The 57032-nt window shown below is 55.6% G+C and carries 48 protein-coding genes and 1 pseudogene (1 of these 49 only partly in view); 29 read left to right on the top strand and 20 right to left on the bottom strand.

What is annotated here, in order from left to right:
- Positions 1–1465, bottom strand: the 5' portion of a protein-coding gene (locus ACTIDN_RS05490) for a sodium:solute symporter (RefSeq protein ID WP_441376272.1). The gene continues 11 nt to the left of window position 1, outside the view; 1465 of the gene's 1476 nt are visible here — the first part of the coding sequence; the start codon lies at positions 1463–1465; its stop codon lies off the left edge, out of view.
- 254 nt (positions 1466–1719) lie between these two features.
- Between ACTIDN_RS05490 and ACTIDN_RS05485 the strand changes: the two genes are divergently transcribed.
- From ACTIDN_RS05485 to ACTIDN_RS05460, 6 genes are all read left to right on the top strand, one after another.
- Positions 1720–2613, top strand: a complete 894-nt coding sequence (locus ACTIDN_RS05485; protein ID WP_441376271.1) for a LysR family transcriptional regulator — start codon at positions 1720–1722, stop codon at positions 2611–2613.
- 185 nt (positions 2614–2798) lie between these two features.
- Positions 2799–4415, top strand: coding sequence for a serine hydrolase (locus ACTIDN_RS05480; protein WP_441376270.1), 1617 nt, complete (start codon positions 2799–2801; stop codon positions 4413–4415).
- Positions 4412–5587 (top strand): serine hydrolase domain-containing protein, encoded by a 1176-nt coding sequence (locus ACTIDN_RS05475; RefSeq protein WP_441376269.1) that lies wholly within the window; start codon positions 4412–4414, stop codon positions 5585–5587. The genes ACTIDN_RS05480 and ACTIDN_RS05475 overlap by 4 nt, the downstream gene beginning before the upstream one ends.
- A 129-nt stretch (positions 5588–5716) precedes the next feature.
- A complete protein-coding gene (locus ACTIDN_RS05470; protein ID WP_441376268.1) occupies positions 5717–6925 on the top strand; it encodes an FAD-dependent oxidoreductase in 1209 nt (402 codons plus the stop codon).
- Positions 6926–9370 (top strand): penicillin acylase family protein, encoded by a 2445-nt coding sequence (locus ACTIDN_RS05465; RefSeq protein ID WP_441376267.1) that lies wholly within the window; start codon positions 6926–6928, stop codon positions 9368–9370.
- A gap of 132 nt (positions 9371–9502) precedes the next feature.
- A complete protein-coding gene (locus ACTIDN_RS05460) occupies positions 9503–11575 on the top strand; it encodes a prolyl oligopeptidase family serine peptidase (protein ID WP_441376266.1) in 2073 nt (690 codons plus the stop codon).
- A 17-nt stretch (positions 11576–11592) separates the two neighbouring features.
- Here the strand turns inward: ACTIDN_RS05460 and nagA are convergent, their stop codons facing one another.
- The 4 genes from nagA to gloB all read right to left on the bottom strand — a co-directional run bounded on the left by nagA (position 11593) and on the right by gloB (position 15915).
- Entirely contained in the window at positions 11593–12696 is a 1104-nt protein-coding gene (nagA, locus tag ACTIDN_RS05455) for an N-acetylglucosamine-6-phosphate deacetylase (protein WP_441376265.1), read from the bottom strand.
- Between the two features lie 28 nt (positions 12697–12724).
- A complete protein-coding gene (gene gluP, locus ACTIDN_RS05450; protein ID WP_441376264.1) occupies positions 12725–14029 on the bottom strand; it encodes a glucose/galactose MFS transporter in 1305 nt (434 codons plus the stop codon).
- Positions 14030–15037 (bottom strand): N-acetylglucosamine kinase, encoded by a 1008-nt coding sequence (locus tag ACTIDN_RS05445; protein ID WP_441376263.1) that lies wholly within the window; start codon positions 15035–15037, stop codon positions 14030–14032. It abuts the gene before it with no gap.
- Positions 15038–15189: 152 nt separating this feature from the next.
- Entirely contained in the window at positions 15190–15915 is a 726-nt protein-coding gene (gloB, locus tag ACTIDN_RS05440; RefSeq protein WP_441376262.1) for a hydroxyacylglutathione hydrolase, read from the bottom strand.
- A 68-nt stretch (positions 15916–15983) separates the two neighbouring features.
- Here gloB and ACTIDN_RS05435 point away from each other — a divergent pair, with 68 nt between their 5' ends.
- The 7 genes from ACTIDN_RS05435 to ACTIDN_RS05405 all read left to right on the top strand — a co-directional run bounded on the left by ACTIDN_RS05435 (position 15984) and on the right by ACTIDN_RS05405 (position 23441).
- Positions 15984–16766, top strand: coding sequence for a class I SAM-dependent methyltransferase (locus tag ACTIDN_RS05435; RefSeq protein WP_441376261.1), 783 nt, complete (start codon positions 15984–15986; stop codon positions 16764–16766).
- 148 nt (positions 16767–16914) lie between these two features.
- Positions 16915–18609 carry a hypothetical protein gene (locus tag ACTIDN_RS05430; protein WP_441376260.1) on the top strand — a complete coding sequence of 565 codons (1695 nt, stop codon included), beginning with the start codon at positions 16915–16917 and terminating at the stop codon, positions 18607–18609.
- On the top strand, positions 18606–19628 hold the full coding sequence (locus ACTIDN_RS05425) for a hypothetical protein (RefSeq protein WP_441376259.1): 1023 nt from the start codon (positions 18606–18608) through the stop codon (positions 19626–19628). The genes ACTIDN_RS05430 and ACTIDN_RS05425 overlap by 4 nt, the downstream gene beginning before the upstream one ends.
- Positions 19625–20290: a hypothetical protein gene (locus tag ACTIDN_RS05420; protein WP_441376258.1), complete on the top strand. Its 666-nt coding sequence runs from the start codon at positions 19625–19627 to the stop codon at positions 20288–20290. The genes ACTIDN_RS05425 and ACTIDN_RS05420 overlap by 4 nt, the downstream gene beginning before the upstream one ends.
- Positions 20287–21408 (top strand): hypothetical protein, encoded by a 1122-nt coding sequence (locus ACTIDN_RS05415; protein WP_441376257.1) that lies wholly within the window; start codon positions 20287–20289, stop codon positions 21406–21408. The genes ACTIDN_RS05420 and ACTIDN_RS05415 overlap by 4 nt, the downstream gene beginning before the upstream one ends.
- Positions 21315–22907: an NADH-quinone oxidoreductase subunit D gene (locus tag ACTIDN_RS05410; protein WP_441376256.1), complete on the top strand. Its 1593-nt coding sequence runs from the start codon at positions 21315–21317 to the stop codon at positions 22905–22907. The genes ACTIDN_RS05415 and ACTIDN_RS05410 overlap by 94 nt, the downstream gene beginning before the upstream one ends.
- A 24-nt stretch (positions 22908–22931) precedes the next feature.
- Positions 22932–23441 (top strand): NADH-quinone oxidoreductase subunit B family protein, encoded by a 510-nt coding sequence (locus tag ACTIDN_RS05405; protein ID WP_441376255.1) that lies wholly within the window; start codon positions 22932–22934, stop codon positions 23439–23441.
- On the opposite strand, the gene ACTIDN_RS05400 is transcribed toward ACTIDN_RS05405, so the two are convergent.
- The 6 genes from ACTIDN_RS05400 to aroB form a co-directional block, all read right to left on the bottom strand.
- A complete protein-coding gene (locus ACTIDN_RS05400) occupies positions 23405–24310 on the bottom strand; it encodes a CDP-alcohol phosphatidyltransferase family protein (protein ID WP_441376254.1) in 906 nt (301 codons plus the stop codon). The genes ACTIDN_RS05405 and ACTIDN_RS05400 overlap by 37 nt on opposite strands.
- Before the next feature lie 89 nt (positions 24311–24399).
- Positions 24400–25089 (bottom strand): phosphatidylserine decarboxylase, encoded by a 690-nt coding sequence (locus tag ACTIDN_RS05395; protein ID WP_048838253.1) that lies wholly within the window; start codon positions 25087–25089, stop codon positions 24400–24402.
- Between the two features lie 81 nt (positions 25090–25170).
- A complete protein-coding gene (gene alaS, locus ACTIDN_RS05390) occupies positions 25171–27810 on the bottom strand; it encodes an alanine--tRNA ligase (protein ID WP_441376280.1) in 2640 nt (879 codons plus the stop codon).
- A gap of 205 nt (positions 27811–28015) precedes the next feature.
- Entirely contained in the window at positions 28016–28486 is a 471-nt protein-coding gene (locus ACTIDN_RS05385) for a GtrA family protein (protein WP_441376279.1), read from the bottom strand.
- Between the two features lie 166 nt (positions 28487–28652).
- Positions 28653–29798: an OmpA family protein gene (locus ACTIDN_RS05380; protein ID WP_415507315.1), complete on the bottom strand. Its 1146-nt coding sequence runs from the start codon at positions 29796–29798 to the stop codon at positions 28653–28655.
- A gap of 335 nt (positions 29799–30133) precedes the next feature.
- Positions 30134–31867, bottom strand: coding sequence for a 3-dehydroquinate synthase (gene aroB, locus ACTIDN_RS05375; protein WP_441376253.1), 1734 nt, complete (start codon positions 31865–31867; stop codon positions 30134–30136).
- 63 nt (positions 31868–31930) lie between these two features.
- Between aroB and ACTIDN_RS05370 the strand changes: the two genes are divergently transcribed.
- The 3 genes from ACTIDN_RS05370 to ACTIDN_RS05360 all read left to right on the top strand — a co-directional run bounded on the left by ACTIDN_RS05370 (position 31931) and on the right by ACTIDN_RS05360 (position 34172).
- Positions 31931–32209 carry a hypothetical protein gene (locus ACTIDN_RS05370; protein ID WP_441376252.1) on the top strand — a complete coding sequence of 93 codons (279 nt, stop codon included), beginning with the start codon at positions 31931–31933 and terminating at the stop codon, positions 32207–32209.
- Positions 32209–33144 (top strand): tyrosine recombinase, encoded by a 936-nt coding sequence (locus tag ACTIDN_RS05365; protein WP_441376251.1) that lies wholly within the window; start codon positions 32209–32211, stop codon positions 33142–33144. The genes ACTIDN_RS05370 and ACTIDN_RS05365 overlap by 1 nt, the downstream gene beginning before the upstream one ends.
- Before the next feature lie 71 nt (positions 33145–33215).
- Entirely contained in the window at positions 33216–34172 is a 957-nt protein-coding gene (locus ACTIDN_RS05360; RefSeq protein ID WP_086651848.1) for an acetyl-CoA carboxylase carboxyltransferase subunit alpha, read from the top strand.
- 36 nt (positions 34173–34208) lie between these two features.
- Here ACTIDN_RS05360 and ACTIDN_RS05355 read toward each other — a convergent pair whose 3' ends face one another.
- Positions 34209–34961, bottom strand: coding sequence for a competence/damage-inducible protein A (locus ACTIDN_RS05355; RefSeq protein ID WP_441376250.1), 753 nt, complete (start codon positions 34959–34961; stop codon positions 34209–34211).
- 154 nt (positions 34962–35115) lie between these two features.
- Between ACTIDN_RS05355 and ACTIDN_RS05350 the strand changes: the two genes are divergently transcribed.
- Genes ACTIDN_RS05350 through ACTIDN_RS05340 form a run of 3 tightly spaced genes read left to right on the top strand, consistent with a single transcriptional unit; the run spans position 35116 to position 39597 of the window.
- A complete protein-coding gene (locus ACTIDN_RS05350; protein WP_441376249.1) occupies positions 35116–36744 on the top strand; it encodes a lysine--tRNA ligase in 1629 nt (542 codons plus the stop codon).
- A 16-nt stretch (positions 36745–36760) separates the two neighbouring features.
- Positions 36761–38821 carry a lysylphosphatidylglycerol synthase domain-containing protein gene (locus tag ACTIDN_RS05345; protein WP_415507320.1) on the top strand — a complete coding sequence of 687 codons (2061 nt, stop codon included), beginning with the start codon at positions 36761–36763 and terminating at the stop codon, positions 38819–38821.
- A gap of 50 nt (positions 38822–38871) precedes the next feature.
- Positions 38872–39597 (top strand): MarC family protein, encoded by a 726-nt coding sequence (locus tag ACTIDN_RS05340; RefSeq protein WP_048838244.1) that lies wholly within the window; start codon positions 38872–38874, stop codon positions 39595–39597.
- 30 nt (positions 39598–39627) lie between these two features.
- Here ACTIDN_RS05340 and ACTIDN_RS05335 read toward each other — a convergent pair whose 3' ends face one another.
- The 3 genes from ACTIDN_RS05335 to ACTIDN_RS05325 form a co-directional block, all read right to left on the bottom strand.
- The gene (locus ACTIDN_RS05335; RefSeq protein ID WP_441376248.1) at positions 39628–40449 is read right to left on the bottom strand and encodes a 23S rRNA (adenine(2030)-N(6))-methyltransferase RlmJ; all 822 of its coding nucleotides are present in this window, start codon (positions 40447–40449) and stop codon (positions 39628–39630) included.
- Positions 40450–40499: 50 nt separating this feature from the next.
- On the bottom strand, positions 40500–41594 hold the full coding sequence (gene tsaD / locus ACTIDN_RS05330; RefSeq protein ID WP_441376247.1) for a tRNA (adenosine(37)-N6)-threonylcarbamoyltransferase complex transferase subunit TsaD: 1095 nt from the start codon (positions 41592–41594) through the stop codon (positions 40500–40502).
- Positions 41595–41658: 64 nt separating this feature from the next.
- On the bottom strand, positions 41659–41835 hold the full coding sequence (locus ACTIDN_RS05325; RefSeq protein ID WP_415507323.1) for a hypothetical protein: 177 nt from the start codon (positions 41833–41835) through the stop codon (positions 41659–41661).
- Positions 41836–41877: 42 nt separating this feature from the next.
- On the opposite strand from ACTIDN_RS05325, the gene hemC reads away from it, so the two are divergent.
- Both hemC and ACTIDN_RS05315 read left to right on the top strand, forming a co-directional pair.
- Positions 41878–42951, top strand: a complete 1074-nt coding sequence (hemC, locus tag ACTIDN_RS05320) for a hydroxymethylbilane synthase (protein ID WP_048838242.1) — start codon at positions 41878–41880, stop codon at positions 42949–42951.
- Positions 42952–42962: 11 nt separating this feature from the next.
- The gene (locus ACTIDN_RS05315) at positions 42963–43739 is read left to right on the top strand and encodes a uroporphyrinogen-III synthase (protein WP_441376246.1); all 777 of its coding nucleotides are present in this window, start codon (positions 42963–42965) and stop codon (positions 43737–43739) included.
- A gap of 85 nt (positions 43740–43824) precedes the next feature.
- On the opposite strand, the gene secB is transcribed toward ACTIDN_RS05315, so the two are convergent.
- Positions 43825–44325 (bottom strand): protein-export chaperone SecB, encoded by a 501-nt coding sequence (secB, locus tag ACTIDN_RS05310; RefSeq protein WP_048838241.1) that lies wholly within the window; start codon positions 44323–44325, stop codon positions 43825–43827.
- Between the two features lie 188 nt (positions 44326–44513).
- On the bottom strand, positions 44514–45032 hold the full coding sequence (locus ACTIDN_RS05305; protein ID WP_441376245.1) for a histidine phosphatase family protein: 519 nt from the start codon (positions 45030–45032) through the stop codon (positions 44514–44516).
- A 176-nt stretch (positions 45033–45208) separates the two neighbouring features.
- Here ACTIDN_RS05305 and ACTIDN_RS05300 point away from each other — a divergent pair, with 176 nt between their 5' ends.
- The 4 genes and pseudogenes from ACTIDN_RS05300 (at position 45209) to ACTIDN_RS05285 (ending at position 48979) form a co-directional block, all read left to right on the top strand.
- Positions 45209–45889 carry a Tim44/TimA family putative adaptor protein gene (locus tag ACTIDN_RS05300; RefSeq protein WP_441376244.1) on the top strand — a complete coding sequence of 227 codons (681 nt, stop codon included), beginning with the start codon at positions 45209–45211 and terminating at the stop codon, positions 45887–45889.
- The gene (locus ACTIDN_RS05295; protein ID WP_415507327.1) at positions 45886–46737 is read left to right on the top strand and encodes a DNA-methyltransferase; all 852 of its coding nucleotides are present in this window, start codon (positions 45886–45888) and stop codon (positions 46735–46737) included. Before ACTIDN_RS05300 ends, ACTIDN_RS05295 begins: the two co-directional genes overlap by 4 nt.
- A gap of 125 nt (positions 46738–46862) precedes the next feature.
- Positions 46863–48286, top strand: a pseudogene (locus tag ACTIDN_RS05290) (cytochrome-c peroxidase).
- An 81-nt stretch (positions 48287–48367) separates the two neighbouring features.
- Positions 48368–48979 carry a Smr/MutS family protein gene (locus ACTIDN_RS05285; RefSeq protein ID WP_441376243.1) on the top strand — a complete coding sequence of 204 codons (612 nt, stop codon included), beginning with the start codon at positions 48368–48370 and terminating at the stop codon, positions 48977–48979.
- On the opposite strand, the gene ACTIDN_RS05280 is transcribed toward ACTIDN_RS05285, so the two are convergent.
- Both ACTIDN_RS05280 and hemF read right to left on the bottom strand, forming a co-directional pair.
- A complete protein-coding gene (locus ACTIDN_RS05280; RefSeq protein WP_441376242.1) occupies positions 48944–50065 on the bottom strand; it encodes a hypothetical protein in 1122 nt (373 codons plus the stop codon). The genes ACTIDN_RS05285 and ACTIDN_RS05280 overlap by 36 nt on opposite strands.
- A 145-nt stretch (positions 50066–50210) precedes the next feature.
- The gene (hemF, locus tag ACTIDN_RS05275; protein WP_441376241.1) at positions 50211–51125 is read right to left on the bottom strand and encodes an oxygen-dependent coproporphyrinogen oxidase; all 915 of its coding nucleotides are present in this window, start codon (positions 51123–51125) and stop codon (positions 50211–50213) included.
- Positions 51126–51395: 270 nt separating this feature from the next.
- On the opposite strand from hemF, the gene ACTIDN_RS05270 reads away from it, so the two are divergent.
- The 4 genes from ACTIDN_RS05270 to ACTIDN_RS05255 all read left to right on the top strand — a co-directional run bounded on the left by ACTIDN_RS05270 (position 51396) and on the right by ACTIDN_RS05255 (position 55176).
- Positions 51396–52583 carry a cytochrome b gene (locus ACTIDN_RS05270; RefSeq protein WP_441376240.1) on the top strand — a complete coding sequence of 396 codons (1188 nt, stop codon included), beginning with the start codon at positions 51396–51398 and terminating at the stop codon, positions 52581–52583.
- Positions 52584–52687: 104 nt separating this feature from the next.
- The gene (locus tag ACTIDN_RS05265; RefSeq protein ID WP_441376278.1) at positions 52688–53401 is read left to right on the top strand and encodes a cytochrome c1; all 714 of its coding nucleotides are present in this window, start codon (positions 52688–52690) and stop codon (positions 53399–53401) included.
- On the top strand, positions 53388–54278 hold the full coding sequence (locus ACTIDN_RS05260) for an S-methyl-5'-thioadenosine phosphorylase (RefSeq protein WP_441376239.1): 891 nt from the start codon (positions 53388–53390) through the stop codon (positions 54276–54278). The genes ACTIDN_RS05265 and ACTIDN_RS05260 overlap by 14 nt, the downstream gene beginning before the upstream one ends.
- Positions 54279–54354: 76 nt before the next feature.
- A complete protein-coding gene (locus ACTIDN_RS05255) occupies positions 54355–55176 on the top strand; it encodes an SDR family NAD(P)-dependent oxidoreductase (protein WP_441376238.1) in 822 nt (273 codons plus the stop codon).
- Positions 55177–55217: 41 nt separating this feature from the next.
- Here ACTIDN_RS05255 and ACTIDN_RS05250 read toward each other — a convergent pair whose 3' ends face one another.
- Entirely contained in the window at positions 55218–56897 is a 1680-nt protein-coding gene (locus ACTIDN_RS05250) for an OprO/OprP family phosphate-selective porin (protein ID WP_415507334.1), read from the bottom strand.
- Between the last annotated feature and the right edge of the window lie 135 nt (positions 56898–57032).

Here is a 57032-nt window from a genome sequence, read left to right as displayed (position 1 = left end):
GCCCTGAAAACACTTTTCGTGCCCCACGGAGAGTGAGTGTGAAGGCACATAGCAGAACCATGCCCAGCAGGATGAGCCACGGGAAGGCCACCGCATGACCGCCGGGATGGAGGATGAGCATGGCGCACAGTACAAGCGGGACTGTGGCACAGAAGGCAGGGAGAAGTTCTGTGGCGCGTGCGGAAGGAAACGCCATGCCGGCCAGAAAAGTGCCTAGCATGGGGCCATAGCTACAGGCTGCAATAGATAGCCCTAGCAAAACGGCAGATTGGCTGCTTTGGGCAAATAGAAACGAGCCCCCTACCAGAGCAAGTGCCCACAACACTGTAAGAGTGCGGGCCAGAGCCAGTGGGCCTAATTTGCAAATCCGCGCAAGACGGGCACAGAGTGCCGGAAAATCCCCAACCGTGGCGGCTGTCATGGCGGAGAGTGTGGAGGACAGAGACCCCATGGTAGCGGCCAGAATGGCGGCGACAAGAAGCCCACGCAGCCCAGAGGGAAGGTCATGCACAATGTAGTCTGGAAATACGGCGTCGGGCGATGGCAGGCCTGTATCCTGCAATGCAACCTGTCCGTGGTGCACCCAAAGCAGAACACCTACACCAGAAAGCAACGCAAACAGGGCAGCTACGCCAAGGGCACTGCCCATCAGGGCCAGTCGGGCTTCACGCAAACTTCTTGCGGCTAGTACGCGCTGCACCATAAGCTGGTCTGTCCCGTGGGAAGCCAATGTCATCAATGCACCACCACCAACAGCGGCAAGAGGAGTAAAGGCGCTGCTAAAAGGGTAGGTGCCGTGGGAAAACAGGGCGAACTTGCCTGCTTGGTGCAAAACACTCACAACGTGGGGCGGCATGCCTTGCCATAGCAGCCCGAAGCACAGTGCAGCCCCGCCCAAATAGAGGCAGAACTGAATGGCATCTGACCACACAACGGCACGCAGGCCACCGCAGAGTGTGTAAAAAAGCGTGACCCCAACAATACCAATGAGCAACAGAGAGCGTGGAATTGCAACATGTGTTGCTGCCAACATGGCCGTAAGCGGAAGCATACCGGCAAAAAGCCTCACGGCTTCTGCCAGAACACGTGTGCCGAGAAATGTGGCAGATACAGCCCGCTGCATTGGGCCACCAAAACGCTGGCCTAAATAGTCGTAAGCACTGAGCATCTGACCGCTGGTGTAAAGTGGGAGGAATTTCCATGCCACGATGGTACGCCCAAGCAGATACCCTAGTGCCAGCCCGACGAACACCATCCCGTTTCCAAAAGCGACCCCCGGAACGCTGATGACGGTGAGGGTTGACGTCTCGGTTGCGACCATGGACAGGCATAAGGCCCACCAAGGCAGGTCATGCCCGCCTTCCAGATACGCGGCGGTGGAGGCTTGGCGGCCAGACAGGAGCACCGCCAAAAGCGGCATACCGGCCAGATAGGCAGCCATCACGGCAAGATCAAGCAGGGTCATGAATGCCGGTATCTCATGATGGGAAGCCTTCCTGTTGAGTGTGCTAGCAGAGTATGCGGCTTGGGGCAGGAAGGGACAACACGGCAGAAGCTTTTGTGTATTTCAAATTTGTTATGGCATGTTAACGTTCTGTTATGGAAAAAATGCGCTATCAAGGGTGTAGCGTCAGCAGATTCCCTTTGCTGCGCGTACCATGCCGGGCCTGAACCGTGTGTCTTGCATCACCATGAAACGGGAAGGATGAAACGCTGGTTATGCGTTTACGCCAGATAGAAGTGTTCTACGCCATCATGTCCACCGGCTCTCTCCGGCGCGCGGCAGAGGTGTTGCATGTCTCCCAGCCAGCAGCCAGTAAAGTGCTGCGTTACGCAGAGCAGTCGTTAGGCTTTGCCCTGTTTGAGCGTACCGGTGGCAGGCTTGTTCCTACGCGTGAGGCGCGGATTATGTTGCCGCACGTTAACACCATATTTGAGAAAATTTCAGACCTGAAAAGGCTGACGGAAAATCTGCGCTATGCACGCAATGGGCATGCTATCAGTATCGGGTGTGTGCCAAGCCTTGGGCTCAGCATCGTGCCGCGTGTTATCCAAGGTTACCATGCCAAACATCCGGGGAACGAACTGACAATTGATACCCTACATGGGCCGGAAATTGTTTCCCGTATCCTGAATCATGACCTCGATTTGGGTATTGTATTCGGCACTTATGAGCAGCAGGGGCTTACAGCCTGCCATATTGCAGATATCCCGCTTGTGTTGATTGATAAGCAGAGAACAGAAGGCCCTGTGGCTTTGGAAGATATTGACCATGCCCGCTATATTGGTCTGAGCGAAAATGACCCGACTGCGCGTCTGCTAGATATGGCGTGGGAAGATGCAGACCATGCTGCCGTACCTTTGGTGCGGGTAAGAACGCATTATATGGCGGCCGAACTTGTACGATTGGGTGGCGGATGTGCCATTGTTGATGGCCTGACAGCGCTGCATCATCCGGGCTCACCTGTGCCACTACCGCTCAAACCACCATTGGGTATGGCGTGCACTGTACTGTTCCGGGCAGACCATGCGCTTTCCCATATTTCAAAAGATATTCTGGCCCTCCTGCAACAGGAAATAAAACAGGCTCTTGCGTCTCTTCCCGCAGTGTAGCGGCTGATGGGCACTCAGTGTTCCTCTTAACCAAGAGCTAACGTGCGCGAATAATTTTGACATGGACAGGGGCGCTCTTTTGCTCAGAACATTGCGTTGTCGTATTTATGTGCCATGTGAGTTTCCTGACAGGTTGCTCACTGAGTTCATGCGCTGGTGCATAGCAGTTTAAGGACGCGATTTTTATGATGCAGCAACGGTTTTTTATAGGGAAAACCTGCAAAAAAGCAGTGTGGCGCAGCATAAACAGCGCTGCTGTGCTGGCGTTTCTGGCTTTGCCCGTTTATGCCGCCCCCCAGCTTCCACACGGTCTGACAGAACAGCAGATTGATGATGTTGCAAGCAGAGTGCAGGCCGCCTTTCATGTGCCGGGTCTGGCCATAGGTGTAGTGCATGACGGAAAGATAGTTTTTGCAAAAGGCTATGGGCAAAAAGCGGAGGACGGCAAAAGCGGTAAAGCTGATGCTGCAACGCTGTTTGCCATCGGCTCCAACAGCAAGGAGTTTACGGCAACGGCCCTTGCGACGCTTGTTGATGCGGACAAACTGAAATGGACTGACCGTGTTACGGATGTCATGCCGGAATTTCGGGTGTCAGACCCGTGGATAACACGGGATTTCCGGGTCAGTGATCTGTTGACCCACCATAGCGGCATGGGGTTGGGTGCGGGTGACCTCATGCTCTTTTCCCACAGCACATTCAGCCGTCAGGATGTTGTGGCAGCACTCCCTTACATGCCGTTTACCGGGCGTTACCGGGCAGATTATGCCTATAATAACCTGTTATATGTTGTGGCTGGCGCTCTTGTTGAAAAAATCTCGGGTCAGACGTGGGAGCAGTATGTTCAGACACATCTGATTGATGCTGCCGGTCTGTCTGCCTGTCAGAGCACACATCCGGTAGCGGGGCAGACCGATGTTGCAACGGGTGAAGGCGATAGCGGCATTCTGCCAGACCGCTCAGCACTCACACCAAGCGCTATGGCCCCTGCTGGGGGAATATGGTGCAGCGTCAATGGCATGAACCGTTGGGTACAGACCTTAATGAATGGCGGGAAAACGGCGGAGGGCAAAACAATTATTAGCCAGACGCAGCGGGATGCGTTGTGGGCACCTTCCGCATTATTGCCCCTGCCAGATACTGCCGAGAAAACGCAAACCCATTTCAGGGCCTATGGGTATGGCTGGTTCATGGAGGATTTTCTCGGCCTCAAACGCGTATGGCATACTGGAACAGTAAGCGGCATGGTGAGCTATGTTTCAATCCTGCCAGAAAAAAAGACTGGTCTGGTCGTGCTGACAAACCGGGATGACCACCATGCAACTTACGCGATAGCAACAACCCTGAGCGCCTTGATTGCGACAGGTAAAAGCGAGGACTGGGTAGGCTACTGGCAGAAGGAAGCTGAGCAGGCTGCCAGTAAAAAGGCAGAGAAAGCCGCTACGGTGGGTCCCGGTTCACCGGCGCGTCCATTCATCTCTCTTCCTGCTGCGGCTTTGCAGGATTATGTGGGCGTGTATCATGATGCATGGCGGGGCGACATACGACTTTCACTTACACAAGGCGCTTTGACGCTTAGTTTCAGCAAGGCAAATGGTTTGACTGGCACCTTGCAGGCGCTGCCCCACGACCTATTTGTTGCTAAGTGGCAGGACCGTGCAAACGATGCTGGTGATGACAGTTATGTGCAGTTTGAGCGGAATACTGAAGGAAAAGTAACCGGCTTTCATATGGAAGTTATAGGTTCTGACTTCAGTTTTGACGTGCAGGATTTGCACCCCGTTAAGGTTTCTTCTCCATGAGCATATCTGTAGCATTGCTGTCGCGCAGGTCCTTTCTGCAGGGGAGCTGTCTTCTGGTAGGCACAGGAGCTTTGGCAGGTTGCCAGTCCGCCCGTACCCCGCAGCGCTTTGCAGAAGCTGATGCACTGATAAAGCAGGCTATTCGGGATGGTGAGTGCCCCGGTGCTGTTTGGGGTGTTGGCCAGCACGGGCAGGTGTTGCATCTGGCGGCTTTCGGCGCACGTAGTTTGAAGCCTGATTATGAGACCATGACCACGGATACCGTGTTTGACATGGCCTCTCTTACCAAACCCATGATTACAGCTTTGGCGGTCATGCAGCTTGCAGAAAAGGGGCTGTTGGATGTCAATGCGCCTGTTGCACGCTACCTGCCAGACTTTGCTGCGGCGGGTAAGGCAGACATTACACTCAGGCTACTGCTGACCCATTTTTCCGGGTTGCAGCCAGATTTGCCGCGCACACCGGATTGGTGGGGGCGCAGCGGTGCCATTGAACGTATTATGAGTTCTGTGCCCAAAATTACGCCGGGCAGCGGTTTTATCTATAGCGACATAAATTTTATTACGCTCGGTCTGATTGTTGAAAAGATATCTGGTTTGTCACTGGATGTTTATGCCAAGCGTAACATTCTTGAGCCGCTGGGAATGACACAGTCCGGTTTTCTGCCACCAGCCAGCCAGTTGGGGCGTATTGCTCCCACCCAATATGATGAGCAGGGCCAAATGCTACGCGGTGTGGTGCATGACCCTACAGCCCGCCGTATGGAGGGGGTCGCGGGGAATGCAGGGCTATTCTCAACCGCGCAGGATGTTGTGTTGTACGCGCAGGCTTTGCTGGCCAGACGTGCGGGACAGCCAAGCTCTTTCCCTCTTAAGCAGGCAACACTGCTTGCTATGACAACTCCGCAACAACCGGCAGGGCAAAAAAGCCTGCGTGGTTTTGGGTGGGATATAGCCTCTCCTTATGCCTCACCAAGAGGAGATGTTTTCTCCAGCCAGTCGTTTGGCCATACCGGGTTTACCGGAACGTCTCTGTGGATAGACCCAGATAATGACTGTTATGTTTTTATCTTGACCAACCGAGTGCACCCCAGTGGGGGGCGTAGCATTGTGCGCTTGCGGCACGATGTTGCAACGGCTGTGGGGCACGCTTTGGGGTTAACTTCAAGTTAAGGGGGTCAGGCTTTTTTCAAATGGTGTCGTGCAGTATCTGTTTTTAAATTTCTACTGACAAACAGGTATGTTTTCTTTTGTGGAGAGACCATGCCAGACGCACTCATGCAATAAGGGTTTGGTCTTTTTATGTCAGCTAGACGGACAATTACGGTTGTGGGTGGGGGCGTTATAGGCCTGACAACCGCTTATGCGCTTATACAGGCTGGGCATACCGTCACATTGGTTGAGCGGGAAGATCAGGTTGGCAGCCAGGCAAGCTTTGGGAATGGCGGCCAACTGAGTTACCGATATGTGCGTCCGTTGGCGGACGCAGGTGTGCCGCTGGATGCCGTGTCATGGCTGTTTCAGCCCCATTCTCCCATCTCGCTTAAATTACGGCTGGACTGGCACCAATGGCGCTGGCTTATGGCATTTCTGGCGGCATGTAACGCGCAGACAAACCAGAAAAACACTGCAAAAATTCTCGAAATAGCGTTGCGGAGTCAAAGTGTTCTGCAACAATGGAGGCAGGACGGTTTAGGTGATTTTTTATGGCGCAAACCCGGAAAGCTGGTTGTGTATCGGGATGCGCGTAAATTCGCCAAAGCGGCTCGCGCCGTTATAAACCCGCAACAGGAACAGGTTTTAACCCCCGCTGATTGTGCACGAGTGGAACCTGCTTTTGGAGGCCTGACACCTGCGTTGGCCGGAGGTATTTTTTCTCCTGATGATGAGGTGGCCGATTGTAATCTGTTTTGTCAGGTTCTTTTGGCCGCACTTCAGGCAAGCCCTGAATTCTGCCTCGTGCATGGCGCAGCACAGTTGGAGGAAACAAAAACCGGGCAGTGTCGGGTAAGGGTCAATGGTATTGTGCAGGAGACGGACCTTGTTGTGTTGGCTGCTGGTCTGGCATCCCGGTCTTTGCTGCGCCCACTTGGGTTGGACCTACCGCTGTATGGTTTGAAAGGTTACAGCCTGACCATGGATGCGCCTGTGGCAGCGCTTCCCAGCGTAAGTGTGACAGATTATGACAACAGGGTGGTCTATGCCCGATTGGGTGACCATCTGCGTATTGCTGCCATGGTAGATATTGGTGCGCTGGATGCCCGCATTGACCCTGAACGTATTGCGGCCCTGAAACAATTGGCTCTTGAAACCCTGCCTGTTCTGCACGGGAGTTCCTCTGCTACGCCGTGGGCCGGTATGCGGCCAGCTACCCCGACTGGCGTGCCGATAGTCGGGCGGACGCGCTGGCGTAATATGCTGTTAAATGTAGGGCATGGTGCGCTTGGTTTTACTCTTTCCGGCGGCTCTGCGCTGACAATTCGGGATATTGTTGAAGGAATGGCTCCTTAAATGACACATCACGCGACAGCCTTTTCCCGTCGTCATGCGCTTTTGGGTGGGGTTGCGGCTTGCCTGTTTGCAAACTTGTCCCGCAAGCCTGCACATGCTGGACCGTCAGCACGTATGACTGGGCTGGAAGGACTTCAGGCTCCGGTTGATATTTTTGAAGATCGTTGGGGTGTGCCGCATGTACAGGCAGGTTCTATAGCAGATGCATTTTTTGCCAACGGCTATCTGGTAGCGCGTGACCGACTGTGGCAACTGGATTTTGAGTATCGTCGGGCTATCGGGCGTTTAGCAGAAGTGTACGGTGCCAAATTTGTGCCGTCCGACACGGCCAACCGGCTATTTTTATTTCGTGGTGATGCCGGGGCGGAATTTGCAGCCTTGCCACAAACCGTCCAGACCTGTGCAACAGCCTATGTCGCGGGCATTAATGCTTATCTTAAAGAGATTGAACAAACACCAGAAAAACTTTCTGAAGAATTCAGAATATTTGCCTACAATCCACTCCGTTGGGATGTGCTTGATCTTGTGCGGATGCGGGCGGAGGCAACGGGTAACACCAAAGGGGAAGTTCGCCGCGCACAGTTGGCGGCAAAGAATGCGCTGGCATATGATGCGCTCATTCAGCCGCTACGCCCTGCCCACACTCTGAAAGTGCCAGATGGGTTGGATGTTCATGCTGTATCAGAGCAGGATTTGGGGTGGTTTGGTGTGTTGCAGGCAGCGTTGCCGCTTGCGGGCGTACACGACGTAAAAGCTAATCATGAGGAAGACCATAGACGCGCCAATGAAGGCAGTAACGCTTGGGTTATTGCGCCTTCCCGCACAGCAACCGGCAGGCCTATTCTGGCGAATGACCCGCACCTTGGTTTTGGCTCTCCGGGGCCGCGCCATGTTATCCATCTCACGGCACCGGGGCTGAATGTTATTGGTGGTGGCACCCCCGGTATGCCCGGTGTCATGCAAGGGCATAATGAACATTTTGCCTTTGGCCGGACAAACTTTCATATCGATCAGGAAGATCTGTTTGTTCTGCGGACGCACCCACACCATCCGGACCGTTATTTTCATAAAGGCCAATGGGTGGAGATGGAGCAGGAGACCACCACCATTGCCGTACGCGGGGAGGCCACTCGTACGGTAACGCTGCGTTATGCCGCACAAGGCCCTGTTGTCTCAACAGACCCTGCGCGCCAGCGGGCGGTGAGTGTGGCAGCTACGTGGTTATATCCCGGTGCTAACGGTATGTTGGCCAATATTGGTATTAATCTGGCACAAGACTGGAGCAGCTTTCGTCAGGCTTTAAAACTTCATACCAGCCCAACAAATTTCACCTATGCTGATACGGCAGGCAATATTGGCTGGCAGGCGGCAGGTGGGTTGCCGCACCGTTCCGGCGGCCATGACGGTCTGTTGCCCGCTCCGGGGGATGGTCAGTATGACTGGCAAGGCCTGCAACCTTTGGATGCTCTGCCATCCAGTTTTAACCCTGCGGTCGGATGGTTCGGGACATCTAATGAACTGAACCTGCCAGCAGACTATCCTTACGAAGAACGCTGCGTCAGTTATGAATGGAAAGACCCTTACCGATATCAGCGTGTTGCTGAAGTTTTGCAGGAAACCAACCGGGCAACACTCGCGCAGAGCGTTGCCTTGCAGCATGATACACTCTCCCATTTGGCGCTTGCTGTCGTAGCCTGCCTGCCAGATCAGCCTGCCAGTCTGGTGGCGGAAGTTGCCTTGTTAAAACAGTGGGATGGGCATGTTGACGCCAGCAGCGCCGCGGCTGCTTTGTATGAGGTCTGGTGGTCCAAGCTGAATGTTCTGTTCTATCAGGCTCTGGTGCCAGAAGACTTGCGTGGGATTTTACCTCAGCCGCTGAATGCTTCTGTCCTGCTGGCATTCTTGCAGGCACCAGATAGCCGAATAGGCCCACACCCCGAGAGCGCACGGAATGCGTTGCTGGTGACAGCCTTCCAGCAGGCTGTTGAAGAGGTGCGGGACCGTTTGGGGCCGGTTATGGCGGCTTGGAGATGGGGCGCACTGCATACCGTTCAGATGCGGCATCCGCTTCATGCGTCTTACGCTGTCGCCAAGGCTTTTCCACCCGTTGGAGGAGAAACTGCGCAGAGCGGGGGGGATGCTTATACGGTTATGGCGCGGTGGTATAATCCGGACCTTTCAGCAAAAGCCCTCGCGCAGGGCCGTAACCCGTATGCGGTGACAGGGGGAGCAAGCTATCTGATGGTCTGTGATGTTGGCGCATGGGACCAGTCTGTCTTCCTCAATTTCCCCGGTCAGGCAGCACAGCCGCAAAACAGACATTATGATGATTTTCTGGCGCCATGGCTGAAGGGGGCGATGCAGCCGCTCGTGTTTTCACCCCATGCAGTACAGGCAGCAGCACGCCACCATCAGGTGCTCTATCCGGGGCAAGCTGCGCCTTAAAAAACAAGGCAGAATATAGTTTCTGGCACTTTTTCAGACTTTATCTGTCTTTAAAAATACTGCTCAGAAAAGATATTTTTGTGTCTTTGTTGCTGGAATATTGTTTAAAGTTTTATCAGGAGCGCCTCTGCAATGCGTCATTTTCCTCTGACCCTACTTCTGTTGGCAGGTGCAATTTCCGGTTTCTCTTCCGCTGTGGCAGCGCCGCTGGCCGAAACGCAATCACAACGCCAGATCAAGGCTATGTTGTCTCTACCATTTGCGACAAACCTTGTTGGCGCACGCCATAGCGAGCGTTTTGCATGGGTGGAAAGACGGGCCGGGGTACGCAATATTTTTACCTCAGATGCAGGGGCAGGCCCACGTGCGCTGACACACTACACCAAAGATGACGGAACAGACCTATGGGGGCTGGCTTTGTCACCGGATGGAAAAACAGTGGCGTATGTGGAAGGAGGCGACGCGGAATATCCTGATGACCCGTCCCCCAACCCAGATCTGGCCGTGGCTGGTACACAACAGACCGTGCATGTTGTTCTGGAAAATGGGAAACAAATGGTGTTGGGGGAAGGCTGGAACCCCGTTTTTTCTCCGGATGGCAAAACTCTTGCATTCAGTCAGAAAGGCACGCTGTTTCTTGCACCAGTGGGAGGAGAGGCCAAAGCCGTTATGGCTACGCGCGGTAGTCTAACAGCGCTGCTATGGTCACCCGATGGCAAAACTCTCGCCTTTACGCTTGATCGTGGGTCTCACGCTTTTATTGGGCTGTGGCATACCCAGCAGTCGGCCATGGAGTTTTTGAGCCCGGCTTTGGCGCAGGATAGCCTGCCCAGCTTTTCGCCAGATGGGCAGCGTATTGCGTTTGTAAGAGAACACGCTCCGGTTACCCGTGGTAAAAGCGCAAAAGCCTCTTTCTGGAGCCTGCATGTTTATGACCTGCAAAGCAGGGAGGATCATAGTGTCTGGGCACCGCATGCCGGTGCTGGCGCACGTTTTTTTGCGCCTGAAGGTGCCGGAGTGCTGTGGTCTGATAACGTGCACATCCTCTTTCCGTGGGAAGGGAGTGGATGGATGCGGGTTTGCCGTGTGGATAGTCAGCAGCCAACATCTCCCCTTTGCCTGACACCGGACAAGGCAGAAGTTTCTTCTTATCGTTTGTCAGATGATGGAAAAACCCTTTTCTATACAAGCAATGTCGGCAATCTGGATGAGTGGCATGCTTGGAAGGTTGCGCTTGACCGGCCTGAGCCGCAGCGCCTGACGCAGAGCAATGAAATGGAGACAGATGTTGTTCTGGCGGGTCGTGCCGTAGGGCTTATGAGTGCAGGGGAGAGAGAAACGACTCACCCGGTTATTCTTGCCCCGGGAAAGAAAGAACCAATTGTTCTAAATGCTGAGGTTTCAACGGAAATACCGTTTGTAAGCCCACAAACGCTCATACTCAAAAGCAAAGATGGCATGGATGTTCATGCCCAGCTTTTTATGCCCCAGACCCACACTACTGCGTTACATCCGGCTCTTGTTTTTGTGCATGGCGGCCCGCACCGTCAAATGCTGCCCGCGTTTAACAGCATGGGGTATTATTCCAATGCTTATGGCATGAACCAGATTTTGGCGGCACAAGGATATATTGTTGTTTCCGTCAATTATCGTAGTGGTACCGGTTATGGTGAAGCGTTCCGCAATGCTGCAGGTATTGGAAGAGAAGGGGCCAGCGAATATCAGGACGTATTGGCAGCAGCCACTTACCTGAAAACCCGCCCGGATGTTGATCCTGCGCGTATTGGTATATGGGGTGGCAGTTGGGGTGGATATCTGACCGCTTTGGCCCTTGCACGGAATAGCGATGTTTTCCGTGCTGGCGCGGATTTTCACGGGGTGCATGACATGCAACAGTCTGACAAACCCGGCCTTTCACCGGAGCAGAACAAAGCCATGCATGATCTGGAGTGGCAGTCCTCGCCCGCAGCAAATGTTGCACAATGGCGCTCTCCTGTACTGCTGGTACATGGAGATGACGACTATAATGTGGAATTTACGGAATCCACACTGCTGGCACGTCTGCTATCGGAGCAGGGCGTGCCTTATGAAGAGCACGCTTTCCCTAATGAGCGCCATGCCTTTTTGCGTATGCAGGACTGGCTGATGGCCTATACATGGATGAACCAGTTTTTTGGCAAAACCTTAGCGACAAGCAGCCACTAATGGAATGCGGGTGGCGTTTAGTGAATGCGCTGCCCGCCAACCCATACTTCCTGCACCATGAATGCGCTATCCATCACCACATAGTCAGCGCGTTTACCCACTTCCAGTGTGCCTCTGTCCGTCAGGCCAAGGTAGCGGGCAGGGTTCTGGCTGAGCAAGGCGGCGGCTTGTGTCAGCGGCGTGCCTGCCTGTAGGGCGTTGCGGAGCGCAACATCCAAGGTCAGTACACTGCCCGCAAGGCTGCCATCCGGCAGGCGGACTGCTCCATCTTTTACAATAACGTCCTGACCGCCTAACTGGCTTGGGCCTTCTGGCATGCCAGTCGCACGCATGGCGTCTGTTACAAACAGAAGCCTGTTTTCCATAACCTTGTGCGCAAGCCGGAATGTGGCCGGGTGCACATGGTGTGTGTCAAAAATCATTTCAGCATAAGCATCGCTGCACATCAGGGCCGTCACGGGACCGGGTTTGCGGCTACTGATGGGGGCCATGGCGTTGAACAGATGTGTAGCTCCGGCAATGCCGCCTGCCGCACAGACCTGGCAGACGGCTTTTTCTGTCTGTTCATAGCTTGCGACAGTATGGCCCATACTGACACGCACGTTGGCAGCGACAAACTGGTTTATGGCGTCTTCAGCATAAGGGAGTTCAGGAGCCAGCGTCACAACTTTAACGCAGCCTGTAGACAAAGCTTCTGCAACGCGGTCTGGGGTGGGGGCAATAGCATACGGGGGTTGGGCACCCAGCTTGTGCGGGCTAACAAATGGCCCTTCCAGATGAGCGCCATGCACCACGGGGCCATTCGGAATTTGGGTGCGCACTACCTCGGCCACAGCCCGTAATGTCTCCATAACATCTGCCCACGGGCGCGTAATGGTGGTGGGGAGAATGGTTGTGGTGCCGTGCGAAGCATGAAATTTGGAAAGGGTATGAATGGCCTCAACACCATCCATGGTATCCGCTCCGTTGCCACCATGCACATGGCCATCAATAAAGCCGGGCAGAATATAACGGTCTGGCACATCCCGACCTTCAGCAACAGTGTGAATAGTGCTGGAAAATGTAAGAGAACCAGACAGGATACGGTCAGGGAGGACAAGATGGCCGCTAAGAGTATGCATGGTCAAAGGTCTTTACTGGTTTTAAACGTTATCGGGCAGGATTGCTGCGCATATAAAGCGCTATAAACCCGTAGCCACATAAAGTCAGGCTTGTGAAAACACCTTGAAAACCAAATATGGTTTTAAGCCAGACAAAAAGCTGCGGCAGCACACCGCCACCACAATAGGCCATGACCAGAAGTGCTGAGACGAGGGGCGCAAGAGCTCCTGTATTTTTCAGCACCGTAGGGAACAAGCCTGGGAAGATCATGGCATTCGCAACGCCCAGCAGGGCAAGGCACAAAACGGCCCCATATCCATGTGCCACAAAAGCCATCAAGCTTAAAAACCCACCGGCTATACAGCAATACAGGGTGTAGCGCTCCTGCGAGCAGAAGCGGGGTGTGCACAGCATTCCTAAACAATAGCCCACGAGCATACCTGTTAGGGTCAGTGCTGTGAAAAATCGTGTCTGGTTCAGGGAGAGGCCAAGGTCCTGCGCGTAGGTTCCAATAGCGTCTCCGGCCAGAACCTCTACACCGACATATAAAAACATGGCGATGATACCGCACAAAATGCGAGGCGAGGTTATGATAGTTATAAACTTTGAGCGGGTCTTCTCCCGCGTGGACGTGTCAGATTTTTCAGGCGCATGAATATCTGGCAAGCTGGAAAGGCTGACTGCGATGGCGGTGAGTACCATAAACAGCGCCATGGTCAGATAAGGCCAATAAATGCTTTGAACAAATTGATGGAGGAGTGCTTCGCGAGCTATCGGGTCTGTCATCTGGCTGGCGTGAGCAGCAACATCCTGAATGGAACCCATAACAAAAAAAGCAAGAGTGATAGGGGCTAGAATACCTGCAAATTTGTTGCAAATGCCCATAATGGCAATGCGTTGGGCGGCTTTATGCAGGGGGCCTAGAAAACTGACATAGGGGTTAACCGCAGTTTGAAGCAGAGCAAGGCCACTGCCTACGCTTAGTAGGCCCACAAGTGCACCGTGATACAATCCGGTAGCCATGAATTGCCCCGTGCACGCCATGCCCAGAGCCATGATGCCCAGAGCAACCGAGAGGCTTCGTTTTAACCCGATGCGTTGCACGATCCATGATGATGGGATGGCAAACAGAAAATATGAGAAATAAAAAACAAGGGGAATAAGAAAGGCCGCTTTATCATCGAGAGAAAACGAGACCCTCACGAAGGAGATAAGGGGGCCGTTCAGCCAGGTTACAAAACCGATTACAAAAAATAGAAGAGCGGTTAGAGCCAAAGGTGTCCAACCATAGGACCCTGCCGGACATAAATCAGGTTTTGAATAAGCTGCTTGCGGGGGCGGTGAGCGTTCCATTTAGGCCGGTCCCTGCGTCGAAGAAGGGGATGCAAGGAGCGCAAACTGTTGTGCCAGTGTGGCAATCCAGTCTGTTGTCACCGCCCATCCAGCCGAGCGGGCTGCACGCAGAATACCGCCGCCCAACGGAGGAAGAACCGGAGCCTGTGGTGCGCCGCATACAGCCGTTAGGTCAGTAAGAACGCTGCGGCTGTTGAATACGCTGCCTGCGTAGCTCCATGGAAGTGTTTCTGTAGGAAAGAATGCGCGTGCGGTTTGTATGGACCGTGCAAGTTCCGTGGCGGCTTGCGTCAGAAGAAAACGTGCATGCTGGCAACCTTCCTCCGCCATGCTGTCAACAAGGCGGGCGCACTGGGCAACGGCAGAACGGGGGTGCTTCTGGCCTGCATGCCATCCTAGCAACGCGTCCATCGCTTCGGGGTTGGTGGTCGGCCAGTCCATATGGGTGCAGAGCCTTTGGGCAAATTCGGTGGCTTCTGGTCGGCGGCCATCCAGCGCCTGGCACAGATGTTCCAGAGCCATGCGGCCCAACCAGTAAGCACTGCCTTCATCACCAAAAACACTGCCCCATCCCCCAACCCGTTGGGAGTGTCCCTCCGCATTTTGAGCCCAGGCAATTGACCCCGTGCCAGAAAGCAGCAGAACTCCCGCACCTCCAGCAAACGCACCAGCGCAGGCCATATCTACATCGTTACTGATGCTTAAAGGGGCATTGGGGCACAGGCTTTGGAGATGAGTTTGAATGTGCTGGCCCATGGCCCGGTTTTCACCATAGCCAGCAAGCCCGAATGCTGAGGCTTGAATGCCGGAGCGCATGGGCGTGACCAGTTCAGCCAGCACGTCGCGCCAGGCGGGTTGGTCAAACGGGTTGCTGCCGCCTGTTACCCTGAAGTCCTGTATGCTTCCGTCTTGTCCAACCCGAATGGCGGCTGTCTTAGTGCCACCACCATCCACGGCCAGAACAGCAGGCAAAGAGCTTGTGACAGAAAATCGGGGTAGGTCAGACATTACAGTAAGCTCAGTCTATTCTGAAAAATTGTTTCGGAAAGCTTATAATATGTGCGTGGGAATAACCAGAAGCTCTCTGGCTAACAGCCCTTAACCTCAGGATAATCTGTTATCACGGTGCACAGCATGGTGTGCCTGCTGGTTCGAAGGCTTCAGAAGGTGTCTTTTTCCCGGCGTAGTTTTGCAAACTCTGCGCTGGTTTTTGCACGCAGGAAGGGGTTTGTCTGTCGCTCAAGCCCTAAAGTGGAGGGGAGTGTTGGTAAGTGCGCAGCGCGCAGGGCTTTTACGTCTTTCACGCGGGCTTGCAGGGCGGCATTATGCGGGTCTGAATGCAAAGCAAAGGCGGCATTGCCAAGGGTATATTCATGTCCACAGCAGACAAGCGTTTCGTCAGGTAGAGTGTCAAAGCGGTGAAGGCTTGTGAACATCTGCTCAGGCGTGCCTTCAAACAGGCGACCACACCCAAGACTAAACAGAGTGTCACCACAGAACAGAGCGGGCGGAGCTGTGAAGAAGTAGGCAATATGTCCACTGGTATGACCGGGGACAGCAAGGATCTGCGCTGTACTGTCGCCAAGAGTCACCGTGTCTCCATCTGACACGGCTTGGTCCAAAGGGGGGAGGCGGTGTGCATCTGCTTTTGGGCCGATAATGCGGGCTTTGTAAGTGTCCCGCAGGGTTTGGGCACCCTCAATATGGTCCGAGTGGTGATGCGTCAGTAAAATGAGGTCCAGACCAAGCCCCAGTTTTTTTAAGGTTTCCTGTATGGGGGCGGCTTCTCCGGGGTCAACAATGGCGGTTTGCCCTGTTGCCTGATCTTGCAGTAGCCACGCATAGTTGTCTGACAAAATGGGAATGGCACGAAGAGACAGGGGCATGGCAGGGGCTTCCTTAGCAGGCATGGGGCGGCCACAGGTGTGTGGTCATGGCGTAGCGGGTCCAGATCATGATAGGCAGAGCTATGAATGATGTCATGCCCTCCATGGTTCCTGACTTTTATCGCACGCACACGGGTGCCACCTGTGCGGCCCTGTTGCGCGAACGGCTGCAATGGTTCTGGCCGGACCTAAGGCAACAGAAAATACTGGGCATAGGCTATGCAACGCCCTGTCTGGAGGCGTGGCGAGGGCGGGGAGCGTTATGTGTGTCTGCACTTCAGCCAGACTACGCTCTGGAGGAGGGCCGAGAGAAACGCCCTCATCAGGATTACGAAAACACACTCTGTGCGGACCCGGCCTTACTGCCTTTTCAGGAGGACACGTTTGACCGGATTGTGCTGCTGCATGCCTTTAGGAATGAGGCGCAAGCCATGACAGTGCTGCGCGGTGCCAGCCGTGTGCTGCGAGATGATGGGCGTATGCTGCTTATTATGCCCAGCCTGTGGTGTGGCCGCTTGCGGCAAAGGCGCACACCTTTTGCGCAGGAGCCAGCCTTTGGTGCACGGGCACTGGGCCGTATTTTTGACCAAACCATGCTGCATACGGAACGGAGGGACGAGGTCTTGTTTCTGCCAGCTCAATGGGGATGCCGCAGTCTGCAATTTGGGCAGGTGACGGATATTGCCGGCAAGGTTCTTGCCCCCGGTCTGGGGAGTTTGAGTTTGATAGAGGTTGTTAAAAATAGTTATTCCATGCTGTCCATGCCAGTTCAGGCACGCCGCAGGGTCTGGCGCAAACGTTTTGCCAGTGTGCCAGAGGGCTGCGGCAAGGTGCAGCCGCCCCAGTCCTGAGGCTATCACGGTCGTAAAAGTGAAAGTGCTGATTTTCAGAGCGCCGGACGTGGTGTTATCCGGGAGTTTTTCCTGCTAAAGGCAGCAAGTCTTTTTTGGTGTTGAGGCCGGTTCCATTCTCATCTCTTTTCTTCTTTGCGGGTTGTTGGTGCTGTTTGTGGTGGCGGCTGTGCTGGCAATTTTGCCAGAAGGCCTGCTTCGGCAGGCCGAGGCGTGGCGGTCGGAAATGCAGGCAGCCGCGTGGTCCGCTATTGGCTTGCTGGCTGTAACAGGAGCCGCCTTGCGGATAGAAGGTGCTGTGGGTTGGTGCCCCGTTTTTGGATTGGATGGCCCCACACTCCCCATGCTTGTTCTGCTGGCCTTTGCGGGCGGTATCATGAGCCAAGGCCGCCGGGGTATGGCGTGCGTTCTGGCAGGGTTGGCGTTTTTGGCGCTCTCGCCACTGGTGTTTGGGTTATTAGCCGGTACGGCTCTGGTGCTGCTTGCAGGCAAGGGGCGGCAGGGTGTCTGGTTACCTGCGGCTGTTGTGCCAGCTTGCATTCCCGCAGACAGCCCGCTTTGCCCACCTTTGCTATGCCTTATGGTCTTGTTGCTGGGCTGGTCCGTCTCCGCCCAGAAAGGCCCAGAAGCGACTGTGCCCGTTGGTATCGGGGTTTTTCTGTTGGGCCGTCTGCTCTCTGAAACAGGTGTGTTGCATCCTGTATTTCAGGTCCTGCTCATCCTGAGTGGCTGTTGCGTTGCATTGGGTGGTTGCGTTCAGGCACTGCGGGCACGGCAGGTTCATCGTATTGCCGCAGGGTTGGCGTGTGCCGGTTTTGGCGCTTTGGTCGTGCTATTGGCCTTGGCGTTGGCAACCACGCTGGAGGGCATGGACCAGTTTAGAACAGCGGCTCAACTCGGTTTAGGAGCACCATTGCTGGGCATGTTGGCGTTGCTGTGGCTTTGTCAGCCACCACAGGGTGCAGAGGAAAGTTCTGAATCCACCCGCCTTCCACCTCTTATGTGTAGTGTCGCAGGTCTTACCGTGTTGAGCGTGGCTCTGCTTCTGCTTTCCGGTTTACCACCATTAGGTGGGTTTTCTGTTCTGTGGTGTCTTGTTAGTGCGGGCGAGTTGGCCACGCGCGCTGCGCCGCCCATACAAGCTTTGGGTACAATTCTTGTGCTTGTGGGGGCCGCTGCCTTCATGGCGCTGGGTATTCTTGGGCTGGTACGGTTGGGATATGCAGCTTTTCGTGGGGGGCAGAACGTGTCCGCTCTTTCGGCTGGGCAAAGTTTACGGAGAGGTTTTTTTCCGCTTCTGCCTGCCGTAGTCTGTCTTGTTGCCGCGTGTCTTGTTTCTGTGTTGCCGGGTGCATGGCTGGCGCTACAAGACCACCTTTTCGTCGGCGTAGATGCACGAGACTTCCTGTGGTCAAAAATTTTATCCGTCTGGTTTACGGATACTCCCGTCAGCTTTACGCCCCTTTATAGTGTGGCTGCACTGACAGTCTGTGTGGGGGGAGTGATTGCGCTGGGCCGTGTGTGTAAATTTTATCCCTTCCCACGGTTGCAGGCTGCACGACAACGCTGGCAGGAGGGGGCGCCTCTTATACAGCAGGACAAAGCGGCAGAAGCGGAACCCACGGAGCAAGAGGCTGCGGTGTGGACCATGCTTCTGGTTTTCCTAGGCTTGCAGAACCAGAGGCCCTCTGACTGGCCAATTGTTGGGAAAACGGCTGCAGGCGGGCGCTACGTGCAGGCTGTTCTGTTCAGAAGTGTGGCGTGGTGTGAAGCGCAGGGCCTTGTGTTGATCCTGTTTTTTATGGCTGCGGGTCTTCTGTTTGGACTGTTGGTCGGGCAATGACGGTGCCTACATCTCCCTTCGTGCTGACTTGGGGCTGGAGCCTACTATGCCTTGCCGCATTAGGGTGCCAGACTGTGCTGATGCTGGTGGCCGCTCCATTTTTTACCGGCTGGGTTGATCGGCTGGGAGGCCGAATGGCTGGCGAATGCCGGTATAGGGTGAGCGGCCGTTGGCAGGAAATACGGCACCAGTTTACCCGTCCTGGCCTTGCTGAGCCGGATCAGAAAGCTGGCGCAGGGGTTGTACGGGCGGGTTTCGTGCTTGCTGTGCTTGGTTGCAGTATGGTGCCGGTGTTCATGCTATTGCCAGCGGGTTTTCCTGCCCCAGGGCTATTGTTGATCTCCGCCGTGCTGATTCTGGCGTCTCTGCTTCTGTCTTTGCCGTTGGTGGCGCAACCAGGCCGGTATGCGCTGAACGGTTATATGGTGCTGATAGCAGACGCGTTGTTACTGCCCGCCTTGATACCTGTTCTTGTCATGGTTGGTGGGCAGGATCTTGCTGCTTTTCTGACGCAGATACGGAGCCTTTCTCCTTTAGGAAATGGTGCCCCCTTTGTGCTGATGGGCGTTGCCGTTTTTGCGGTTGCATGGCGTAGCCAGCAGGGGGATGAGGAAGGGGCTTGCGCACTTTCCGGCCCGGACCGTGGCCTCTGGTTACTGGCGCGGGATTGTGTGCGGTTATGCTGGGTCACTCTGGCAGGGGATATCGCTTGGTCTGGTACGCTGTCTCTGCCTACCACGGCAGGGATGGAAGCATGGAGTATCGGCTGCCTGGAGGGCACCGGTGTCTGGGTGGTGAAGGTGGCTATCGCTGCCGTCTTGCTGGCGCTGACATATCTTATGGTATTGCCTTTGCCCAAACAGGGGCGGGTACGGCTGGCTACGGTTTTTTTGCTGGGCCTTCTGGCGTGGCAGGTTGCCTACCCAGTGCTTACCCCACAGCAAGAACCTTCCAGCACAACAGCCGCAGCCGCCCTGCAAAACCCGATTTATGGTGATGACGGGGGAATGCAGCCATGACACTCGCCGCAATATTAGCCCCCCTGTTGGCGCTGTGCGTTGTGGCGCGTGGCATAGGGTTTTTGTCAGCGTTAGGCGTTGTGAGCGCAATAGCAATGCTTGTGGATGGCACGGACCCACTGCATCAGGCAGGGGCAGCATTTGCCCTGCTTTTTGCCATCGGCCCGGTCTGGTTTCTCAGCTATTATCAGCAGGATAGCCAGCCGGAACGGAGCGGCCCAGCCGTACCTTTTCTGGCTCTTGGTCTTATGGTTGTGTTGATGTTGGCTGGGTCGCGCCCCGGCGTGATGGTGTTTCCCTCAGGCCTCTGCATCGTTCTTGCAGGGCTGGTAGCGGTGACATGTCGGCAGTCTATGGTCTGGCAATGGGCCGGGTTGCTGACATGTGTTGAAGGTGTGCTGTTATCCGGCATCATACAGAAACACCTTATGGTTGTAGGCGTGACCGTTTTGGCAGGGGTGCTGATTGCAGCATTGGGCGGCCTGTGCGTTCATCGTGTTCTGCCTCGTTTGGCTGTGGTCCGGGCTTCTGGTCGCCGTCAGGGTTCCAAACGTAAAAAAGGCAAAAAAGAGCAAGGGAGCGCTCTTGGTGCTGCCGATGCCGCGCCTCATCCTGATTACGTACCCAAGCCGCCTCGCTATGATGGGGCCGATACACCATGACATTTCCTGTTTTTCTGGCCGCATTGGCTTTTGCATGGCCTTTGCTTGGTGCAGCCGTGGTGATGAGCCTGAATACTCCCCGGAGCAGGGAGGTTGCGGTATGGATGGCTGGCGGGGGCTGCTTACTGGCCGCCGCTGTTTTTCTGTTTCCTGCCACAGGAGCGGCCGCCACCGGATGGGATGATGACCCGGTGCAACGCGCCGGGCGCGTCATGCTCGCCTTCGGCTTGCTGCTGACGGTGCTTGAGGCCAATACCATCCCAAACCGCTTTCTGCGTGGGTTGCCCCATATTTCCACGGCGTTGGCTGGTCTGGCCTGTGTAACGCCGGACCCTATTGTTGGGCTGGGAATTCTTGAGGCATCGCTGGCGTATGGGGTGTTTGTTGTCAGCCGTCCTGCTGGGCAGGCTATGGCAGGCTGGGCGTTGCTGCGCACGGGGTCTGTGGGAATGTTTCTGGTGCTGGCCGGGTTGCTGCTGCCTGCCGGTCAGGCCGCGTCCGGCCTTTTGCTGGCGTGCGGCGTTGTCATGCTGGCTGGTCTCACACCGTTTGGCCAACCCTGGCGTGAGGAGAATGACACACTTCTGTTTCTGCCTTTTGCCGGGGCAGCGCTCCTTTTGTCCATGCGCCTCAGGCCCCATGGTGGAGAGGCTTTTGATACGGCGCTGATCGCAGCAGGGTTGGCTTCTGTCTGGCTAACAGCGTGTGCGGGTCGGTCTCATGACGGGCTGCGGATGTTTCGTACCTTTCCGTCAGCCCTTGCGCTTATTGCTGTGGGAGCAAAGGCAGATGTCGCCGCTCTGCTGTTTTTGTCCGGATGGTGTTTAGCGGGGGGGAGCCGGTCAGAGCGTTCTTGGGCTGCGCGAACACTGGCGTGTTTTCCACCCGGTGCACCGTTTGTCGGTTGTCTGCTTCTGCTGTCCATGATGAGCGACTGGTCATGGGTTTTTACAGTGCTGACTCTTGCCGGTATTTTATGCGCTGTGGTGCGCGCTGTGCCCGCACAGGGTGAAGGGCATGCAGTATGGCCGCAGGACGCGGCGGGCCGTGTAGCCTGTGTGGTGTTGGTTGTTACCGGTTTTCTGGTGCCTCTTGCCATGATGTTGGGGGCATTCTGATGGACGTTGTAGCGCATATTCACGCCGGTCAGCCAACAGAAACCCCATGGCGCTTTCAACTGGATGAAATGGCATGGCGTGACCTTGTAGAGGGTCTGAAGCACGACAGCCTGCCATTTGTCGGACTGTGGTGTGATGGAGCGGCCGTGCATGCCCTCTTCATGCCACACGGGACCCAACCTCTGGCAGCGTCTCTCGTGTTGGAAGATAGACGTTATCCGGCACTGTCACCGGCACGTCCAGTTTCCAGCCTGTATGAGCGTATGATTTTTGACCTGTATGGGGTGGAAGCCATGTGGGCAACGGATGTGCGCCCCTTGGTGGACCATGATATCTGGGCAGATACTATGCCTCTGGCAGCAGTGCCTGGCGGGGCTGGTAGCAATAAAGGCATGCTGACATTTCAGCCGTCTGAGGCCATGCTGGAAGTGGGGGGAGTGACTGCGGGAAGTGGGCCAGCGTCTGGCGGGCGAGAGGCTCCCCTACATATTGCACTGGCTCTGGATGGTGACGTTATTCGTTGCGCTGAGACAGTAACGGGATATGCACACAGAGGCATGGCGCAGCGATTACAGACATGTCGCGTGGAGGATGCTAATCGCCTAAGTGGCCGTTATGTGGCCGGGGCCTGTGCTGCGCATCAGGCTGCTTTTTGCCGGGCTGTTGAGGCCGCTTGCGGTGAGACCATAGGGCCGGAGGTCAGCCTGCTGCGGGTTGTTGTGCTGGAGCTTGAACGCGTTAGCACGCACCTGTTTACACTCGCTGGTATCGCCCGGCAGGCAGGAGCAGTGCTGGTGGCGTCACGGTGCATGTGGTTTCGGGAAAAACTGCTGACAGAAGCCGCGCCGATTATTGGCTCGCGTTTGATGATGGACCATTGCGTGCCGGGCGGTGTTACCCTGCGCACAACAGCCGCTATGGGCGAACTTTGTAGCAAGTTGGCTGAATTGGGAGAGGAAATTTACCCTGATTTGGTCACTCTGTGGCAAAGCTATCCGGGGCTTTCCAGCCGCCTTGTTGGATTGGGTGTTGTGGAAAGCGCCCTACTGGAGCAAGTGGGGCTGGATGGCCCGGTAGCCCGTGCTGGCGGAGGAGACTGCGATTACCGTCGTGATATGCGGGCTTATGATGGCTTGTGGCGTTTTACGTCCGGGCGGCATGACGGCACAGTAGAAGACCGCGCGATTGTGTTGCTGGAGGAAGTAGGTGAGAGCCTGCGTATGCTTAATATGGCAGGGCCAAAGCTAGGCTTGTCAGCTGGTGGTCGCATAGACTTGTATTACGAAGATGGAGGAGGCATTGGCATGGCTGAAGGGCCGTGGGGTGCGGTTCTCTATTGGGTCAGGCTAAAAGATGGTCGGGTTGAGCACGCTTTTGTTCGGGATCCGGCCTATTCAGCCCTGTTAGCGCTAGAAGCCGTTCTGCCAGGGCAAAACGTGGCGGACCTCGGGCTTATCCGGGCATCGTTGGGTGTGACAGCATCCGCGCTGGATGGCTAAAAGCAGAAAGAGAAGGCAGTAGTTATGGGGCTTATACGGGCCGTATTTGACGCCAGCTTTCGGCAGGGCAACGCGCGGTTAAAGCCCGTTGGGCCACGCTGGCCGCTTCTCTTGTTTCACGTGGATACAGGCGGCTGTGGCGGCTGCGGGATGGAACTGGAAGCTCTGGCTGCGGGTGGCTACGACATGCAGGGGGCGGGGTTTGGTTTTGCATCTGCTCCGCAAGGGGCGGATGTTCTGCTGATTACCGGCGCGCTGACATACGCCATGGCCCCGGTACTGGAAGCTGCGTGGAAAGCCATGCCCACGCCCAAAGGTGTGATCTGTGTCGGGAACTGCGCCATAGATGGCGGACTTTTCCCTGAAAATTATACCATTATGGGGGGGCTGAACCGTAAGGTTCATGTTCATCTGCGCATTAAGGGATGCCCGCCCACACCGCAAGAGGTGCTGGACGGACTATATTCCCTGTTTGGGCAGCGTGCGCCAGCAGCAGCTTATGCCGGTGCGTCTTCGTCTTCTACATCTTCTTGAAGGTCTTCAGCGGCTTTTTTCAAACGACTGAAGCTTAGGCGGCTCAGGGGCAGCAGCAGCATATAAATAACACCGGCCGCAGCCAGTGCAGCCCAAGGGTCTGCTACCAGAATAACCGTGTAAACACCGGTGCTCAGCATAACCGGCAGAACATATTTTGCCGGAACCTTGAAGTTTTTAAATGACCAGACAGGCAGTGTAGAAACTAGCAGAAGAGCAGTGCTGATCAGGGTAAAACTGGGCATGTAGGGAAGGCGTGTCAGGTTATAAAGCCAGTCTATATTCAGCTTTTCAGCTTCCAGCCCTAAAAATAGCGGGAAAAGTGCCAATCCAGCTCCAGCAGGGGCAGGTACTCCTGTGAAGAAGTTACTGGCATATTTGGGTTTGTCTTCTTCCCCATCCAGCATGGCGTTGAACCGTGCAAGGCGGAGCGCCATACAGACTGTAAAAATAAGGCATGGTAGAAAGGCGTATCGGCCGCCTTCCCGTAAAGCCCAGAAATACAGCATGAAAGAGGGGGCAACACCAAAGCAGACAAAGTCTGACAAGCTATCGAACTCGGCCCCAAAACGGGTCGATCCGCGCAGCAGTCGGGCAATGCGTCCATCCAGCCCGTCTATACAGGCGGCAATAACCAAGGCAATGGCAGCGGCCTGAAAACGCCCATCTACGGCAAAGCGCATCCCCGTTAACCCGGCGCATAGTCCCAGCATTGTCAAAATGTTGGGAATGAGCCGATTGAACGATGTTCCCTTGATCTTTGTGCGCACCCGCCGCCGTAGCCGCCTACGGCGTTGCCCTTTGTCGGACGGAGCATAACCACCCGCAGAGCGGTGCGAGCTGGTTGGAGCAAGCGGCGCTTCAGGCAACGACGTCCTTTCCTCTCTGCCTGCTGATGAAGGCGTAGGAGGAGAGGACTCTGGTACGGACGGAGGAGGCTGCTGCATGACCACGGGGATTAGAGGCGCGCCATCACGGTTTCGCCACCAATCATGGTTTGGCCCACGGCAACCAGCGGCTCGACACCGGGTGGCAGGTACAAGTCGGTTCGGGAGCCAAAGCGGATCAGGCCGAAACGCTCGCCAGCTTCAACCTGCATGCCTTCTGTCACGCTGCACACAATGCGGCGGGCAATAAGGCCAGCAATCTGGACGACTGCCATCATGCGACCATCTGGCAGGGTCAGGCTGAGTGCATTGCGCTCGTTCTGTTCAGAAGCCTTGTCCAGGCTGGCATTCAGGAACAAGCCAGGATGGTAGGCAATGCGGGTTACTGTCCCTGCTGCTGGCATACGGTTTACATGAACATCCAGCACAGACAGGAACGTGGCAATGCGCCAGACAGGCGCAGTGCCCATGCCCAGTTCTGCCGGGGGTGCAATTTTCTCAATAGAGACAATGCGCCCATCAGCGGGAGCCACGGCAACATCGTTGCGGGCAGGTGTCTTGCGTTCCGGGTCACGGAAAAAATACAGACAGAACCCAAAAAACAGGCCGCTGGCCGTGCCAAGCAGTTTCAGCTTGGGGCAAGACAGTTTTTTGCCAAGATAGCGTGTGGCGAGAGTAGCTGCGCCAGAGGCGAGGAGAAAGGGTTTGGCTTCCGGGTGCGGAGGCGCCATCACCATTTTCAGAGATCCGAGAAGAGACATAAGCTCAATCCTAACATAAAAGGCGGGGCAGAGACAGCAGAACAGAGGGACGCAGGACGCACCCCCTGTTTATGCCAGAACTCAGGCCGTCAGGGCCTCGCGCACAGCAGCGAAGGCAGCATCCACAGCACCAGCATCCGGGCCACCGGCCTGCGCCATGTCACGGCGGCCGCCGCCGCCTTTGCCACCCATGGCAACACTTGCAGCGCGCACAAGTGCCACAGCATCCACGCTTTCAACTTTATCCGCACCAACAGCAGCTACAACGCTGCCTTTGTCACCGGCTGTTGAAATCAGGACGACAACATCTGCATTGCCCTGCTTAAGAATGGTTTCTGCCAGCCCTTTGAGTTCACGCGGCGCAGTGTCACCCAGATTACGGGTGGCCAGCCTTAGGCCCCCTACGTCTTCCACGCCAGCAGAGGCAACATTGCCTGCGGCCAACTGCCGTTGCAGAGCGGAAATCTGGCGCTCCATGGTGCGGCGTTCTTCCAGCAGCAAAGCCAGACGTTCCGGTGCATCCGCAACGCTGACCTTGAGCTGGGCTGCCATCTGGTTCAGGCGCTGTTCATTGGCAATGGAAAGGGCTTCGGCGGCTTTGCCCGCAACGGCCTCAATACGGCGTACACCCGCTGAAACGCCATTTTCTGACGTAATGCGGAACAGCCCTATATCACCGGTACGGTTGACGTGGGTACCGCCGCACAATTCGATGGACCATGCGCTCTTGTTGCCATCGGCCCCACCCATAGAGACAACACGCACCTCATCACCATATTTCTCACCAAACAGAGCCATGGCCCCTTCGGCCACGGCTTCTTCCGGTGTCATGGAGCGGGTGACGACCTGAGAGTTTTCTCTAATAAGGCGATTCACCTCAGCTTCAACTTCAGCAAGCTCTTCCTGCGTGATGGGGCGCGGTTGGCTGACGTCAAAACGCAGGCGGTCTGGCGTATTCAAACTGCCTTTCTGGGCAACATGCTCACCTAGTTTGCGGCGCAGCGCTTCATGCAACAGGTGAGTGGCGGAGTGATGAGCCCGTATGGCGGAGCGGCGGTCATGTGCCACAGTTGCCGTTACAGCCATGCCAGGGCGCAATGTGCCCTCGGTCACGGTGCCGTAATGAACAATCAGATCGCCAGCTTTTTTCTGGGTATCCGTGATCGCAACATGCAGGCCTTTGGCGGTCAGGGTGCCGGTATCACCAGCCTGCCCACCGCTTTCTCCGTAAAACGGGGTCTGGTTGAGCAGAACAGCCACTTGAGTACCCACTGGGGCTTCTTGTACGAAGCCATTACCAACAACAACAGCCTGAACTTCACCATCAGCCTGTTCAGTGGAGTAACCAAGAAACTCTGACGCGCCGAATTTGTCGCGGCCTTCAAACCACACGGTCTCCAGCGCTGTATCGCCAGATCCTACCCAAGAGGCACGGGCGCGCTCACGCTGTATGGTCATGGCGGCGTCAAAGCCATCCACATCAACTGTATGGCCACTGCCGCGCAGGGCGTCCTGCGTCAGGTCAAGCGGAAAGCCAAAAGTGTCGTACAGGCGGAAGGCAACGTCACCCGGTAGTGCGGCACCGGCAGAGAGTTTGTCCGTTTCTTCAGCCAGCAGCCCAAGGCCGCGGTCCAGCATGGCTTTAAAGCGCTCTTCCTCACCACGCATAGTTTCACGAATGAGGGCTTCACTCTGTACCAGTTCCGGGTAAGCCTGACCCATCTGCTGAATAAGGGCAGGGAGCAGCTTGTAGAAAACGGGGTCGTGGGTGCCCATCATGTGCAGATGGCGCATGGCGCGGCGCATAATGCGGCGCAGAACATAGCCACGACCATCTTTTGAGGGCAGAACACCGTCAGCAATCAGGAAGGCTGTTGAGCGCAGATGGTCAGCAACAACGCGGTGGCTGGACTTGAATGCTCCATCCGTTGCCTGATGCGTGACGTCTGCTGACGCCTGAATCAGAGCCTGAAATGTATCTGTGTCATAGTTGTCACGCTTCCCTTGCAGAATGGCCGCAAAGCGTTCCAGGCCAAGCCCTGTATCAATAGACGGGCGGGGAAGCGGCGAGCGTACGCCCGGTGGGTCTTCAAAGAACTGCATGAAGACCAGATTCCAGATTTCAACAAAGCGGTCACCGTCTTCATCAGGAGAGCCGGGAGGGCCGCCAAATACATCCGGGCCGTGATCATAGAAGATTTCAGAGCAGGGGCCGCAGGGGCCGGTGTCACCCATACGCCAGAAGTTATCGCTGGTGGGGATGCGGATAATCCGGCTGTCATCCAGTCCGGCTATGCTGCGCCATAGGCCAGCGGCCTCTTCATCTTCTGAATAGACGGTAACAAGCAGCTTGTCTTTTGGAAGACCAAAGTTTTTGGTCACAAGGTTCCAAGCTAACTCAATGGCTTCTGGTTTGAAGTAGTCTCCAAACGAGAAATTACCCATCATTTCAAAGAAAGTGTGGTGGCGGGCCGTATAGCCTACGTTATCCAGGTCATTATGCTTACCACCGGCACGCACAACCTTCTGCGCTGTTGTGGCGCGGGAGTAGGAGCGGGTTTCCTGGCCGGTAAACACGTTTTTGAACTGTACCATGCCTGCGTTTGTAAACAGCAGGGTAGGGTCGTTGCGTGGCACCAGAGAAGAAGAGGGCACGATTTGGTGCTCTTTCCCGGCGAAATACTCCAGAAAGGTGGTACGGATATCGTTTGTGGTCAGCATGGCGTGAGGCAGACGGTCCTGAATCTGGTTGGGCGCGTGATTTTTCCCAAGAGCATGACAGACGGATTTTTCCGTTGGCATCCTGTGTTCAGGAAAGACTCCTCACGGCCAGGTGGAAAGCCGGGAAGCTTCCTTTACCCACCCCTGCTGTAGCGCACCCGACGCTTTATCGGAAGGGGGTAGGAGAGGGGGCTTTGGAAATGCGTTATTTTGCGTCTGTGGTGGTGGGGGGCTGAGGTGCCTCATGGTGGGAAAGTTCCACAGCATATTCTGCAAGTTCGAGTGCAGACTGTGGTGCTTTTTCCCGAAAAACCAGTTTCTGGCTAAGGTTGAAATTTGCAAACATGCCTGCAAATGAGCCCGCTGCCAGCGCAATAATGGGATGAGCTAGGCACAGTGGTACTGTGTAAAAGAGAATATAGACCGTGCCGCGATTAAGAAAAAACCCACAACTATTGGCCAGCAGGAATTTGAGCCATTGCAGGATGGGGTGATCATGTGACCCGGCACCCTTAAAAGTCCAGAGGCGGTTGAGGAGCCAGTTCAGTGTGGCAGCAACAAAATACGCAACAAGTGTTGCTGCGGTTAGGCCAATGAAAGGCCTTAACCCATAAAGAGTGCTCGAATCCCATAGAAAACCAAGAGTGCCCACAACGCCAAACTTGAAAAGGCGCATCACTGCTGGGGGGCATAGTCTGGAAAGCAGAGTATGCCCGGCCGACGAGGGCTGGGGATGTAGGGTCATTGTTCAGGTGACCTACGCGAAAGCACGGCAGAAGTTCAACATAAAAAAAGGGACACCCGAAGGTGCCCCTTTCTTTGATCACGAAGATCAGACCGAATTAGTGGAGGATGATTTCCACGCGACGGTTCTGAGGTTCGCGGGTGTTCGGGCCGGTCGGAACCAGCGGGTGAGCTTCACCGTAACCGTGGATGTCGATGGCAGAAGCCGGAACACCGTCACGGATCAGTTCAGCCTTCACGCTGTCTGCGCGACGGTTGGAAAGACCCAGGTTGTACTTTTCACCACGAGGACCAGGGTGAGCAGCGGAGTTATCGGTGTAACCGTTAACTTCGATGCGGGTCGTCTGAACGTGCGTGGAAGCCTGTGCAGCTTCAGCAACGATCTGGCGAGCGCGTGAGCTCAGGACAGACTTATCCCAGTCGAAGAACACCAGGTAGGAACGTGCTGGCAGCGGAGCTGGAGCAGCAACAACCGGAGCTGGCGGCGGAGGAGGAGGAGCCGTGTCGAATGCGTAGCGCAGACCCAGGATGAACTGGTGGTTGAAGCGGTGGTCGAAGTTCGTGTTGCCACGACCACGCTGACCGTTGGCATAGGTAGCGGTGGATGTGAATGCACCGTCCGTGAAGGAACCAGGCTGACCGATCATACGGTATTCCGTGGTAACCTGCAGGCCAGGTACGCCAACATCATAAGCAGCACCGACGATACCCTGGTAGGCGAAGCCACCATTGGTGCCACCGAGTCGGCTGGTGTTACCGTTTCTGAAGTTGGTCTGGGTTGGGTTGTAGTGCTGCCACAGGTAGCCAGCGCCAACACCAACAAACGGTGTAACAGGTGCGTCGATACCGAACTGTTTCAGGTCGATGTCGTACAGCACGTTGATCAGGCCGCCGTAGGACTGGTCGGAACCACGGGTAGAACCCGGGATAGACGTACCACCGCGGTGGTTGATCTGGGAGTAGTTGTACACCCCTTCAACTTCAGCGCGGAGACCGTTACCGAAGCCCCAGCCGAATGCACCGAAACCGGTGAAGCCGTCATGGTGGCGGAACTGGGAAGAGCTGTTGCCGTGTGCGTCGTTATCAGCGCCACCGCCGAAACCGGAAGTGTGTGCGTGCTGATTCTGCACCAGGTTATAACCACCGCCCAGGTCGATGTACGGGCCTGTAATCGTGGTGGCAGATGCGGCCGCCGGAGCCGCTGCCATTAGTGTCGTTGCAAGTAACGCCGTGCGGAGACGCATTTTTTCGTCCTCAATATTTCATCTGTTCGACTCTGCCGCTAACCATTTAGCAGTCAGACCCAGCAAGATGCCTAAAGCCGTATAAAACGATAGGTTCCAAAATAGAAACCCGCAGCTTCATGCTTAGTGCAATTAGAAGCCATAACCGTGTTTTCTTTGCAACAGTTCATTTCGGTTTCCCAAGATGTAGCTGCTGCATAGTAGTATTCAGCTTTTAACGTCTTGCTTTGAACATGGTGAATTCACCAATGCCGCGCTTGTCTCCTTTCAGAATAAGGCGGAATTGCGGCGTGGTGCGCTAAATACAAGAAACATATAGGAAGAATGGCGGTTTTCTAAGGTGTGCAGCCATCATCCAACAGCACCTGACGGACGGTTTCAGCCGGAACATTTCGGCTGGTGAAGGCCTGACCGATTCCACGAACCAGCACGAAGGAGAGCTGTCCGTCCTGCATTTTCTTATCCCGTTGCATATGTGCCATGAGGTCGGATGCGCGGAAGCTGTATGGCAGATCTCTGATTTGTGCAGGCATTTTCAAGCGCTTCAGATGGGCGGTTACGCGCTCAAGATCCTGTGAGGTGCAATAGCCAAGCTTTACCGACAGCATGAAGGCCAGCCGTAGCCCTATGGAGACTCCTTCCCCATGAAGCAGGCGGCCGTCGTATCCCAGTTCGGCTTCAAGAGCGTGCCCGAAAGTGTGCCCCAGATTCAGAAGGGCACGGCCACCGCTGCTGTGCTGTTCCCGTTCATCTTCAGCCACAACCCTTGCTTTAAAGGCGCAGGCTCTGCGAATGGCTTCTGCCTGAGTTTCCGGGTCACCATTCAGCAGGGATTCCCCATTTTTTTCACACCATTCAAAAAGGGCGGGGTCTGCTATCAGGCCGGACTTCACAATTTCGGCATAGCCAGCAACCAGTTCACGGTGGGGGAGGGTGCTGAGCGTAGAAACGTCTGCCAGCACACACAGGGGTTGGTGGAAGGCTCCCACAAGGTTCTTCCCCCAGCGGGTATTGATGCCCGTTTTGCCACCAACAGAAGAATCGACCAGTGAGAGCAGAGTCGTGGGAATTTGCACAAATGGCAGGCCCCTGAGCGTGGATGCGGCAACAAACCCGGCCAAGTCGCCCACCACACCGCCGCCAAAGGCGATAATGGTTGTTTTGCGCTCCACTCCTTCTTCCAGAATACTGTCTATCAGGCGTTCATAGGTTGCAAAGCTTTTGGAGTGCTCGCCCGGTTTAACGGTGAGGGTGCGAAACTGTATATCCGTCTCCCGCAAAGCTGCATGGAGTTTGGGGAGGTGATACCCCGCTACGTGTTCATCCGTGATGATGATGACGCGCTTTTGCGGCAGCAGCGGTGCCAATAATGCCCCTGCACGGGACACAACGTCTGTACCGATAACAATATCATATGCTGTATGGGCCAACTCAATAGGGAGCCGTACGGGCCTACGGGAGAGGGCGAGTGCCTCGATCACACGGGTGGTGCTGTGGTCCACGTTATATTCTCCGCAATCAACAACGATATCAGCTTCGGCATAAACAGGGTGGCGCTCGGTAATCAGGCGCGCCAGCACATCACGAGGGGATGTATCGTTGAGCAGGGGCCGGTGAGAGCGCCCTTGCACGCGGCGAAGCAGGATGGGGAGCGGGCAGCGTAACCACACGGAAATGGCGCGTTCCCGTACAAATGCCCGTGTCTGGGCATTCATGAAGGCGCCGCCCCCGGTCGCAAGGACCATGGGTGGCCCTTCAAGCAGGCGGCGGATAACTCGGCGCTCTCCGTCCCGGAAAGCCGGTTCTCCGTACAGGCGGAAGACATCAGCAATGGAGCAGCCGGCGGCGCGCTCAATTTCTACATCTGCATCAACAAAAGGCAGGCCCAGACGTGTGGCCAGCCTGCGCCCTATGGTTGTTTTGCCCGCGCCCATCAGGCCAACAAGCACAATGCTGCGCCCGGACGGAAGAAGCCCGGCACCAGACCGATGGCTCACCCTTTCCAGGTCAAGGGGGATCGGCGGGGGATCCGCCGTATCAGATGGGGAAGACGAGATACGTGATGACATGGAACGCAGCTTACCATAGAGCAGAAAGAACACATCTAACCTCTGTTGTCGGAGAGCAAAAGTATGAACCGTATGGTTCTTGTTGTTGCGGCCGTGGTTTGCGTCGCACTTTTGGGTGGTTTTGCAGCACTTGGTCTGTCTGCCCATGCGCCGGTACCCCAGCCTGTCCACCGTGATATTCCTCTGGCTGCGCCACAGGCTGCTGCCCCTGCTGTTATTGCGCCACCTCCGCCCCCTCCCGCGCCGTTGGTAACACCTCTTGTACCAGCACAGCAGGATGCCGCACCGGCGGCAGCTCCGGCTCCAGCCGCCTCTGCGCCTGTAGCAGCACCAGCCCACTAATGGCGGTTGGCCACGAAGTGGAACCGTTTCTGGAGATGTTGGCTGCCGAACGTGCTGCATCTCCAAACACGATTTCCGCTTACCGTGCTGATCTGGAGTCCTGCTCCGCCTTTCTGGCGGCTCAGGGTGTGTTGTTGGTCTATGCCAAGACAGAAGAGCTTGCTGCTTGGATGGCTGACCTGAGCCTTGACGGCCAGAGCCGTAGGACTGTTGCGCGCAGAGTATCGTGCATCAAACAGTTCTACCTTTTCTTGCTGAGAGAAGGGATCAGAACAGACAATCCGGCCAGCCTGCTGGATTCGCCACGCTTAAGTGCGTCCCTGCCGCATTTCCTCTCCGAATCGGAGGTGGTGGCGCTTCTGGAGGCTTGTGTGCCAGCGGAAGGGGCTAGCGTTGCCCAAAAGCGGCGCGCTCTGGTGGCAAAAGCGGCATTGGAGCTGCTTTACGCGTCGGGTTTGCGTATTTCCGAACTACTCTCCCTCCCGCGTGAAGCCCTGAGGGGGGAGAAGCCCATGTTGCTTATCCGCGGTAAAGGGGGACGGGAACGGCTTGTGCCTATTTCCGAAAGTGGGCGTGACGCGGCTCTGGAGCTTCATGCCTGCGACGCATGGCGTGAAAGCCCATGGCTGTTCCCTGGGCGTGACCCAAGCCGTGCGCTGACCCGGCAGGCGTTTGACAAAATACTACATGAGATAGGCTCACGTGCGGGTATAGACCCGGCGCGGCTTTCTCCACACGTCTTGCGGCATTCTTTTGCAACCCACCTTCTGGCGCATGGCGCGGATCTTCGTGCGCTGCAACTCTTGCTGGGCCATGCGGATATCGCGACCACGCAAATTTACACCCATGTGCAAACAGAGCGGTTGAAAAAAGTGGTTGAGACCTATCATCCGCTTGCCACACAAACAGGTGAAAGAGCAGAAAAAGCCGGTTAAATGCATACTATGCGTGCTGTGATGCACGAAGTGACTTGGTTTTACGCGTGACTGTGCTATCCGCTTTGCCCATGCGTCAGTTCCTGGATTTCGAAAAGCCCGTCGCCGAACTTGAGAACAAGATCGACGAACTGCGGCAAATGACCGACCCGAACGGGGTCAATATTGCAGAAGAGACGGCTCGCCTTCAGGATAAGGCGGACAAGCATCTGCGCACCATTTATGCCAAGCTCAGCCCTTGGCAGAAGGTGCAGGTTGCCCGTCATGCTCAGCGCCCGCACACGCAGGAGTACATCAAGGCCCTGCTGACAGACTTTACCCCCCTTGCCGGGGACAGGCTGTACGCGGATGACAAAGCCATTATAGGCGGCATCGGCCGCTTTGATGGTGCGCCTGTGGTTGTCATTGGGACAGAGCGTGGTTCTGACCTTGAAACCCGCTTGGCCCATAACTTTGGCATGGCGCGGCCGGAAGGCTACCGGAAGGCACAGCGGCTGGTTAAGCTTGCTGGGCGCTTTAACCTGCCGATTCTCACATTTATTGATACTGCTGGCGCATGGCCGGGTATTGATGCGGAAGAACGTGGTCAGGCTGAAGCTATCGCCCGGTCCATTGAAGTCTGTCTGGACGCTCCTGTTCCCCTGATTGCTACGGTGATTGGTGAGGGCGGGTCAGGCGGTGCCGTTGCGTTGGGGGCCGGTGACCGGGTTCTGATGCTTGAACACGCCATCTACTCCGTAATCTCGCCCGAAGCCTGCGCGTCTATTTTGTGGCGTGACCCTAAGCAGGCCAGCACAGCGGCAGAGACACTGCGCCTGACGGCACAGGATCTGCATCGTCTTGGGTTGGTGGATCGGATTATTCAGGAACCGGTTGGCGGTGCTCAGCGTGACCCACAGGCAGCGCTCCAGTCTGTTCACACTGTGATAGCCGAAGAACTGAAAGAACTGGTGGGGCTTGTTCCCGCTCGTCTTAAAGAACTACGGCGGGAAAAATTTCTGGCCATGGGGCGTGACAGTTTGACCTGAGCTACAGGTCAGGCTGCCAACACCTCATAAAGCGTTTCAGGGCGGTGGCTCTCCTTCAACGGGGGCACCGCCTTTTTCTTTGAGAAGGGTATAAATGGCCTGCGCGGCCTTGGTCAGGGCATCATGGTCCTGGCCTTTGGCAACCAGCGCCACGCCACGCCGTCCATCATCGCGGTGGAACGGGTAGGAGCCAAGATCGAGCTGCGGGTAGCTGTTCTGGATTGATTCCAGTCCGTCAGCAATCGTGCCCTCAAACAGGTTTGTTGTGTACCATGTGCGGGATTGCACGGGTGCGCCGGGTGTAAGGCTTGGTGCGAGTTCATCAAACATAGCCCGCATAATGCGGGGTACTCCGGCCATCACATGCACATTCCCGATAGAAAAACCCGGCGCGCGGGACACTGGGTTGGGAATGGGCGTGGCGCCACGTGGCAGCTTGGCCATGCGCTGGCGGGCGGAGTTGAAGTCTTCCCCAAACTGGGCTTTCAGCATGTCGTATGTTGCGGGATGAAATTCCCACGGCACACCAAAGGCTTCTGCAACGCACGGGGCAGTAATGTCATCATGCGTTGGGCCAATGCCGCCAGTTGTAAAAACTTCATCAAATTTCGCACGCAGTTCCGTGACAGTCAGGATGATCGTTTCACGCACATCAGGAATGACCCGGATTTCACGCAGCGGAATACCAAGTTCACCCAGACGTGTTGCCAGAAACTGGATGTTATCATCCCGGGTGCGCCCGGAGAGGATTTCATTGCCAATCAAGATAAGTGCGGCGGTGCGACGCATGGAAAAGGCTCCTTTCAGCAGCGCAAAGGCGCAAAGTATTTTTGTAGGATGGGGCGGCCTTGGTGGCGGGTCAATGGGTGGAAAAAACGCGCCTTACGCGCTTGGCTCTTGTTTTTAGATTGACCAAGCGCGGTCCAGTTCATAGCTTCCGCGCATGTCAGATAGCCGTACAGCACCCGAACCCACCCTTCCGCGCGCCTGGCCTTTTGAGGAGGCGCGCAAATTAGCCACCCATGTTGATGCCCGTACGGCCAAAGCCGGGGCCGATGAGGATGCACGCCCAGCGTTGCTTGAGACAGGTTACGGTCCATCCGGCCTGCCGCATATTGGCACGTTTGGCGAGGTTGCACGGACATCCTGGGTGCGTCAGGCCTATACGGCGCTGACAGGCCGCCCCTCCCGGTTGCTGGCGTTTTCGGATGACATGGACGCTCTGCGCAAAGTGCCAGACAACGTGCCCAACCGGGACATGCTGGAAAAATTTATTGGCCAGCCACTCTCCCGTGTGCCGGACCCATTTGGCACTCACGACTCCTTTGCCGCCCACAACAATGCCCGCCTGTGCAGCTTTCTCGATAGTTTTGGCTTTGATTACGAGTTCGCGTCCTCCACCACATATTATACGGGTGGCCGTTTTGATGCTGCCCTGAAACGTGTGCTGGAAGTGCATGAAGAAGTTGTGGGCGTTATAGCGCCTACGCTTGGGCCGGACCGGCGTGCTACGTACTCACCTGTTTTGCCGCTTCACCCCCGCACGGGTGAGGTCATGCAGGTGAAGATGGATGCCGTGGATGCGGAAGCCGGAACCGTGCGTTGGACAGATCCTGCCACCGGCGAAGTGTTTGAAACACCGGTAACGGGTGGCCATGCCAAAATGCAGTGGAAGGCCGACTGGGCCATGCGCTGGTATGCTCTAGGTGTCGACTACGAAATGTCCGGCAAGGACCTGATTGACAGTGTGCGTCTCTCAGGAAAAATTTGCCGCATTCTGGGCGGAGAGCCGCCTGCTGGTCTGACATATGAACTGTTTCTGGATGAACAGGGCCAAAAAATTTCCAAGTCCAAAGGGAATGGTCTGTCTGTTGAAGAATGGCTCCGCTATGCCCCGCAGGAAAGCCTAGGGCAGTTTATGTTCAACCAGCCGCAGCGGGCTAAACGGCTGTATTTTGATGTCATTCCAAAAACAGCGGATGACTACCTGACCCACTTTGAAAAAGCCAAGCCTCTTCAGGCGGCAGACCCCAAGGGCGCGGATCTGCGGGCTAATCCGGCATGGTTCATCACCAAGGGCGAGATTGCAGAGAACGCAGGCTCACCTATATCCTTTGGTATGCTGTTAAATCTTGCCAGCGTGGCCAATGCGGAAACGCCAGAAGTGCTCTGGGGCTTCATTCGTCGGTACGATGCGGATGTTTCACCTGAAACACACCCCATGCTTGCAGGGTTGGCCCGACACGCCATTGCCTACTATGCAGATTTTGTACGCCCGGCCAAAACATTCCGCTCTCCCAGTGAGAAGGAACGTGCGGCACTGGTTGATCTGGCTGACGCTCTGCGCGGCTATGAAGGAGAGGCTGCTGACGCTTCAACACTTCAGAACCTTGTCTTCGAGATTGGTAAGCGGCACGAGTTTGAGCCACTGAGAAGCTGGTTTGGCTGCTTGTATGAAGTGCTGTTAGGCCAGAAAGAAGGCCCGCGTTTTGGTGGGTTTGTTGCTCTGTATGGGGTGGCAGAGACGGTTGCCCTGATTGAAGCCGCCCTCCTGCGTGACCAGCAGGCCTGAGCGGACCACGGGTTGAATGGTAGATAACACGCCATCTGCTCCGCAGGGAGCCAAGCCTAAGCCACAGGGGTGGAAGCGTTGGCTCAAGCACCTGCCGCATTTGCTTGGCTTGCTGCTGATGGTGGCGGCCATAGCCGTAGTTCAACATGAATTACGGCACCTGCGCCTTGCGGATATCCGTATGGCCATGGAAGCCATACCAGGCTGGAAGCTCGGGCTTGGGGTGGCGTGTACCTTTCTGTCCTACTTTATTCTGTCGTTTTATGACCGCCTTGCCGTTGTGCAGGTTGGTTATGGGCATCTGTCCTTTGGGCGTACGGCCTTTGCGGCTTTTTGCTCCTACGTGCTGTCCCACAATCTTGGGTTTTCGGCAGTTTCCGGTGCTGCTGTGCGGTACAGGCTTTACCGGAACTGGGGGGTCAGTTCTTTCTGTATTGCCCAGATTATAGCGTTTTGCTCTGCCACTTATCTGCTTGGCGCGGCTGTTCTTATTGGCGGCGTGTTGGTGTGGGAGCCTTCGGTTATCCCCATGGCGGGGGCGCATGTGCCAGCCAGCGTGCTTGCGGGAATAGGCATAGCGTTGTGGCTTGCTGTGCTGGCCTATATTGGCCTGACCTTCAAAATGCGGCACCTGACGGTGCGGCAGCATACCATTGACCTGCCATCCCCCCTCATGGCTGTCTTGCAGACAGGTGTTGCTGCGGCAGATGTGGCGGCCACAGCGGCCATTGCGTATGTGCTGCTCCCCTCAGGGGTGCAGATTGATTACGGTTCGTTTCTGGCAATTTATATTGCCTCCTACACAGCCGGGCTTGTGGCAAGCGTACCCGGTGGCCTTGGTGTGTTTGATGGTGCCATGCTGCTGGCGCTCGGCCCTTATATGCCCGCACCGCAGATCATGGGTGTGGTGCTCATTTTCCGCCTGTTTTACTATATTATTCCGCTGTTCATGGCGGGTATCATGTTTGCGGGGCATGAGTTGTTCCTGCGCGGGGATGATGCCCTTGCTGCCAAAAAAGAAAGCCGCATGGCCCAGCCTGCGGCACCGCGACGGGTACGCCCCAGCCAGCTTGTGCGAGATAGCGAAGCGGGATTCTCCGTAGCTGTTGCCACAGGTACGGTCGCGCTGTGTGGCATCATGCTCATCTGTCTGGTGTTGCTGGACCCTGTTGCTAAATATGGGGTGGTGAATACAGCAAACGCGACATGGCTGGGCACCATAGGCACTTATCTGCTTTCAGTTATGGGTGTTGGGCTGATCGGTCTCGCCATTGGTCTTTCGCAGCGTGTTACGCTGGCATGGCGTGCGACGCTGGGCCTGCTGGTTATTGCGGCCATTATTACGTTTGTACGCGGCAACACTGTTCTGGTGCCTGTCGTGCTGGCTCTATCCGCTTTTCTTATAGCACCGTTCCGCTCCTGCTATTACCGGCGCGCTCGCTTGCTGAGTGAGCCGCTCTCAACCTCTACGCTGCTGTGTTTGCTTCTCCTGTTCGGGTGTATTTTTGCACTGGCGTCCCGCCATGGAGCAGGAAGTTGGTGGGAGATGGTGTTCATTCTGCCTGCATCCGGCGCAGCCAGATGGACGGTTGCGTTATCCGTGGCGTTTTTTCTGCTGGTTGTGAGCAGGCTTATGCTGCCAGGCCGAGTACGGGTAAAACCTTGGGATGCAGCCGCACAAACGCACTACCTGACATTGGACCATGCCCTGCCGGATATCGCGTCCATGGCACCGGATGGCTATGTGACAGGTGAGGGCGGCGAGGCAGTGATTCCGGTTTTCCGCCGGGAAGGCTTTCTGGTCGGGCTGGGTGATCCCGCCGGAGCGGAGGATGATAGTGTGTCTGCTATCTGGCGTTTGCGGGATCTTGCTTTGCAGGAAGGCGTTAAACCCGCTTTCTGGAAAGTGGGAACACCTTTTTTGCGAATTTATGATGATATAGGCCTAAACGTCTGGCCGTTGGAAAATAGCAACGGTTTGCAGTTCTGTTATCCGGCAGATGATATTGCACTCGCCTCTCGCTTCGTGGCCTCCTATAAGGGCGCGGATGCAGAGCCACCCCTGTCTGCATCATAAATTCCTTTAAATCAGGCCTCCTGCGTGGGCCTTGAGTGTCGGGTTAGGCTATGTCAGCAGCTCTTACGGTTCCGTTTTTGCAAGGGGGAGCTGTGCCCGCAGCAACAACCGCGTTCCTGCTGGCCTTTCCGGCTTTGTTTTCCATTGTAAACCCGTTTGGGGCATCGCTTATTTTTGCGCAGGCCACCACAGGCCGCTCCCAGCGCGAAATTATGGCGCTCAGCAAGCTGGTCGCCTTTTATTCTTTTATGATCGTGCTGATCTCTATCTGGCTGGGCGGCAAGGTTCTGGTCTTTTTTGGTATTACGGTCAGTGCCCTGCGTGTGGCGGGTGGTCTGGTTGTGGCGGTAAGAGCTTGGAACCTGCTTCAAAGCCCGGAAACCATGGAAGCCAAAAAGGAAAAGCAGGCTTTGCAGGGCGGTAAGACCGTTATGTCCCCCAACTGGTCGGACTCGGCATTTTTCCCGCTTGCAATGCCATTTACCGTGGGGCCGGGTACCATTGCAGTGGCTATTGCGCTGGGGTCAGGCTGCCCGCCGGGGCAGCCTTTTCTTCCCTACGAATTTGGTGTCACGCTGGCGGCGGTTGCTGTCGTGCTGGTGGTGTGGGCTGCCTATTCCTGGTCAGAAAAGCTGGTGTCTCTGCTTGGGGTCACAGGCACGCGGATTGTAAGCCGTATGGCTGCCCTTGTTCTGCTGTGCATTGGCGTACAAATTCTGGCAGCGGGGGTGCAGGGCTTCGCTGTCCAGATCTGGTTGGCCATGAAGGCTGTTTGATGGTTCTCCCGCCATCAGCGGGAGAGGTGTTTATTCCGGGCTGATCTGCGTCACGCTATAATCGTGCGCTCCAAGCACAGTTTTTAATCGGGCCAGTTGCGCTTCGGCTTGGTCTGCAAAACCGAATGGCGGCTTGATAACCAGCAGGCCTGACCCATTGAGGCGGTCAGGGTCGGTTGGGGGCGTTATAAGTAGTTCTGCTGTCAGCATGTCGCGCACCCCGGCGTCCTGAAGCGCGGTGAGAAACGTACGTACCGGCGTTCTATGCTTGATGGGGTACCAGATTGCGATAACTCCGGTTGGAAAACGGGTACGAATGGTTTGCACGGCTTCCACAAGGCGTTTGAATTCGTCTGTCTGTTCAAATGGCGGATCAATCAGCACAAGGCCACGTTTTGCGTCTTTAGGGGGCAGGAGAGCGCGGAGCGCTTCGTAGCCATCACGCTCATGCACAAAAACGTTGGGTGTGCGGGTAAACAGCCCATAAAGAACACGTTTATCTTCAGGGTGCTTCTCACAGCATATCAGTTGGTCCTGCGGGCGGAGCATGAAAGAGGCCAGCATGGGAGAACCGGGGTAGCGGTGGGGCAGGCCTGCTTTTTTAACCAGATCCAGCCATGGTGCCAGAGGGCTTTCGGGGCCTTCCTGTTCCAACAGGCCAATACCGCTCCGCCATTCCTGCGTTTTCTCGGCTTCTGTTCCTTCCAGATCATAACGACCAACACCCGCGTGGGTATCCAGCACCACAAAGGGGGAGGGCTTGCGTAAAAAGCTGCTCAGAAGGGAGACTAGCAGGGCGTGTTTCATGCAATCAGCAAAGTTACCTGCATGGTAGGCGTGGCGGTAATTCAAGTGAGAGGCCTCGTTATGGTTAGGAAAAGGGGATGTATCAGAGAGGAGTGTTAAAGGGGGGCTGCAAAGCGCTGCGCCATCTCCTCAAGCGGCCAACGCGGACGTGGGCGTGTGGTACTGTCATCTGGCTGAGGCAAGCCGCGTCTGGCGGCTTCCTGACAGGTTTCCAGCGCGGCCCAGCCGATCATGACGGCGTTGTCCGTGCAGAGCTTTAAGGGAGGAGCTGCAAACCGTATGCCATGCTGTTCTGCTACAGCTTCTAGCCGTGCACGGAGTACGGAGTTTGCGGCAACACCGCCAGCACAGACCAACAGGCCTGCATTGGGCATCATGCGTAAGGCATGGGTGATACGGTCTGCTACAACATCGGCCACAGCCTGTTGGAACGATGCCGCCAGATCAGCTGCAAACTGTCTTGGTAAAGGGCTTTGCCCAAAGGGTGCCAGCTTTTGAGACAGAGCGGTTTTCAGGCCTGAAAAAGAAAAGTCACATCCCTCCCGGCCCAACAGAGGGCGAGGGAGGGGAATCGTCTTCGGGTTGCCCTCCTGCGCCAGTTTTTCCAGCGCAGGGCCACCCGGCCAACCAAGGCCCAGCATTTTGGCGACCTTGTCAAAGGCCTCGCCTGCCGCATCATCAATGGTTCCGCCAAGCTTGCGGTACTGGCCGACCCCTTCCACAGCAATACACTGGCAATGCCCGCCAGATACCAGCAGCAACAGGTACGGGAAAGGGGCTCCGCCCGGCACCAGACCCGGAATGCGCGCTGTCAGAGCATGTGCCTCTACGTGGTTAACCGCCACAAAGGGTTTGCCAAGCGCTAGCGCCAGACCTTTCCCAAAGCCGCTGCCAACAATCAGTCCACCTATAAGGCCGGGCCCGGTGGCGGATGCAACAAACCCGATATCGTTGGCTGTCAAGCGCGCGTCTGCAAGGGTGGCCTGCACGAGTCCCGGCAATAATGCCAAATGGGCACGGGCGGCAATTTCTGGCACCACCCCTCCAAAATCTGCATGGCCGTCCTGAGAGACGACACGTTGAGCCAAGCAGGTGCCATCGGAGGAGAGAATCGCACAGGCGGTTTCATCACAGGATGACTCTATGGCCAGAACGGGGCCGGGCAGAACGGAGAGAGGCGTGGACGACATAGAGCGAATACCTGTGGTTGAAGCGCGTTTTTCTGCGGTTTGTAAGGGTTTAATGGGTGGCATATCAAGCCGGAGGGAAATCTGAAAATGGGAGAATGGCGTGGTATTGCGTCAAGCGCTCTCCCGCACTTTGTAAATCTGCCGTATAAGACCCTGCCGAAGTGTTGCGGGTACGAAATGGCGCGCAGCGGGGCGGCGTGGCCACCGGGGGCGCAAAGTTTTCAGACCTGCCGGGCATCATGGCTGCTTGTCCTTTCATCATTCCCGGTAATAGACACACCTTATGGACTCAGCCTACCCTTCCTCACCCGCCATCTCTCCTGCGCTGCAAAAAATTGCGGCAGAGGCGGCGGCCCGCCAGAAAAAGACAGCCGGGCATTCTACCCGCCGTCATCTGCCCCTTCGTGTCGGAACGCGCGGTTCTCCGCTTGCGTTGGTTCAGACACGCGCCTTCCTGACGATGCTGACGCGCTTTTGCCCGGTTTTGCGCGATATGGGGGCATTTCAGGAGCACCAGATCAATACTACCGGTGATCAGGTGCAGGATAGACGTCTGGCAGATATTGGCGGGAAGGGACTGTTCGCCAAGGAAATTCATGAGGCTCTGGCTGACGGCCGGATAGATTTTGCCGTCCACAGCCTAAAAGACCTTGAGACCGATCTACCGCCCGGCCTTGTGCTTGCCTGCACCCTGAAGCGTGAAGATGCACGGGATGCCCTGATATTGGGACCCGATTTGGCCATGACTGACCCGGATGACCCCTATTCAGCGTTGCCACATGGTGCCGTTGTCGGGTGTTCGTCTGTGCGCCGTCAGGCTCAGATGCTGCACGTGCGGCCTGATCTGCAATTTGGCCTTTTGCGTGGGAACGTTCAAACCCGAATCGATAAACTGGCTGGGCGGCAGTGTGATGCAACATTGCTGGCATTGGCAGGGCTCAAGCGGCTAGGCATGGCAGAGCGGGCGGATATTGTGCTCGACCCTACGCTTATGGTGCCAGCAGCAGGGCAGGGGATTGTGGGCGTTACTGTCCGTGAGGACGATGTGGAACTGCGCGAGCTGCTCTCCGCCATTGAAGATTATGAAGCCCGCGCCGTGGCAACAGCAGAACGCGCACTTCTGGCGGAACTGGATGGCTCCTGCAGAACGCCAATTGGTGGGTATGCCCAGCTTATTCCTGTTGTTGCAGGGGAAGAGCCGGAGCTTCATCTGACCGGGCTTGTTGCGCGTGAGGATGGGTCTTTCCTGCTGAAGCGTGCCATTAGTGGTGCACCTGCGGATGCACATCGCCTTGGTCATGAACTTGGCAAAAGCCTGCGTACGGATAGTCCTGCCGATATTTTTGAAGGCGACTGAAGACGGGCAAAATGGAGGGCTCACTGGCTGATCAGCACCAGAGCGGCGGTCACAGTCACCAGCAACAGGACGTTCTGCCACATGCCACCGGCGTGTTGGTGACACGCCCGGAACCGGGCTTGTCAGAAACAGTCGCTGAGCTTCTTGATGCGGGGTGGCAGCCTTTTGCCTCTCCGGCTCTGGTGGTCAGGCCATACTCGTTATCTGAAGTGCCAACAGGGCTACGTGCTGTTGTCCTGACCAGTGGGCAGGCCGTGCCGTGTGCCAGCACCAGTGTGGACCATTCTGTGCCGGTTTTTGCCGTGGGGGACCGTACAGCCCGCCGAGCCCATGCCGCAGGATTTAGGGCAGTTTATAGCGCCCAAGGCGATGCCTCTGCGTTGGCTGACCTGCTGGCGCAGCAGTGTCGGCCCGAGCAGGGGGCATTATTGTTGCTGTCTGGTTCCGGTCAGGGCCAGTCTTTTGCGCATCATTTGCGTACAAAAGGTTTCACAGTATTCAGGCGCGTTGCCTACGCTGCCCAACCTGTCAAAAAAATAAGCCCGACTATCCAACAGGCTCTACGAGAGGGCAGAATTGGGTATAGCCTGTTTTTCTCTGCTGAAAGTGCCAAAGGCTGGTTAAGTGCATTGCCACGGGCAATGTGGCCTGCTGCCGCCAGTACAGTGGGGGTTGTGATGTCTGACGCAGCCAAAGAGGTTCTCTGCAAGGCGGGCTGGCATACCGTGCTGGTCGCACCGGAACCAAATGCCGCATCCCTGTTGTCTCTACTGAGGCCTTCTTCATAAAAAAACGCCCCTCTGGCTTGTGCCAGATGGGCCGTTTAAAAACCGCGAGCAGGGTGAACAAAGCACCCTGTTCAGGTTTATGAAATCAAGCGTTGCCAGCCGTCTGCGGAAATTCAGCGCGTTTAGCCTGCCACAGAGCCACAAAGTCAATCGGCTGCAATACGATGGGCGGGAAGCCACCATCGCGTGTCACATCACTGATGATGTTACGTGCATAAGGGAAAATCAGACGCGGGACTTCAACCAGCAGCATCGGTTCAATCAGTTCCTGCGGCGGGTTGGTCAGTGTCACCACTGCACCGTAAGCCAGCTCAGCAATAAACACGGTCCGGCCAGGTGTGCCACCTTCTGTTTCAGGGGCTTCTTTAGCTTCTGCCTTGATAGCCAGTGTCACTTCATACACGGACTGATCATCCTGCAAGCGGCTGGCCTGCACATCAATATTGACAGAGATTGTCGGCTGAGAGCGCAGGGTTGCAAAAATTTCTGCCCCACCTGGTACTTCAAAAGACAGATCCCGTGTGTATTGCAGGTTTACAGCAAGCGGAAGAGCTGGCGGCAGGGTGGACTGGTCAGTTTCGGACATGGAAAAAACAGCTTTCTTGTCAGGTCGTACTGAAAATTTAGGCGGCACGTTATTTTATGCTCTGGCCTCCTGCATACAGCAAGGCTTGAGCGTGCCGCAATACAGGACACGTCCGGTGTGGATCCGCAAGGGGGCCGCGTTAAAAAAAGTTTGCTTTTTGAGGAGGCTGCACGAACCAAAATAAATGTTTACAAGTCGTAACGGAGCCAGTCACCATTCTCCAAGCTATCGCCACAGAGGCCCAGTAAAAACCACCAGTGGGAGACCACAAGGGTTTGGTCCGCATCGGGTTGTGTCGCCATGAACTGCCGGAAAAGCTGAACGCGTTTTTGCATATGCTGGTCACTTTCCGGCTGCGGGGACCACCAAGTGCCGTCTAGTCCAGCAAAATCAAGGTGAGGCCAATCACAGGCAAGCGTGCTGGGCTCTGTACCAATATCACAGGAATAAAGGCCCCGCTCCCGCAGAAGGGGTGAGATTTCCGGCGTGATATTCAGGGCACGTGCCAGAGGGGTGGCGGTTTGCAACGCACGTGTAAAAGGGGAGACCAGAATACGCGTTATGGGCAGATGCCCAAGAGCATAAACCAGTTGGTCCGCATGGGTTTTTCCTGCGGCAGACAGACCGGGGTCTGCCAGATTAGGGTCCCGGCCGGTCTGATTATAGAGCCGGTTGAATTCGCTCTCGCAGTGTCGCAAAATGATCATGGTTTAGCAGATAGGAAAAAGAAGGGCTTTTCCGCAAGGCTATTGCTGTTAATAGGCCTGCCAAAAGGGGTCCGGTCATTGTATCGGGCGGGTGGCTTCTCTATGTGTTAAGGGAAGCCCAGTTCCTGAGTGTTCTCTGCCTGCGGGCGGGCGCATAAACAATGGACGTGTGAACTATGGATTTTTCTTTCGGCCACTTCCCGGTCGATCTTATTCTCTTTGCTCTGGTGGCCGCCTTTCTGGTGCTGCGTTTACGCAGTGTTCTGGGGCGCCGTGTTGGCATTCAGCCGCTCCCTATGCCTGTGCCCGCAAAAGCTGCCGGGATGGGAAAGGGCAGTGATGCCAAAATCGAAGCAGCAGAGCAGAATGTTGATTTCAATATTCCAGCACCCGGCACGCGTGTCGGGCAGTTGCTCCTGCAAGTGCGTGAAAATGATGCCAGCTTTACGCCGCAGCAGTTTTTGACCGGAGCACAGAGTGTTTTTGCTCAGGTTGTCAAAGCCTATGCAGAGGGTGACCTTGTCACGCTGAAGGCACGCCTGACCCCTGCTGTGTACGACTCCTTTGAAGCGGCCATTGCAGCCCGCAATGCCGCGGGAGAAACGCAGCGCACGGATATTAAGGCGATTCGGTCGTTAAGCATTGAAGATGTTCACCTCACACCTTTGGCTGTGGGCGTGGGTGCCACCATTGAGGTGCGGATTGTCTCTGACCAGATCAGTCTGGTGCTGAATGCTGAAAACCAGCCCGTTACTGGCATGGATGCGGTTACTGAGTTTTCCGACCTCTGGATTTTTGAACGCCTGCTGGGCGCATCTGGCAGCATCTGGCGTCTGGCATCGGCGCGTAGTGCGTGACATCTGCCGGCGTTTCAAAAGCCTCTGTTCTACCAAAGCAGTCCCGACGGTATAAAGTCGGGCAGCAACATCTGGTACGGGGCGACTGCCTGCGCGTTTTGCAGCGTATGCCTGCTGAGACGATAGATGTTATTGTTACGTCTCCGCCTTACAACATCGGTCTTTCTTACCGCACTTATGCAGACCGGCGTGAGGAAGAGGATTATCTGGACTGGATGATGGAGGTAGCCGCAAGCCTGCGGCGCGTCCTGCGGCCAGACGGTTCCTTTTTCCTGAATATTTCCGGCTCGTCCGCCCAGCCGTGGTTGCCGTTTGAACTCGTTGTTCGGATGCGGGAACTGTTTGTGCTGCAAAATCACATTACATGGGTCAAATCCATTTCTGTGGGTGAGGAGAGCTTTGGGCACTTCAAACCCATGAACAGCCAGCGTTACTTGCACCGTGGGCATGAGCACCTTCTCCATTTCACGCTGGAAGGTGATGTGCTGCTGGATCGGCTGAACGCAGGTGTGCCGTATCAGGACAAATCAAATATCGCCCGGCGAGGGCATAGGCAGGACCGGCGCTGCCGGGGGGATACCTGGTTTATACCCTACGAAACTGTGCGCGGGCGTTCTGAAAAATTCGATCATCCGGGCACGTTTCCAGTTGCTCTGCCTGAACAGTGCATCCGGCTGCATGGCAGGAAAAAAGCTAAGGTTCTGGACCCGTTTATGGGCACAGGCACGACCTTGCTGGCGGCGCAGCGCATGGGCTGCTCCGGGGTTGGTATTGATATTGATGAGGACTATGTGGCCATAGCGCGCAGGCGTCTTGTAGAGGATTGGTTGGATAAAACCGATCAGTAATCGATTTTATTAATGGTTTTAACGAAAATAATCTATTTGACAGTTTGACGTGTATCAAACACAACCCAGACCAGAGCGAATAAAAGCTTACAAGAGCTTTTCAATAATGACTGGGAGTGTGTGTAGTGCGTAGAGTTATAGCCTCTTTAATAGGGGCAGGTGTTCTGGCTTATGGTGGAACAGTTGCGTTTTTGACGCATTTTGATCACAGCACAGCACAGCACCTCAACTACCTGCCACATCTCCTACAAAACAGGACCCAGTAGCGCTGGCGGCCTATAATGTGTTGGCTGAAGCACGGTGTGACTACTGTCATGCTGTTGGCCGTGACCTGCCATTTTACTTCAAGCTCCCGCTGGCAAACCAGTTGATGGAAAAAGACCTGCACGAAGGTTTGCGCCATTTCCGGGTTGAGCCGGTACTGGCTGCGTTTGATCAGGGTAAGCCGCCTACGGAAGAACAACTGTCCCGTATTGAGGAAGTTATTACCCAAAACCGTATGCCGCCCACCATGTATCTGCTCATGCACTGGCATGCGCATCTGTCTGATGGTGAGCGCCAGTCCGTACTGCATTGGGTTGAGGAAACACGGCGTAAATATTACGCGAATACAGGGGCTGCCGAAAAATTTGCAGCGGAACCTGTGCGTCCAGTACCAGCAAGCGTGCCGGTGGATGCCGCCAAAGTTGCGCTGGGTCGCCAATTGTTTTTTGATAAAACCCTGTCAGGCGATGGTGCACTCAATTGCGCCAGCTGTCACGACCTGAACCACGGCGGCGTTGACCATCTGGTTACGGCTACAGGCATTGGGGGGCAGAAAGGCCCGATCAACGTGCCCACCGTGTATGATGCCTACTTTAAAATGGCACAGTTCTGGAACGGTCGCGCGGATGATCTGGCAGCACAGGCCGCCGGCCCTGTGATGAACCCTGTTGAAATGGGGTCACATGACTGGGCAGCCGTTGCAGAGAAATTGCAAGCCAACCCAGAATATACACCCTTGTTCCAGGCTGCTTTTGGGCCAAATGCCAGCGTGGACCAGAACACCATTACAACGGCAATTGCGGAGTTTGAAAAAACGCTGCTGACACCCGACAGCCCGTTTGATGACTACCTGAAAGGCAATGCCTCTGCCATTAGTGACCAGGCCAAGCGTGGTTATGAGCAGTTCAAGAGCATCGGCTGCTCTGGCTGCCATAGCGGTATTGCTCTGGGTGGCGGTGCGTATGAAGCGATGGGTCTTGAGGCAGACTACTTCAAGGACCGGGGTGGCAAGCTGACACCAGCAGACACAGGCCGCTATGACGTGACCCACAAAGATGAAGACCGTGAGCGCTTTGTTGTGCCTACCCTGCGTAACATTGACCAGACCGGCCCGTATTTCCATGATGGTAGTGTCGCCACGTTGGAAGATGCTGTACGGAAAATGGCGCGTTACCAGACGCCAGATCATGCAATTTCTGATCAGGACGTAAACGATATTGTGGCGTTCCTGAAAACGCTGACAGGCAAATATCAGGGTCGCTCTCTGGCAGACATGGCCAAGTAAGTTTTTATTGAGCCTTGAAACTAAGCCCATTCGTAGGTGTATAACCAGCGGGTGGGCTTTTTTTTATGGGGATACAGGCAGGTGGTCAGGCGGCGTCAGCTACGGGAAGAAGAAAAGGCGCTTTGGCACCACGTCATGCGTGATGTGGCCCCGCTGCATGACCAGATAAGTGAGGCGACTGCGCCACCCACCCCAGTGGAAGACCCCGTTGGCACGCTCGCTGCGGTACCACGCAAACTCAAGGCTACACGCGTAGCAGCCCGCAAGGCGCGTGCCTTGCCGGAAGTGGATATGGGGCTTTTTATACCCCCTAAACCTATGGTTGAGATAAACCATAAACCTCACCCGACCGATGCTATCGGGAAGCGGTATCCGGGTGTCGATAACTATAGTTGGCGTACGTTTTCTGATGGCGGCATGCGGGTGCAACGCCGTCTGGACCTGCACGGTATGGTGGCCCAGGATGCGTTTCGCAGGTTGATGGAATTTATGGATGTCGCCCACATGCGGGGCCTGCGATGCGTGGAAATTGTGACCGGCCTTGGCACAGGGGCAGAAGGTGGCATCCTGCGGCGGGAGTTGCCACACTGGTTGGGGCGACCGGAAATACGCAACCGCGTTTTAGGGTTAACTTACCCCCATGCAGGGAATAAGGGGTCAGTTCGGGTTTTGCTGCGGCGCAGGCGAGCTTGAGCGGCGCGCAAGGGTATCCCGCCATTTTGGTATGTTGAGAGAAAGCCAACGGCGCAAGGCCAGCAGAACGCTGACATCTGGCGTCATCAAATTATAGGCTGCCGCACACGCGTTTCCTGTGAACATGACCTCGTTTTCGTCCCGCGCGTGGGAGCGCAAGTCTTGCTGGCTGGCCACAGCCTGACAGGCATGGCGCCATAGTGCGACCTGAGCGGGGGTAGAAAGGTTAGGCAACATAACGCCTGCCTTCATCGCACAAGCGGCCGTGGTGGCACTCCACACATCATATTCCAGACTGGAGGGGAGGCGCCTGCGTTCCTGCATATAAATGGAGGTAAAGTCCGGTGGCAGGCCTCGGTGCTGGAAAACATCCTTGGGTAGAGCATTGGCAAAAAGAGGCTCAAACCCATCTTCCTGAAGGGAAGCCATGACACCAGCATAATCGGCATCAAACGGAAGCTGAATGACTTCCACCGTGCCTGCTCTCAGTGCGTCTATTGCAGCGGAGGGGGTACCAAAACCCGGAATGGGCAAAGGGCGTAAGGCCAGAATATCCAAGGCCAGCAGGGTAGGGAGTTCAGCTCCTGCGTAGGTTGAAACGGCCACACGTAACGGTTGGCCTTTGATAATGCTGGATAGGGAGCGGTGTAGGCTAGCCCGCCCGACTGCAACCATGGGTTGATGGCTTATGAAGGTGGGAATCCAGCGTTGATAATCGTAATGAACGCGGCTGTCCCCACACATAGCGGCCAGTACGGCGCGACCGGGGACAATAAGGCCTGCTGGCGGTACGGCCTGTTCTTGCTGAATATCAAACAGGTTGGCCCCTGTTACGCCATCCCATCCCGTAGTGGTTGTCAGGGTAAAGGGGGGCACATGCAAGGCCTCTGCCAAGGCTGGTGCCAGAATGTCTGCCCAGCGGCCGCATTGGCTGTCAGCAACCCCGGCTACAATAAGGCGTCCACTTTCGTCTGTAAGGTCCTGATGAGCCTGTGCCGTTTTGCCCACGACTGCGCATACACCTGCCACAGCGCCTCCCAAAACCTTGCGGCGGGAAAAGAGGGTCGGTCGGTTGTTCTGGTTCATAGGCTCTCGGCGCGGCACAGTGTGGCCCTTCTCAAAGGTCTTTTCAGGTCTGTCCTTCAAAAGCCAGCCCATGTGTCAGCCACAAAAGGGCACACGGGCCAGCAAGACAAAATAGGTCTCGTTCACGGCAAAATCACGGCCAGAATTATGGCCATTTTACTTCGGGCGGCATGCTCATCAGAATTGCTTCTGTATGGCCACCGGTCTTCAGCCCGAACAGTGTGCCACGATCATGCAAAAGGTTAAACTCCACATAACGGCCACGGCGGATAAGTTGTGCATCGCGCTGCTCCGCACTCCACGGTTCCATCATGCGGCGGCGTATAATGTTCGGGTAGGTTTCCAGAAAGGCAAGGCCCACATCCTTTGTGAAGGCAAAGTCCTGAGCAATGTTGCCACTGTCCAACCGGTCATAGAAGATACCGCCAAGACCACGCGGCTCATTGCGATGGGGAAGATAGAAATACTTGTCACACCATGCTTTGAAGCGCGGGTAATATTCCGGGTTGTGGCGCGCGCAGGCCTGTTCAAATCCGGCATGGAATGCGGCGGCATCGTCAATAGCTTCGGCTGATTCAGGAAACATGGGGGTAATGTCTCCCCCACCACCAAACCAGCCCTGCGTGGTAATGATCATGCGGGTGTTGAAATGGGCAGCAGGCACAAGCGGGCTGCACATATGCGCAACAAGACTGATGCCGGTTGCAAAAAAACGGGGATCTTCTGACGCGCCGGGAATAGTGGCAGCAAAGGCGGGGCTGAAGGTGCCTTCAACGGTGGAGACGTTGACGCCCACTTTTTCAAACACGCGCCCGCGCATCAGGCTCATGACACCGCCGCCACCGGCTGTTCCATCGTCGTTCTCACGGTCCCAGCTTTTGCGTTCGAAACGGCTTGGTTGCTCATGACCTGCCAGAACCGGGCTGCCTTGCTGTGCGGCTTCCTGTTCAATCTGCTCAAAAGCGGCACAAATTTTGTCCCGGAGGGATTCAAACCAACTGCGGGCTTCAGTTTTCAGGGCAACGTGGTCGGGAACGGAGTGAACTTTGGTAGGGATCATGCCGGGGTTCTCTGTTCTGGGGTACAGGCAAGGCCGGTACTCATTCTGCCTTCAAGGGGTGCTTTTTGTGAGCAATGCGTGCACTATTTGCTTGTTCATCGCGGGCTGGGCAGATTTTGTAAAGGCGTGTTGACACAAAGAATGGCAAGGGCGGTAGCCGTATGCATGGCCGGGCTGCATGTGGGACGGCACAGACATGCTATACAGGACATCTGCGGGGAAGCGCCCAACACCCCCACAGAGACAAGGCCAGTGAGAGTGAGAAAGCGGATGTCTGATACGGTGCTAGAGCAACAGCAGGCCAAGGTGCCGCAGCAGGCAGATGTAGGAAGCGCAGCGCGGCTTGCTACCCACATGGCGCATTTTCCGCTGCCGAGAGATCTTACCTTTCTGTGGACAGTAGGGGCCATGCTGGTTGCTGTTCTGGCGCTCATGGTTGCCAGCGGTCTCAGCCTTGCTCTGTCCTACACGCCGGATGCCACACTGGCATTCAGTTCTGTCGAAGCCTTGGAACGGAGAGCCCCTTCTGGTTGGCTCTTACGTAGTTTGCATATGACAGGTGCCAGCTTTTTTATGCTCGCCCTGTATTTTCATCTTTTGCGGGGGCTGATCTATCGGTCCTATGCGCCACCGCGCCGGGGTGTATGGGGCGTTGGTGTCACGGTGCTGGTCATGGTGATGGTGACAGCTTTTGCGGGCTACGTGCTACCATGGGGGCAGATGTCTTACTGGGGTGCCGATGTGGCAGGGAAGGCCGTTGGCGCCGTGCCTTTTGTCGGGCCCACTCTGGAGGCTATGTTTCTGGGAGGGGACGCTCCGGGCACGCCAACACTACACCGCATGTTTGTGCTCCATTTTACCATGGCCTTCACTCTTGTTGGGGCTGTGGTGCTGCATGTTGCTGTTTTGCATGGCCGTGGGAGCGGCAGTCCTTCAGGCGTAAGCGGGCAAAATCCAAAACGCATGCTGTCGTTTCATCCTTATTTTACGGTGAAGGACACTTTGGGTGTTGTGCTTATGGCACTCGCTTTTACACTGGTTATGTGTTTCTGGCCGGGTTTGGTCAGTGAAGCGGAAAATTATCGTCCGGCAAACCCGCTTCATACTCCGGCGGATATTGAGCCAGCATGGTATTTTTTGCCGTTTTACGGCATGTTGCAGGTTGTGCCATCCAAGTTTGGCGGGCTTGTCGTATCAGCCGGGGCTGTACTGGTTCTGTTTCTGGTGCCGCGGCTTGACCCGAAACCCCATGCAGCCACATCCCCGTGGTGGGTAAGCCGTTTTGTGGCCGGGGCAGCTTTGAGCGTGCTGGTGCTGTCTTTTATTCTGGTCGGCCTTGCAGGGCGTCATCACGTGGCGGGTGTCTGGCTTACGGTGGGGCGTCTCGCGACCCTAGGGTTCTATGCCTATTTTTTCGGGTTCTTGCCGTGGCACGCACGGCGTGAGGCGCAGCTATGACCCGGTTTATAAAGGCTGACATCATGACGTGTCTGCAAGATCTCACGCAGACTGTTTTCCGCTTTGTTGGGTGTGGAATATTAGCCTGTGCTCCCGTGCTGGGTATGGCGCAATCGTTGGCACCGGAGAGTGCGCCAGCACAGCACTGGTCATTTAATGGCCCTCTCGGGCATTTTGATCTTGCAGCAGTCCAACGAGGGTATGCCGTCTTTGCTGGTGTGTGTGCAGCCTGCCATAGTGTGGGGGCAGTACATTTTTCAGACCTTGCAGGGGCAGGCCTCTCTTCGGAACAGATCATGGCGCTGGCTGCAACATGGAAGGTTCCCGCAGGTCCGGGCGGGCAAGGGCAAAGTACCCAGCGGAAAGGGCGACCCGAGGATGCATTTCCCGTCCCCTATGCTTCGCCAGATGTAGCGCGGGCGGCCAATAATGGAGCTGTACCGCCAGATCTCTCCCGTGTGGCGTTAGTCTACCCCGGTGGGCCAAACCGCATACTGGCGCTCCTGACAGGGTATGGAGCAACGGACACTCATGGCAGGCAAGGCATACATGCTGCCGGGTTTTATAACCCTTATGCCATAGGGCACAGGACCGCTATGCCCCCGCCGTTACGTGATAATGCTGTGGTGTATGCGGATGGCACACCTGCCACAGTCGCGCAGGAAGCACGAGACGTTACGACGTTTCTGGCATGGGTTTCTTCCCCCCATGTAGACAGCAAACGCCGCTTGGGTGTTGGCGTGGCGCTCTATCTGTGTTTTCTCGCCATTCTACTTGTGATCCTGAAGCGGAGAATCTGGTCCCATGTCGCAAAATGAAAGTATTGAACCTGTTATCGGCTTGATAGGCGGATCAGGCCTGTATGATATTGATGGACTGGAAGACAAGGAATGGCGGCATGTTGACACCCCTTGGGGTGCCCCTTCCGACCAGTTGCTGTTTGGGCGTCTGGACGGGGTGCGTTGTGTATTCCTGCCACGGCATGGGCGCGGGCACCCTATTCCTCCTTCCCGGCTGAACTACAAAGCCAATATTGCAGCCCTCAAAATTTCCGGCGTGACAGACATTGTGTCCCTCTCCGCTGTGGGGTCTTTGAAGGAAGAACTGCCACCCGGCCATTTCGTGATTATTGACCAATTTATTGACCGCACGATCTGGCGTGACAAAAGCTTTTTTGACACTGGGTGTGTGGCTCATATTTCCATGGCAGACCCGCTGTGCTCCCGCATTGGGGATGTGCTGGAAGCCCAGACAAAGGCGCTGGGGCTTAAGGCAACGCGTGGCGGCACGTATCTGGTGATGGAAGGCCCGCAATTCTCAACCCGCGCGGAAAGCGAGTTGTATCGCTCATGGGGATGCTCGGTTATTGGCATGACCAACATGCCCGAAGCCTCTTTGGCACGGGAAGCCGAGATTTGTTACGCAACCGTTGCCATGGTGACAGACTATGACTGCTGGCACGAAGAGCATGACAACGTTACCGTAGAAGGCGTGGTAAAAACCATGCAGGCCAACTCCGCCAACGCCAAAGCTCTGGTCAAAGCTGTTATTCCCGTGTTGGGCCAAAAGCGTGGCCTGTGTGAGGCTGGATGTGACCGTGCCCTTGAGCACGCCATTATCACTGCGCCAGAAGCACGTGACCCTGCTTTGATTGCTAAACTGCAAACCGTGGCAGGGCGGGTGTTGGGCGCTTAATACACGCCTGACCCTTGCACAGAGAGAAAAAGGTGTGTTTGCTAGGGGCACTTAGAATGGTGGTTTTATTCTCCTTATGCCTTTTTCTCATTTAACCTCTCATCCAGTTCGCCCCGTCGTGTTGCTGACCGGTGCAGCAGGCGGCATAGGGGAGAAGCTGATCCACCGGCTTGTGGCGGCGGGGCTTCATGTTCTGGCGTTCAGCCGGAGGGGTGACACGCCGCCACAACAGCATGTCACGCCGGTAGCGTGTGACCTGTCTAAACCTGCAGAAATTCAAAACACAATGGAAGGCCTGCGCAAAGCATCTGTGCCTTTGTATGCAGTTGTACATTGTGCCGGTGTCATAACCCCCCAGCGTATGGGAACGTGCGATACGCTGGGCGTTTCCGCACAGCTCGCCGTCAATCTTGAAGCCCCCATACTTCTGACCATGCTGGCATTGCCGCTCGTGCCCAAGGGGGGCAGGATTGTCTTTGTTAATTCCATGGCTGCTCTGGTGCCGCTTGAAGGCAGTAGCATTTATACGGCCAGCAAGTTTGGTTTGCGTGGGTTCGCGCTGTCACTCGCACAGGACCTACAACCGCGTGGTATTGCTGTGTCGTCCGTATTCCCAGGCGCTGTGGATACGCCCATGCTTCGGAGAGAAATTGATAATGGCGGGTCAGTTCTGAATTTTCTGACACAGCCATCTACTCCTGATGATATTGCCGCTATTGTTGAGCGCTTGCTCAAGCGGCCAAAGTCAGAAATTTTTTGCCCCAGTTCAGATGGTATCCTCGCACAAATGATGCTGATGATGCCGCGCGTATGGCGCATGATTTTGCCTGTTCTGTTAAAAAAAGGCCTTAAGGGCAAAAAGAAATACCTAGCGGGGCAGAATAAGACAGGAGTGTAGAAACTGTTCGCCTCAAATGTTTCTACATTCCTGCACGCATATCAAAACGTAACAGCAGACCTTAGCCCTACGATATTGCCACTATTGGCACCCAGATAATTGCCGGTTTTGTTCGTAACCTGTGCATGGGTGTAGTTAAGCATAAGGCGAGCAAAGCTGAGCAGATACCAGTTTACACCAATGGTAGCCGTCCAGGCTCGTCCACCCGTTGGAATATGTGTGGCATCAATCCAATCCCACCGTGCAGCAACCTCCCAACCACCCCATCCACCATCTGTGAGTGGGTTGAGAATACGGGGCGTGGCCCACTGCCCGGTATGGGCAAAGTAATTTGGTGTTTCTCCGGTCAGGAAAATACCGGCCTGTGCGCTGAAGGCTTCTTCCGTGCCTGCGGCTCCGCGGAATGGCGTATTGGATGGAAGACCAACGGCCGTATCGCGCATCTGGATATGCCTTACACCAAACTCACTTAATGCCCAGGCAGACCGCCAGATGCCAAAAGCTTCCAGCCCGCCAGCCATTGAGTTTGCAATAGGCATAACTGGCCCGAACTGAAGATTAAAAGCATCATCCGTACGGGCAAGTAGGCGTATTTTTTGTGAAAAACTGCTGCTTGGTTTTACGTCTTCGTAAAATCCCCAAGCGCCCAAGTGTACGAGGCCATGCTTATTGCGCCATGGAATGTAATGGGAGCGCAGCATGTAGGTCAGGTCATCGCGCACATTGTTGGTCAGGTTTGCAGTGTTGACATCGTTTCCTGTGATCTGTGCTGCAACGTGCCAGTTATCACCAAAAATTTTGAAGGCGCCCCCAATGCCGTACCAACCTTTAACAGGCAGTATGGCATTGGCCACAATATCGCGGTCCAGAAAAACGGTCTGGTCCGAACCGGTTGAGCCGTCAAAACCGCGTTCATTAAATTTGTTACCAAGAGAATATTCTACCAGATGCCCACCCATTTTGTCGCTCCAGGTCATGAAAGCACTCATGACAGAAAGCTGGTTATCAGCGTAGTCACCTTCCAGAACCCAGGATAGTTGATGTACGTTGCCCTCAAAGCCTAAACGGGCCGCTCGCATGACCGTACGGGAGACGTTGTGCTGAGGAAAGCGGCTGCCAAAGCCTGAGCCATAGTCAACAAGAATACGACCTCGTGGCCTGAATGAGTAGGCATTATCAGGCGTGGTAATCTGGGGGAGGCCCTTGCCCCATTTCAGAACAAGTCCGCCTATTGTCGTGCTGTGACTGGATGACGGAATTTGCGATGCAACCCCCATAACAGGTGCAGACCCGGACGGCATGTTGGATACGGCTGCGAATGAGCCGGGAGCAGCGGGAAGTAGAGGGTATGCAGCACTATTAATTGCGAACTGGGGTGATGGTGTATCTCCGGAAAATTTGACCGGTTCTACCGGGCCTGACTTCAGAGTGTGCTGAACAGGTTGCGTTCGGGCCACAGAGGGTGGTTTGACCGTGTTTTGTGCTGTGATTGTGGAATGGATTGTATGTTTCTCAACTTTAGCCAACCGGGACTGAAGTTCGTGAATTTGCTGCGATTGCGCTTTGACAAGGCGTATCAGCTCTTGCACTGCCGGATCGGATGTTGACGCAAGAGCAGTCGCACTGTGCAGTAAAAACCCTAGAGTGCTCAAGGGCACTATAAGTATGGCCGACCGCACTACGTTGGTTTGAGCTACACCAGAAAAACACCGAAGAGTCATGATTGCAACTTATTATCTTTATTGTTTGAGCAATTATGCTGGTGCCAAAACAGTACAAGTACAGTGAGAACACCCAGATAGCCGGTGGTGCCGGTTAGGCATATAAGCCATGCGTAAGGCTGCTCGTCAATTAAA

Origin of the sequence: Acetobacter sp. (assembly GCF_052102375.1) — a bacterium.
GTDB lineage: Bacteria > Pseudomonadota > Alphaproteobacteria > Acetobacterales > Acetobacteraceae > Acetobacter.
This window is presented reverse-complemented; position numbering and strand designations above follow the sequence as displayed.

Excerpts from the sequence above, each read along its gene's own strand:
- ACTIDN_RS05460 (WP_441376266.1), top strand. The coding sequence starts at position 9,503 with ATGCGTCATTTTCCTCTGACCCTACTTCTGTTGGCAGGTGCAATTTCC.
- hemC (WP_048838242.1), top strand. The coding sequence starts at position 41,878 with ATGGACTCAGCCTACCCTTCCTCACCCGCCATCTCTCCTGCGCTGCAA.
- ACTIDN_RS05435 (WP_441376261.1), top strand. The coding sequence starts at position 15,984 with ATGATAGGCAGAGCTATGAATGATGTCATGCCCTCCATGGTTCCTGAC.
- ACTIDN_RS05325 (WP_415507323.1), bottom strand. The coding sequence starts at position 41,835 with ATGATGCCCGGCAGGTCTGAAAACTTTGCGCCCCCGGTGGCCACGCCG.
- ACTIDN_RS05365 (WP_441376251.1), top strand. The coding sequence starts at position 32,209 with ATGGCGGTTGGCCACGAAGTGGAACCGTTTCTGGAGATGTTGGCTGCC.
- ACTIDN_RS05305 (WP_441376245.1), bottom strand. The coding sequence starts at position 45,032 with ATGATCATTTTGCGACACTGCGAGAGCGAATTCAACCGGCTCTATAAT.
- ACTIDN_RS05300 (WP_441376244.1), top strand. The coding sequence starts at position 45,209 with ATGGATTTTTCTTTCGGCCACTTCCCGGTCGATCTTATTCTCTTTGCT.
- ACTIDN_RS05420 (WP_441376258.1), top strand. The coding sequence starts at position 19,625 with ATGACACTCGCCGCAATATTAGCCCCCCTGTTGGCGCTGTGCGTTGTG.
- ACTIDN_RS05250 (WP_415507334.1), bottom strand. The coding sequence starts at position 56,897 with ATGACTCTTCGGTGTTTTTCTGGTGTAGCTCAAACCAACGTAGTGCGG.
- ACTIDN_RS05315 (WP_441376246.1), top strand. The coding sequence starts at position 42,963 with ATGGAGGGCTCACTGGCTGATCAGCACCAGAGCGGCGGTCACAGTCAC.
- ACTIDN_RS05415 (WP_441376257.1), top strand. The coding sequence starts at position 20,287 with ATGACATTTCCTGTTTTTCTGGCCGCATTGGCTTTTGCATGGCCTTTG.
- ACTIDN_RS05360 (WP_086651848.1), top strand. The coding sequence starts at position 33,216 with ATGCGTCAGTTCCTGGATTTCGAAAAGCCCGTCGCCGAACTTGAGAAC.
- ACTIDN_RS05345 (WP_415507320.1), top strand. The coding sequence starts at position 36,761 with ATGGTAGATAACACGCCATCTGCTCCGCAGGGAGCCAAGCCTAAGCCA.
- ACTIDN_RS05475 (WP_441376269.1), top strand. The coding sequence starts at position 4,412 with ATGAGCATATCTGTAGCATTGCTGTCGCGCAGGTCCTTTCTGCAGGGG.
- ACTIDN_RS05405 (WP_441376255.1), top strand. The coding sequence starts at position 22,932 with ATGGGGCTTATACGGGCCGTATTTGACGCCAGCTTTCGGCAGGGCAAC.
- ACTIDN_RS05340 (WP_048838244.1), top strand. The coding sequence starts at position 38,872 with ATGTCAGCAGCTCTTACGGTTCCGTTTTTGCAAGGGGGAGCTGTGCCC.
- ACTIDN_RS05280 (WP_441376242.1), bottom strand. The coding sequence starts at position 50,065 with ATGAACCAGAACAACCGACCGACCCTCTTTTCCCGCCGCAAGGTTTTG.
- ACTIDN_RS05395 (WP_048838253.1), bottom strand. The coding sequence starts at position 25,089 with ATGTCTCTTCTCGGATCTCTGAAAATGGTGATGGCGCCTCCGCACCCG.
- ACTIDN_RS05425 (WP_441376259.1), top strand. The coding sequence starts at position 18,606 with ATGACGGTGCCTACATCTCCCTTCGTGCTGACTTGGGGCTGGAGCCTA.
- ACTIDN_RS05270 (WP_441376240.1), top strand. The coding sequence starts at position 51,396 with ATGTCTGATACGGTGCTAGAGCAACAGCAGGCCAAGGTGCCGCAGCAG.
- ACTIDN_RS05385 (WP_441376279.1), bottom strand. The coding sequence starts at position 28,486 with ATGCGCCTTTTCAAGTTTGGCGTTGTGGGCACTCTTGGTTTTCTATGG.
- ACTIDN_RS05485 (WP_441376271.1), top strand. The coding sequence starts at position 1,720 with ATGCGTTTACGCCAGATAGAAGTGTTCTACGCCATCATGTCCACCGGC.
- alaS (WP_441376280.1), bottom strand. The coding sequence starts at position 27,810 with ATGCTGACCACAAACGATATCCGTACCACCTTTCTGGAGTATTTCGCC.
- secB (WP_048838241.1), bottom strand. The coding sequence starts at position 44,325 with ATGTCCGAAACTGACCAGTCCACCCTGCCGCCAGCTCTTCCGCTTGCT.
- ACTIDN_RS05480 (WP_441376270.1), top strand. The coding sequence starts at position 2,799 with ATGATGCAGCAACGGTTTTTTATAGGGAAAACCTGCAAAAAAGCAGTG.
- ACTIDN_RS05370 (WP_441376252.1), top strand. The coding sequence starts at position 31,931 with ATGAACCGTATGGTTCTTGTTGTTGCGGCCGTGGTTTGCGTCGCACTT.
- gluP (WP_441376264.1), bottom strand. The coding sequence starts at position 14,029 with ATGGAACGCTCACCGCCCCCGCAAGCAGCTTATTCAAAACCTGATTTA.
- ACTIDN_RS05470 (WP_441376268.1), top strand. The coding sequence starts at position 5,717 with ATGTCAGCTAGACGGACAATTACGGTTGTGGGTGGGGGCGTTATAGGC.
- hemF (WP_441376241.1), bottom strand. The coding sequence starts at position 51,125 with ATGATCCCTACCAAAGTTCACTCCGTTCCCGACCACGTTGCCCTGAAA.
- ACTIDN_RS05260 (WP_441376239.1), top strand. The coding sequence starts at position 53,388 with ATGTCGCAAAATGAAAGTATTGAACCTGTTATCGGCTTGATAGGCGGA.
- tsaD (WP_441376247.1), bottom strand. The coding sequence starts at position 41,594 with ATGTCGTCCACGCCTCTCTCCGTTCTGCCCGGCCCCGTTCTGGCCATA.
- ACTIDN_RS05380 (WP_415507315.1), bottom strand. The coding sequence starts at position 29,798 with ATGCGTCTCCGCACGGCGTTACTTGCAACGACACTAATGGCAGCGGCT.
- ACTIDN_RS05410 (WP_441376256.1), top strand. The coding sequence starts at position 21,315 with ATGGCCGCAGGACGCGGCGGGCCGTGTAGCCTGTGTGGTGTTGGTTGT.
- aroB (WP_441376253.1), bottom strand. The coding sequence starts at position 31,867 with ATGTCATCACGTATCTCGTCTTCCCCATCTGATACGGCGGATCCCCCG.
- gloB (WP_441376262.1), bottom strand. The coding sequence starts at position 15,915 with ATGCCCCTGTCTCTTCGTGCCATTCCCATTTTGTCAGACAACTATGCG.
- ACTIDN_RS05445 (WP_441376263.1), bottom strand. The coding sequence starts at position 15,037 with ATGTCTGACCTACCCCGATTTTCTGTCACAAGCTCTTTGCCTGCTGTT.
- ACTIDN_RS05350 (WP_441376249.1), top strand. The coding sequence starts at position 35,116 with ATGTCAGATAGCCGTACAGCACCCGAACCCACCCTTCCGCGCGCCTGG.
- ACTIDN_RS05265 (WP_441376278.1), top strand. The coding sequence starts at position 52,688 with ATGGCGCAATCGTTGGCACCGGAGAGTGCGCCAGCACAGCACTGGTCA.
- ACTIDN_RS05255 (WP_441376238.1), top strand. The coding sequence starts at position 54,355 with ATGCCTTTTTCTCATTTAACCTCTCATCCAGTTCGCCCCGTCGTGTTG.
- ACTIDN_RS05465 (WP_441376267.1), top strand. The coding sequence starts at position 6,926 with ATGACACATCACGCGACAGCCTTTTCCCGTCGTCATGCGCTTTTGGGT.
- nagA (WP_441376265.1), bottom strand. The coding sequence starts at position 12,696 with ATGCATACTCTTAGCGGCCATCTTGTCCTCCCTGACCGTATCCTGTCT.
- ACTIDN_RS05355 (WP_441376250.1), bottom strand. The coding sequence starts at position 34,961 with ATGCGTCGCACCGCCGCACTTATCTTGATTGGCAATGAAATCCTCTCC.